Origin of the sequence: Halobacillus litoralis (assembly GCF_009856355.1) — a bacterium.
Lineage (GTDB): Bacteria > Bacillota > Bacilli > Bacillales > Halobacillaceae > Halobacillus > Halobacillus litoralis_B.
Map to the genome: position 1 here is coordinate 114,161 of NZ_WMEW01000007.1, position 53,792 is coordinate 167,952.

At 46.7% G+C, this 53,792-nt stretch carries 66 protein-coding genes, 1 pseudogene and 4 riboswitches (2 of these 71 running past the window's edge); of the genes and pseudogenes, 46 read left to right on the forward strand and 21 right to left on the reverse strand.

The genetic code is table 11. The annotated features are described in order from the left end of the window. The 5 genes from GLV97_RS11640 to GLV97_RS11660 form a co-directional block, all read left to right on the forward strand. Positions 1–1,116, forward strand: the 3' portion of a protein-coding gene (locus GLV97_RS11640; protein ID WP_160838457.1) for an acyl-CoA dehydrogenase family protein. Its footprint begins 666 nt before the window's first position; only the last 1,116 of its 1,782 coding nucleotides appear in the window; the start codon falls outside the window, past its left edge; the stop codon is at positions 1,114–1,116. Positions 1,117–1,422: 306 nt separating this feature from the next. Then, a complete protein-coding gene (locus GLV97_RS11645; protein ID WP_160838459.1) occupies positions 1,423–1,782 on the forward strand; it encodes an arsenate reductase family protein in 360 nt (119 codons plus the stop codon). Positions 1,783–1,866: 84 nt separating this feature from the next. After that, complete coding sequence (gene gcvH / locus GLV97_RS11650) at positions 1,867–2,250, forward strand: glycine cleavage system protein GcvH (RefSeq protein ID WP_027956409.1); 384 nt, start codon at positions 1,867–1,869, stop codon at positions 2,248–2,250. Positions 2,251–2,377: 127 nt separating this feature from the next. Further along, positions 2,378–2,725 carry a topoisomerase gene (locus GLV97_RS11655; RefSeq protein ID WP_160838666.1) on the forward strand — a complete coding sequence of 116 codons (348 nt, stop codon included), beginning with the start codon at positions 2,378–2,380 and terminating at the stop codon, positions 2,723–2,725. Positions 2,726–2,734: 9 nt separating this feature from the next. Then, positions 2,735–3,043: a thioredoxin family protein gene (locus tag GLV97_RS11660; RefSeq protein ID WP_237416976.1), complete on the forward strand. Its 309-nt coding sequence runs from the start codon at positions 2,735–2,737 to the stop codon at positions 3,041–3,043. Between the two features lie 108 nt (positions 3,044–3,151). Here the strand turns inward: GLV97_RS11660 and GLV97_RS11665 are convergent, their stop codons facing one another. Further along, positions 3,152–3,571 carry a TlpA family protein disulfide reductase gene (locus GLV97_RS11665; protein WP_160838461.1) on the reverse strand — a complete coding sequence of 140 codons (420 nt, stop codon included), beginning with the start codon at positions 3,569–3,571 and terminating at the stop codon, positions 3,152–3,154. A gap of 100 nt (positions 3,572–3,671) precedes the next feature. Beyond that, positions 3,672–3,774, forward strand: a riboswitch (SAM riboswitch). A 166-nt stretch (positions 3,775–3,940) separates the two neighbouring features. After that, a riboswitch (SAM riboswitch) is annotated at positions 3,941–4,054 on the forward strand. Between the two features lie 78 nt (positions 4,055–4,132). Here GLV97_RS11665 and GLV97_RS11670 point away from each other — a divergent pair. The 16 genes from GLV97_RS11670 to GLV97_RS11745 all read left to right on the forward strand — a co-directional run bounded on the left by GLV97_RS11670 (position 4,133) and on the right by GLV97_RS11745 (position 21,221). After that, positions 4,133–5,158, forward strand: a complete 1,026-nt coding sequence (locus tag GLV97_RS11670; RefSeq protein WP_160838463.1) for a methionine ABC transporter ATP-binding protein — start codon at positions 4,133–4,135, stop codon at positions 5,156–5,158. Beyond that, complete coding sequence (locus tag GLV97_RS11675) at positions 5,151–5,819, forward strand: methionine ABC transporter permease (protein WP_160838465.1); 669 nt, start codon at positions 5,151–5,153, stop codon at positions 5,817–5,819. Before GLV97_RS11670 ends, GLV97_RS11675 begins: the two co-directional genes overlap by 8 nt. Positions 5,820–5,842: 23 nt before the next feature. After that, positions 5,843–6,685: a MetQ/NlpA family ABC transporter substrate-binding protein gene (locus tag GLV97_RS11680; protein WP_160838467.1), complete on the forward strand. Its 843-nt coding sequence runs from the start codon at positions 5,843–5,845 to the stop codon at positions 6,683–6,685. A gap of 66 nt (positions 6,686–6,751) precedes the next feature. After that, positions 6,752–7,117 (forward strand): carboxymuconolactone decarboxylase family protein, encoded by a 366-nt coding sequence (locus GLV97_RS11685; RefSeq protein ID WP_160889723.1) that lies wholly within the window; start codon positions 6,752–6,754, stop codon positions 7,115–7,117. Positions 7,118–7,723: 606 nt separating this feature from the next. After that, the gene (gene sufC, locus GLV97_RS11690; protein ID WP_027956417.1) at positions 7,724–8,503 is read left to right on the forward strand and encodes a Fe-S cluster assembly ATPase SufC; all 780 of its coding nucleotides are present in this window, start codon (positions 7,724–7,726) and stop codon (positions 8,501–8,503) included. Positions 8,504–8,521: 18 nt separating this feature from the next. Continuing rightward, a complete protein-coding gene (gene sufD, locus GLV97_RS11695) occupies positions 8,522–9,829 on the forward strand; it encodes a Fe-S cluster assembly protein SufD (RefSeq protein WP_160838471.1) in 1,308 nt (435 codons plus the stop codon). Then, entirely contained in the window at positions 9,829–11,049 is a 1,221-nt protein-coding gene (locus tag GLV97_RS11700; RefSeq protein WP_160838473.1) for a cysteine desulfurase, read from the forward strand. Before sufD ends, GLV97_RS11700 begins: the two co-directional genes overlap by 1 nt. Further along, complete coding sequence (gene sufU, locus GLV97_RS11705) at positions 11,039–11,482, forward strand: Fe-S cluster assembly sulfur transfer protein SufU (protein ID WP_160838475.1); 444 nt, start codon at positions 11,039–11,041, stop codon at positions 11,480–11,482. Before GLV97_RS11700 ends, sufU begins: the two co-directional genes overlap by 11 nt. A gap of 33 nt (positions 11,483–11,515) precedes the next feature. Further along, complete coding sequence (sufB, locus tag GLV97_RS11710) at positions 11,516–12,913, forward strand: Fe-S cluster assembly protein SufB (protein WP_160838477.1); 1,398 nt, start codon at positions 11,516–11,518, stop codon at positions 12,911–12,913. Between the two features lie 146 nt (positions 12,914–13,059). Further along, positions 13,060–13,872, forward strand: coding sequence for a sulfite exporter TauE/SafE family protein (locus GLV97_RS11715; protein WP_160838479.1), 813 nt, complete (start codon positions 13,060–13,062; stop codon positions 13,870–13,872). Positions 13,873–13,883: 11 nt separating this feature from the next. Then, positions 13,884–15,269 carry a bifunctional metallophosphatase/5'-nucleotidase gene (locus GLV97_RS11720; protein ID WP_306462703.1) on the forward strand — a complete coding sequence of 462 codons (1,386 nt, stop codon included), beginning with the start codon at positions 13,884–13,886 and terminating at the stop codon, positions 15,267–15,269. A gap of 224 nt (positions 15,270–15,493) precedes the next feature. Then, complete coding sequence (gene yunB, locus GLV97_RS11725; RefSeq protein WP_160838483.1) at positions 15,494–16,270, forward strand: sporulation protein YunB; 777 nt, start codon at positions 15,494–15,496, stop codon at positions 16,268–16,270. A 54-nt stretch (positions 16,271–16,324) separates the two neighbouring features. Next, positions 16,325–16,508: riboswitch (Lysine riboswitch) on the forward strand. 135 nt (positions 16,509–16,643) lie between these two features. Continuing rightward, positions 16,644–18,194 carry a Na+/H+ antiporter NhaC family protein gene (locus GLV97_RS11730; protein WP_160838485.1) on the forward strand — a complete coding sequence of 517 codons (1,551 nt, stop codon included), beginning with the start codon at positions 16,644–16,646 and terminating at the stop codon, positions 18,192–18,194. 270 nt (positions 18,195–18,464) lie between these two features. Beyond that, positions 18,465–19,991, forward strand: a complete 1,527-nt coding sequence (locus GLV97_RS11735; RefSeq protein ID WP_160838487.1) for a sodium-dependent transporter — start codon at positions 18,465–18,467, stop codon at positions 19,989–19,991. Between the two features lies 1 nt (position 19,992). Further along, entirely contained in the window at positions 19,993–20,091 is a 99-nt protein-coding gene (locus GLV97_RS11740; RefSeq protein ID WP_160838488.1) for a MetS family NSS transporter small subunit, read from the forward strand. A gap of 884 nt (positions 20,092–20,975) precedes the next feature. Further along, on the forward strand, positions 20,976–21,221 hold the full coding sequence (locus GLV97_RS11745) for a hypothetical protein (protein WP_160889724.1): 246 nt from the start codon (positions 20,976–20,978) through the stop codon (positions 21,219–21,221). 214 nt (positions 21,222–21,435) lie between these two features. Here the strand turns inward: GLV97_RS11745 and GLV97_RS11750 are convergent, their stop codons facing one another. Continuing rightward, positions 21,436–22,380 carry a M23 family metallopeptidase gene (locus tag GLV97_RS11750; RefSeq protein WP_160889725.1) on the reverse strand — a complete coding sequence of 315 codons (945 nt, stop codon included), beginning with the start codon at positions 22,378–22,380 and terminating at the stop codon, positions 21,436–21,438. 75 nt (positions 22,381–22,455) lie between these two features. Beyond that, positions 22,456–23,079 carry a YhcN/YlaJ family sporulation lipoprotein gene (locus tag GLV97_RS11755; RefSeq protein WP_337192768.1) on the reverse strand — a complete coding sequence of 208 codons (624 nt, stop codon included), beginning with the start codon at positions 23,077–23,079 and terminating at the stop codon, positions 22,456–22,458. A gap of 137 nt (positions 23,080–23,216) precedes the next feature. Here GLV97_RS11755 and GLV97_RS11760 point away from each other — a divergent pair, with 137 nt between their 5' ends. After that, a complete protein-coding gene (locus GLV97_RS11760; protein ID WP_224872826.1) occupies positions 23,217–23,492 on the forward strand; it encodes a YutD family protein in 276 nt (91 codons plus the stop codon). 34 nt (positions 23,493–23,526) lie between these two features. Here GLV97_RS11760 and GLV97_RS11765 read toward each other — a convergent pair whose 3' ends face one another. Beyond that, positions 23,527–23,817, reverse strand: a complete 291-nt coding sequence (locus GLV97_RS11765; RefSeq protein ID WP_160838498.1) for a cytosolic protein — start codon at positions 23,815–23,817, stop codon at positions 23,527–23,529. Between the two features lie 49 nt (positions 23,818–23,866). After that, positions 23,867–24,133, reverse strand: a complete 267-nt coding sequence (locus tag GLV97_RS11770) for a DUF3055 domain-containing protein (RefSeq protein WP_160838500.1) — start codon at positions 24,131–24,133, stop codon at positions 23,867–23,869. Between the two features lie 135 nt (positions 24,134–24,268). Here GLV97_RS11770 and GLV97_RS11775 point away from each other — a divergent pair, with 135 nt between their 5' ends. Beyond that, positions 24,269–24,724, forward strand: a complete 456-nt coding sequence (locus GLV97_RS11775; RefSeq protein ID WP_160838502.1) for a DUF86 domain-containing protein — start codon at positions 24,269–24,271, stop codon at positions 24,722–24,724. Further along, a complete protein-coding gene (locus GLV97_RS11780) occupies positions 24,724–25,500 on the forward strand; it encodes a TIGR01457 family HAD-type hydrolase (RefSeq protein ID WP_160842161.1) in 777 nt (258 codons plus the stop codon). The genes GLV97_RS11775 and GLV97_RS11780 overlap by 1 nt, the downstream gene beginning before the upstream one ends. 42 nt (positions 25,501–25,542) lie before the next feature. Here GLV97_RS11780 and GLV97_RS11785 read toward each other — a convergent pair whose 3' ends face one another. After that, positions 25,543–27,102, reverse strand: a complete 1,560-nt coding sequence (locus tag GLV97_RS11785; RefSeq protein WP_160838506.1) for a hypothetical protein — start codon at positions 27,100–27,102, stop codon at positions 25,543–25,545. A 97-nt stretch (positions 27,103–27,199) separates the two neighbouring features. Further along, positions 27,200–27,712: a phosphatidylglycerophosphatase A family protein gene (locus GLV97_RS11790; protein WP_160838508.1), complete on the reverse strand. Its 513-nt coding sequence runs from the start codon at positions 27,710–27,712 to the stop codon at positions 27,200–27,202. A 171-nt stretch (positions 27,713–27,883) separates the two neighbouring features. Here GLV97_RS11790 and GLV97_RS11795 point away from each other — a divergent pair, with 171 nt between their 5' ends. Next, positions 27,884–28,852, forward strand: a complete 969-nt coding sequence (locus GLV97_RS11795) for a 2-hydroxyacid dehydrogenase (protein ID WP_160889726.1) — start codon at positions 27,884–27,886, stop codon at positions 28,850–28,852. 44 nt (positions 28,853–28,896) lie between these two features. On the opposite strand, the gene GLV97_RS11800 is transcribed toward GLV97_RS11795, so the two are convergent. Next, entirely contained in the window at positions 28,897–29,118 is a 222-nt protein-coding gene (locus tag GLV97_RS11800) for a NifU family protein (RefSeq protein ID WP_027956438.1), read from the reverse strand. A gap of 160 nt (positions 29,119–29,278) precedes the next feature. Between GLV97_RS11800 and GLV97_RS11805 the strand changes: the two genes are divergently transcribed. From GLV97_RS11805 to GLV97_RS11815, 3 genes are all read left to right on the forward strand, one after another. Beyond that, entirely contained in the window at positions 29,279–29,614 is a 336-nt protein-coding gene (locus GLV97_RS11805) for a YuzD family protein (RefSeq protein ID WP_160889727.1), read from the forward strand. A gap of 66 nt (positions 29,615–29,680) precedes the next feature. After that, on the forward strand, positions 29,681–29,911 hold the full coding sequence (locus tag GLV97_RS11810) for a YuzB family protein (protein WP_160838514.1): 231 nt from the start codon (positions 29,681–29,683) through the stop codon (positions 29,909–29,911). A gap of 145 nt (positions 29,912–30,056) precedes the next feature. Then, the gene (locus tag GLV97_RS11815; protein ID WP_160889728.1) at positions 30,057–30,416 is read left to right on the forward strand and encodes a HesB/IscA family protein; all 360 of its coding nucleotides are present in this window, start codon (positions 30,057–30,059) and stop codon (positions 30,414–30,416) included. A 289-nt stretch (positions 30,417–30,705) separates the two neighbouring features. On the opposite strand, the gene GLV97_RS11820 is transcribed toward GLV97_RS11815, so the two are convergent. Then, positions 30,706–31,692, reverse strand: a complete 987-nt coding sequence (locus GLV97_RS11820; protein ID WP_160889729.1) for an NAD(P)/FAD-dependent oxidoreductase — start codon at positions 31,690–31,692, stop codon at positions 30,706–30,708. A 299-nt stretch (positions 31,693–31,991) separates the two neighbouring features. Here GLV97_RS11820 and GLV97_RS11825 point away from each other — a divergent pair, with 299 nt between their 5' ends. From GLV97_RS11825 to GLV97_RS11835, 3 genes are all read left to right on the forward strand, one after another. Further along, positions 31,992–33,215, forward strand: a complete 1,224-nt coding sequence (locus GLV97_RS11825) for an NAD(P)/FAD-dependent oxidoreductase (RefSeq protein WP_160889730.1) — start codon at positions 31,992–31,994, stop codon at positions 33,213–33,215. Positions 33,216–33,353: 138 nt separating this feature from the next. After that, positions 33,354–33,671 carry a YuiB family protein gene (locus GLV97_RS11830; protein WP_160889731.1) on the forward strand — a complete coding sequence of 106 codons (318 nt, stop codon included), beginning with the start codon at positions 33,354–33,356 and terminating at the stop codon, positions 33,669–33,671. A 110-nt stretch (positions 33,672–33,781) separates the two neighbouring features. Continuing rightward, a complete protein-coding gene (locus GLV97_RS11835) occupies positions 33,782–34,405 on the forward strand; it encodes a 3D domain-containing protein (protein ID WP_160838524.1) in 624 nt (207 codons plus the stop codon). 40 nt (positions 34,406–34,445) lie between these two features. Here the strand turns inward: GLV97_RS11835 and GLV97_RS11840 are convergent, their stop codons facing one another. Beyond that, positions 34,446–34,928, reverse strand: coding sequence for a divergent PAP2 family protein (locus GLV97_RS11840; RefSeq protein ID WP_160838526.1), 483 nt, complete (start codon positions 34,926–34,928; stop codon positions 34,446–34,448). A 162-nt stretch (positions 34,929–35,090) separates the two neighbouring features. Here GLV97_RS11840 and GLV97_RS11845 point away from each other — a divergent pair, with 162 nt between their 5' ends. Continuing rightward, the gene (locus tag GLV97_RS11845; protein ID WP_160889732.1) at positions 35,091–36,566 is read left to right on the forward strand and encodes a leucyl aminopeptidase; all 1,476 of its coding nucleotides are present in this window, start codon (positions 35,091–35,093) and stop codon (positions 36,564–36,566) included. 389 nt (positions 36,567–36,955) lie between these two features. After that, complete coding sequence (locus GLV97_RS11850; protein WP_160838530.1) at positions 36,956–37,126, forward strand: hypothetical protein; 171 nt, start codon at positions 36,956–36,958, stop codon at positions 37,124–37,126. 69 nt (positions 37,127–37,195) lie between these two features. Here GLV97_RS11850 and deoD read toward each other — a convergent pair whose 3' ends face one another. Further along, entirely contained in the window at positions 37,196–37,906 is a 711-nt protein-coding gene (gene deoD / locus GLV97_RS11855; protein WP_160838532.1) for a purine-nucleoside phosphorylase, read from the reverse strand. A gap of 75 nt (positions 37,907–37,981) precedes the next feature. Further along, on the reverse strand, positions 37,982–38,365 hold the full coding sequence (locus GLV97_RS11860; protein WP_160889733.1) for a kinase-associated lipoprotein B: 384 nt from the start codon (positions 38,363–38,365) through the stop codon (positions 37,982–37,984). A 119-nt stretch (positions 38,366–38,484) separates the two neighbouring features. Here GLV97_RS11860 and GLV97_RS11865 point away from each other — a divergent pair, with 119 nt between their 5' ends. Continuing rightward, positions 38,485–38,679: a hypothetical protein gene (locus GLV97_RS11865; RefSeq protein ID WP_160838536.1), complete on the forward strand. Its 195-nt coding sequence runs from the start codon at positions 38,485–38,487 to the stop codon at positions 38,677–38,679. 88 nt (positions 38,680–38,767) lie between these two features. Then, positions 38,768–39,337 carry a superoxide dismutase family protein gene (locus tag GLV97_RS11870; protein ID WP_160889734.1) on the forward strand — a complete coding sequence of 190 codons (570 nt, stop codon included), beginning with the start codon at positions 38,768–38,770 and terminating at the stop codon, positions 39,335–39,337. A 186-nt stretch (positions 39,338–39,523) separates the two neighbouring features. Here GLV97_RS11870 and GLV97_RS11875 read toward each other — a convergent pair whose 3' ends face one another. Together GLV97_RS11875 and GLV97_RS11880 are read right to left on the reverse strand one after the other, a co-directional pair. Continuing rightward, positions 39,524–40,705, reverse strand: a complete 1,182-nt coding sequence (locus tag GLV97_RS11875) for a MalY/PatB family protein (protein ID WP_237416975.1) — start codon at positions 40,703–40,705, stop codon at positions 39,524–39,526. 194 nt (positions 40,706–40,899) lie between these two features. Beyond that, positions 40,900–41,256, reverse strand: coding sequence for a helix-turn-helix domain-containing protein (locus GLV97_RS11880; RefSeq protein WP_160838542.1), 357 nt, complete (start codon positions 41,254–41,256; stop codon positions 40,900–40,902). 167 nt (positions 41,257–41,423) lie between these two features. Between GLV97_RS11880 and yugI the strand changes: the two genes are divergently transcribed. Next, the gene (gene yugI / locus GLV97_RS11885; RefSeq protein ID WP_027956455.1) at positions 41,424–41,807 is read left to right on the forward strand and encodes a S1 domain-containing post-transcriptional regulator GSP13; all 384 of its coding nucleotides are present in this window, start codon (positions 41,424–41,426) and stop codon (positions 41,805–41,807) included. A gap of 41 nt (positions 41,808–41,848) precedes the next feature. Here yugI and GLV97_RS11890 read toward each other — a convergent pair whose 3' ends face one another. Continuing rightward, complete coding sequence (locus GLV97_RS11890) at positions 41,849–42,094, reverse strand: DUF378 domain-containing protein (RefSeq protein ID WP_160838544.1); 246 nt, start codon at positions 42,092–42,094, stop codon at positions 41,849–41,851. Between the two features lie 139 nt (positions 42,095–42,233). Between GLV97_RS11890 and GLV97_RS11895 the strand changes: the two genes are divergently transcribed. The 3 genes from GLV97_RS11895 (at position 42,234) to GLV97_RS11905 (ending at position 45,405) form a co-directional block, all read left to right on the forward strand. Then, positions 42,234–43,400 carry an iron-containing alcohol dehydrogenase gene (locus GLV97_RS11895; RefSeq protein WP_160889735.1) on the forward strand — a complete coding sequence of 389 codons (1,167 nt, stop codon included), beginning with the start codon at positions 42,234–42,236 and terminating at the stop codon, positions 43,398–43,400. A gap of 157 nt (positions 43,401–43,557) precedes the next feature. Beyond that, on the forward strand, positions 43,558–44,904 hold the full coding sequence (locus tag GLV97_RS11900; protein ID WP_160838548.1) for a glucose-6-phosphate isomerase: 1,347 nt from the start codon (positions 43,558–43,560) through the stop codon (positions 44,902–44,904). 84 nt (positions 44,905–44,988) lie between these two features. After that, the gene (locus GLV97_RS11905; RefSeq protein ID WP_160838550.1) at positions 44,989–45,405 is read left to right on the forward strand and encodes a YugN-like family protein; all 417 of its coding nucleotides are present in this window, start codon (positions 44,989–44,991) and stop codon (positions 45,403–45,405) included. Here GLV97_RS11905 and GLV97_RS11910 read toward each other — a convergent pair. Together GLV97_RS11910 and GLV97_RS11915 are read right to left on the reverse strand one after the other, a co-directional pair. Next, positions 45,388–46,386 (reverse strand): potassium channel family protein, encoded by a 999-nt coding sequence (locus tag GLV97_RS11910; protein ID WP_160889736.1) that lies wholly within the window; start codon positions 46,384–46,386, stop codon positions 45,388–45,390. The two genes, GLV97_RS11905 and GLV97_RS11910, sit on opposite strands and share 18 nt — an antisense overlap. A gap of 95 nt (positions 46,387–46,481) precedes the next feature. Continuing rightward, positions 46,482–47,036 (reverse strand): thioredoxin family protein, encoded by a 555-nt coding sequence (locus GLV97_RS11915; RefSeq protein ID WP_160889737.1) that lies wholly within the window; start codon positions 47,034–47,036, stop codon positions 46,482–46,484. Between the two features lie 119 nt (positions 47,037–47,155). Here GLV97_RS11915 and GLV97_RS11920 point away from each other — a divergent pair, with 119 nt between their 5' ends. Continuing rightward, complete coding sequence (locus GLV97_RS11920) at positions 47,156–48,214, forward strand: M20/M25/M40 family metallo-hydrolase (RefSeq protein WP_160889738.1); 1,059 nt, start codon at positions 47,156–47,158, stop codon at positions 48,212–48,214. Positions 48,215–48,360: 146 nt separating this feature from the next. Here the strand turns inward: GLV97_RS11920 and GLV97_RS11925 are convergent, their stop codons facing one another. Beyond that, positions 48,361–48,528 (reverse strand): hypothetical protein, encoded by a 168-nt coding sequence (locus tag GLV97_RS11925; protein WP_160889739.1) that lies wholly within the window; start codon positions 48,526–48,528, stop codon positions 48,361–48,363. A gap of 132 nt (positions 48,529–48,660) precedes the next feature. Here GLV97_RS11925 and GLV97_RS11930 point away from each other — a divergent pair, with 132 nt between their 5' ends. From GLV97_RS11930 to GLV97_RS20350, 3 genes are read left to right on the forward strand one after another with little or no spacing between them, the layout of a single operon-like run. Continuing rightward, on the forward strand, positions 48,661–48,873 hold the full coding sequence (locus GLV97_RS11930) for a hypothetical protein (RefSeq protein ID WP_160838558.1): 213 nt from the start codon (positions 48,661–48,663) through the stop codon (positions 48,871–48,873). Continuing rightward, a complete protein-coding gene (locus tag GLV97_RS11935) occupies positions 48,857–49,075 on the forward strand; it encodes a hypothetical protein (protein WP_160889740.1) in 219 nt (72 codons plus the stop codon). The genes GLV97_RS11930 and GLV97_RS11935 overlap by 17 nt, the downstream gene beginning before the upstream one ends. 9 nt (positions 49,076–49,084) lie before the next feature. Then, the gene (locus GLV97_RS20350) at positions 49,085–49,471 is read left to right on the forward strand and encodes a methyl-accepting chemotaxis protein (RefSeq protein ID WP_160889741.1); all 387 of its coding nucleotides are present in this window, start codon (positions 49,085–49,087) and stop codon (positions 49,469–49,471) included. Positions 49,472–49,766: 295 nt separating this feature from the next. Here GLV97_RS20350 and GLV97_RS11945 read toward each other — a convergent pair whose 3' ends face one another. Continuing rightward, positions 49,767–50,486 carry a hypothetical protein gene (locus tag GLV97_RS11945; protein WP_160889742.1) on the reverse strand — a complete coding sequence of 240 codons (720 nt, stop codon included), beginning with the start codon at positions 50,484–50,486 and terminating at the stop codon, positions 49,767–49,769. 441 nt (positions 50,487–50,927) lie between these two features. Between GLV97_RS11945 and GLV97_RS19990 the strand changes: the two are divergent. Further along, positions 50,928–51,092: pseudogene (locus GLV97_RS19990) on the forward strand (transposase); the annotation flags it as partial. A gap of 130 nt (positions 51,093–51,222) precedes the next feature. Here the strand turns inward: GLV97_RS19990 and GLV97_RS11955 are convergent. Further along, positions 51,223–51,936, reverse strand: a complete 714-nt coding sequence (locus GLV97_RS11955; RefSeq protein WP_160842149.1) for a hypothetical protein — start codon at positions 51,934–51,936, stop codon at positions 51,223–51,225. A gap of 202 nt (positions 51,937–52,138) precedes the next feature. Then, a riboswitch (FMN riboswitch) is annotated at positions 52,139–52,286 on the forward strand. A 159-nt stretch (positions 52,287–52,445) separates the two neighbouring features. Between GLV97_RS11955 and GLV97_RS11960 the strand changes: the two genes are divergently transcribed. After that, positions 52,446–53,048, forward strand: coding sequence for an ECF transporter S component (locus GLV97_RS11960; protein WP_160838570.1), 603 nt, complete (start codon positions 52,446–52,448; stop codon positions 53,046–53,048). Positions 53,049–53,232: 184 nt separating this feature from the next. Next, the gene (locus GLV97_RS11965; protein WP_160838572.1) at positions 53,233–53,541 is read left to right on the forward strand and encodes a hypothetical protein; all 309 of its coding nucleotides are present in this window, start codon (positions 53,233–53,235) and stop codon (positions 53,539–53,541) included. A 40-nt stretch (positions 53,542–53,581) separates the two neighbouring features. Here GLV97_RS11965 and GLV97_RS11970 read toward each other — a convergent pair whose 3' ends face one another. Then, positions 53,582–53,792: the 3' portion of a hypothetical protein gene (locus tag GLV97_RS11970; RefSeq protein ID WP_160838574.1), read on the reverse strand. 170 nt of this gene lie beyond the right edge of the window; only the last 211 of its 381 coding nucleotides appear in the window; its start codon lies off the right edge, out of view; it ends in the stop codon at positions 53,582–53,584.

Consider the following 53,792-nt stretch of genomic DNA (forward strand, 5'->3'; position numbering starts at 1 on the left):
AAGATGGGGATCAAGAGCTCATCGACCCGTACCCTCATTCTTGAAGATGCAGAGGTTCCAGTGGAAAACGTCCTTGGGGACATCGGAAAAGGCCACGTCATCGCCTTCAACATTCTGAATGTCGGTCGTTATAAACTGGCCATCGGCGGTGTGGGTGGAGCGAAGCGCGCCATTGAACTTTCTGTTAAATATGCCAAAGAAAGAAAACAGTTCAAAACCCCGATCGCTCAGTTCCCATTAATTCAGGAGAAAATAGGATCGGTTGCAGCGAATACGTACGCCAATGAAAGCTCCGTCTACCGTACGGTGGGCTTGTTTGAACAAAGTATGGGTAAGCTTTCTGATGAAGAGCTGAAAGACGGGGCTGCTGTTGCCAAGGTTATTGCGGAGTATGCCATTGAATGCTCCTTGAATAAAGTGTTCGGAACAGAACTGCTCGACTTTGCTTCGGATGAAGCTGTACAGATCCACGGGGGATATGGATTTATGGCGGAATACGAAGTAGAAAGAATGTACCGCGATTCCCGGATCAACCGGATTTTCGAAGGGACGAACGAAATCAACCGGATGATCGTACCGGGGACGCTCCTGAAGAAAGCGATGAAAGGCGAGCTTCCTCTCCTGCAGAAAGCGCAGGCACTACAGGAGGAAATCATGATGATGATGCCGGAAGAGCCGGGTCTCGAGCCGCTGGAGCAGGAGAAATATTTAGTGAAGAATGCGAAGAAGATCGGTCTTCTTGCTGCTGGCCTTGCGGCACAGAAATATGGAGAAAAGCTGGATAAGGAACAGGAAGTCCTCGTTAACATCGCTGACATGGTCGGTGAGATTTACAATATGGAATCGGCTCTGCTCCGTACGGAGAAAGCCATCAGCCGTTCAGGAGAAGAAAAGAACAAGCAGAAGCTCCTCTACACCCAGGTGTACGTCCAGGAAGCGTTCAACCGTATCGAGGCTCACGCGAAAGAAACGCTGATTGCAGCTGAAACCGGGGATTCGCTTCGTATGATGCTCGGTGCGCTTCGTAAACTGACACGCCATACGCCGACAAACGTCATTCCGAAGAAGCGGGAAATTGCCCGGGGATTAATTGAATCAGAAAAGTATTACGTATAATGTACAGGGCTGTCGAGAGCGTTCTCGGCAGCCTTTTTCATAAGAAGAAGCGCTGCTTGTCCACTCTGTTTATCCGAGGACGTTTTGTTGAAAATGCCTGGGCTGCCCACCGGGCCCCTCGCTTTTCCCAGCCTTAAAGGCGGGCGTTTTATCTTAGGGAGAGCTTTTCTGCAAGGCTTGTAAAAGGAGTATAAGGACAGTTGGAAAGAATGAGAAAAGGAATTGAAGGGAAAAGTAAATTTCGATGAAATGAATGTCTCCATTGTGATAAAATAAGACATAACAAGTTGGAAGGAGGAGGAGCATATGCCTGTTACCTTCTACTGGTACCCCAATTGTGGTACTTGTAAAAAAGCGAAGAAATGGCTGGATGATGAAGGGGTTGCTTACGAGCCCGTACATATTGTTGAACACCCCCCTTCTCAGGAGGAGTTGAAAAACCTGGCAGCCAGGAGTGAAAAACCTTTGAAGAAGTTTTTCAACACCAGTGGGAAGAAGTATAGGGAATTAAACTTGAAGGAAAAGCTGAAAGAAGCTGATGAAGAAGAGATGCTGCGGCTGCTGTCTTCGGACGGTATGCTTATCAAACGGCCGATTGTGACCGATGGAACGAACGTAACCGTAGGTTTTAAAGCTGATGAATTTGATAACGTCTGGGGCAGATGAGCAGAACATTGGAAATAAAAGCGTAAGGCTTTTATGTTTATAACTGTTGTTACACTAAAACAAGAACTGTGGAGGTAATCGAATATGAGCTTACCAAAAGATCTGCGTTATTCTCAGGAACATGAATGGGTAAAAGAAGAAGGGGAAAAAGTAAGAGTCGGAATCACGGACTTTGCTCAATCTGAACTTGGGGACATCGTGTTTGTAGAGCTTCCTGAAGTAGGGGAGGAACTGAAAACAGATGAGCCTTTCGGAAGTGTGGAATCTGTTAAAACGGTTTCCGAATTGTATGCTCCGATCAGTGGTAAAGTGGTGGAAGTGAATGAAGACCTGGAAGACAGTCCTGAATTTGTGAACGAGTCCCCTTATGATAAAGCCTGGATGGTTGTTGTTGAACCAAGCGACTCTTCTGAAGTTGAGCAGCTTATGTCCTCAGAAGAATATGAAGCGATGATTGATGAAGATTAATGAAAACAGGTAAGCCGTTGTACAGGCAGGACTGATGTTTCCTTGTCTGACATGATCGTGCTTGATCTTAATCATGTTCAGACCATGCCCCAGGGCATGGTCTGTTTCTATATAGTAGGTGATGAAGATGGATGGAGAACGGATTGTGATTGTTGAAGGGATTACTGATAAGAAAAAATTAAACAAAGTGCTGGATGAGAAGATTGAGATCATCTGTACGCATGGAACGCTCGGTATTGAGCGGATGGAAGAAATGATCTTCGAGCATAACCTGGATGAACGAACCGTCTATATCCTCGTCGATGAAGATGATTCAGGCTTTAAACTTCGGAAGATGCTGACAGAAGAACTGCCGCACGCCGAGCATATTTATATTGATAAAGCCTTTAGAGAAGTGGCGGCTACTCCCGAGCCGGAACTCGCCCGTGCCCTGTTAAGCCGTCATTTCAGCGTAAAGTCGATGTATTTAATTTAGGAGGAAGTTTTGCAGAATTTAATACAAAATGAGGCAGCCCGGGTGCTGTCCTCGTATGAAAAAACGATGACATTTATTCACAGCCCTTTCTGCGGGACGTGCCACCTTGCCCGCAAAATGCTGATAACGTTGGAAGAGATGTATGAAAAACCACTATTCAAGGAAATGAACGCCTCTCTGCATCCTTCATTGATGGAGCATTATCGAGTTGAAAGTGTTCCATGCCTCTTAATCACACATAAAGGAGAAGTTCTTGAAAAGGTCTATGCTTTTCAATCCGTCCCACACATGTATGAAAAGATTATTCCGTATCTATAACCCGCCTTTATTCCCCGGGAAATGACAAGTTGAAAAACAAGGCCAAACCCGTCCTATATATCTTAGGACGGGTTTGGCCTTATTTCTTACGTCAATACCATGGATTTTTTAAACGATTTCACCTAAAGACTGAACAATATCAAGGAAGGAAGCTTTATCCCCGAAAGTTCGGTGAATCCTGCCTTCCTGGTCAATGATAATGGTGGAAGGGACGCCCTGGCACGCAAACGTATCATAGAAGTGCCGCCCATCATCCAGCAATGTGGGCTGCTTCAAAAACTTTTCGGCATATTCTTTTCCAGCTTCCGTACTGCGTTCACGGCCCGGGACGTTGATCGTGACCATCTCGACTTTATCTTTATCCATTGTTTCAAAAAGCTGCTCTTTTTTAGGCAGGTCTCTTCCGCAGTCAGGACACCAGGAGGCCCAGAAAGTCAGGACGATCACTTTCCCTAAATGATCGCTCAAATGATAGGTGAATGGTTGATCGATATATGGCAGTTCGAATAGAGGCGCGCGTTCCTTCATGATTTCATCTCCTTGCTGTAAAAATGTACCTGTGCATGTTTTCTTTGACGTTCATACAGACTCCATGCTAACATAACATATAATTTCATAGCGACATCATAACTTATCCAGAGTGGTGGAGGGACTGGCCCTTTGAAACCCGGCAACCGGCTTGAAAGCACGGTGCTAAATCCTGCAGAGCGTAATGCTTTGATAGATGAGATTCCGTACAGTCTCTTCTATACAAAGGAAGAGATTTTTTTGTGTCTCCGGCTGTTCTTCTTTTCTGAAAAGTGGCTCATTTCTGTTGACACGATGAGGGTAGAGTGCTAAAATCCACTTTGTAGTTATGAAATGAATTAAAGCAGTAATAATTTAATAAGCTAAAATCTCTTATCCAGAGTGGCGGAGGGACTGGCCCTACGATGCCCGGCAACCAGCAGGTGTAACCGACCTGTCAAGGTGCCAAATCCTGCAGAGCATAACAGCTCTGACAGATGAGAGAACAGAAGATACATTGTTATTGAAACGCCATTCTGTTCTCGAACAGAATGGCGTTTTTTGAATGGGAGGGAACACATCATGATTACAATCAAGGATCTTTCTAAAGTTTTTCAAACGAAGGATCGGGAAGTGAAAGCTGTTGATGGCTTAAGCCTTACGATAAATAAAGGGGAAATCTACGGCGTCATTGGTTATAGTGGAGCGGGTAAAAGTACTTTTATCCGGCTGTTGAACCGTTTGGAGGATCCAACAGAAGGCAGCATCCACGTCGGTGATCAGGATTTAACGGGCCTCAGTAAGAATAAACTGCGTATCGCCCGCCAGGATATCGGAATGATTTTTCAGCATTTCAATCTGCTTTGGTCCAGAACAGTCTATGATAACATCGCTTTTCCGCTGGAAATTGCCGGTGTACCGAAGGAGGAGCGGAGCCGAAGAGTCAACGAACTGATTGACCTGGTCGGTTTATCCGGCAGAGGGAACTCCTATCCATCCCAGTTGAGTGGTGGACAGAAACAGCGTGTAGGAATTGCCAGGGCGCTTGCCAACAATCCGAAAGTCCTTCTTTGCGACGAAGCTACATCCGCCCTGGACCCGGAAACGACGGACTCTATATTGGATCTTCTCGTTGATATCAACGAAAAGCTCGGACTGACCATTGTACTGATTACCCACGAAATGCACGTCATCCGTAAAATTTGTCATCAAGTGGCAGTTATGGAACAGGGGAAAATCGTTGAAAAAGGCGATGTGCTGGACGTATTCCTTCACCCCGAACAACCAGTGACGAAGAAATTCGTTGACCAGGTAATGGGCGATCAGGAAAAAGAGCATTCTCTGAAATTGATTAAAGATAAGTACCAGTCCGGCAAAATAGTCCGGCTGCATTTTGTAGGAGAAAGTACCAACCAGGCGCTGATCAGTGAGGTCTCCAGGAAATTCGTCCTGGATGTCAATATTCTTCACGGGAAGATCACGCAGACGCAAAAAGGAGCTTACGGAACGATGTTTGTCCAGTTTGTTGGAGACGATGAGGAAGCAGCCCGGGCGATCGAATATATACGCTCGACTTCTGTGGAAGTGGAGGTGAACCCGGATGCTTAATGGATTACTGCCAAACGTACGCATGGAGGACATGATTACAGCAACAAATGAAACGTTGTATATGACTCTGATTTCCGTAGCCGGCACATTTATCCTCGGGATCCTGCTCGGCCTGCTGCTTTATTTATCTGGTCCGGGAGGGCTCTGGCAGAACAAAGTGGTCAATGCGGTGACAGCTTCTGTCGTAAACATTTTCCGTGCCATTCCTTTTATTATATTGATCCTGCTTCTGTTCCCGTTTACAGACTTCTTGATTGGAACGATCCGCGGTCCGAACGCAGCACTTCCGGCGTTAATTATCGGAGGAGCTCCGTTTTATGCGAGACTTGTGGAGATTGCATTGAAGGAAGTGGAAAAAGGTGTCGTGGAGGCAGCGAAGGCGATGGGAGCTAAATCATCAACGATCATTTTCAAAGTCCTTCTGCCTGAATCCATGCCTGCCCTTATTTCAGGAATTACGGTGACCGCTATTGCATTGATTGGTTATACCGCCGTGGCGGGTGCGATTGGTGCCGGTGGTCTTGGGGACTTTGCTTATTTCTACGGTTTCCAGCGTAGTAATTTCGATGTTGTCTTCATTTGCACGGTGCTCATCATTATTATTGTGTTTATTTTCCAATTCATCGGAGATTATGCTTCCCGTAAATTGGACAAAAGATAAAAAACAAAAGGGAGAGATTCGTCATGAAAAAAATCTGGACATCAGCGGCTGCGCTGTTATTGGTTCTCATTCTTGCCGCCTGCGGTTCTTCTGAGGAAGATTCCTCCAGCGGTGAAGGAAATACGGAAATTACAGTAGGAGCAACAAGTGTTCCTCACGCCGAAGTTCTTGAAGAAGCAAAGCCGCTTCTTGAAGAAGAAGGGATTACGTTAAATATTGAGGAGTATCAGGATTACATCCTTCCAAACCAGGACCTGGCCGAAGGACGTATTGATGCAAACTATTTCCAGACGATTCCTTATATGGAACTTCAAGAGCAGGATAATGAAGATTATGATTTTGCCAATCTCGGCGGGATTCACATTGAGCCCATCGGTGTGTACTCCCAAAAGTATGACAACCTTGAAGACGTAGAAGAAGGTACCGAATTCGTAATGAGCCGTTCTGTATCCACCCACGGCCGTGTATTGACACTTCTTGAAAAAGAAGGATTGATCAAACTGGACGAGAGTGTGGAAAAAGTGGATGCCACGGTCAATGATATTGTCGAGAACCCTAAAAACCTTCAGTTTGATACCGGCGTGGACGCAGCCGGCCTTCCTGAAGTGTATAACAAAGAGGAAGAAGTCCTTGTAGCGATTAACACGAACTACGCGATTGAAGCTGACCTTGTGCCCAAAGAGGATGCCATCATTCTTGAAGGGACAAACTCCCCTTATGTGAACGTCATCGCTGCTCAAAGCAAAGATGAGGACAATGAGGCCTTGAACACGCTTGTGGAAGTCCTGCGTTCTGAAGACATTCAAACCTTCATTGAAGAGGAATACGAAGGAGCAGTTATCCCTGTCTCCGGCGATTCTGAATAACGGATAAAATAAGTGACTGCGGTTTATACTAACCGCAGTCACTTATTTTTTATGGGAGGTTTTAACATGCAGGATCAGAGTATGACGTGGACGCAGACATATTTACATGATTATAAAGAAGGAATGGGTGTCTTTGCGGAACACATGCCTGAAGTCGCTCATCAATTCAGTCAGTTTTCCCAGGAGTGTTTTAAAGCCGGAGAGCTTTCACAAAAAGACAAGCAGCTGATGGCTCTCGGAATCAGCATCGTGGCCCAGGATGAATATTGTATGATCTACCACACAAAAGGCTGTGTCGATCAAGGAGCTTCTGAAAAAGAGATTTTAGAAGCCTGCGGAGTAGCGGCAGCTTTCGGAGGAGGGGCAGCTCTCAGCCAGGCGGTCACTCTTGTCCAGGACGCCTATAGTGATTTAACGAATAACATCAACTAATTGAATAGTTAGAAAATTGAAGAAAAACAAATGTATTAAATGGAAATGCGATTATTAAACGCTTACATCCGCCTGCGGGTCCGCACATGAATGAAAATACGGTTTCAGCCGATTTTATACAGGGTAAAGTTTTATGATAACCTAAATTGTGTAAATAATCTGAAAGGGTTGATTCGTTATTAATGACCATCTGCAGTTGAATTACACCTCTGAAATGGAAAAGGCTATGCATCAGGCTCACAACACGAGTTATGCGGAATACAGCCGGAGACTGGACACTCGGCTGGAAGTAGAACAAAAGCGTCAGCGCGAATTCGAAATGACTCAGAAAATGCATGCCCAGGTGGATCGTCAATTGCATAAATAATGTTTAGGAACGAATCGATCAGGTGGCTTTAGTCACCTGATTTTTTCATGTTATACTAATGTAGGAAAGTGAGAATGTACATGAATCAATGTCCAGTTTCCCCTTCCTTTTTAACGGTGGGAAAAAGTTGATTACAAATAAAAAATGATTTAAGATTATAATGAGAATAAATTGAGAATGAATGTTTGTTTTCAGTCTGACTGGACATTCGATAATAATAGATACTGGAGGTATACATTATGGCAGGATCAACATTAGAAATTAAAGATCTTCACGTAGAGATTGAAGGTCAGGAAATCCTTAAAGGTGTAAACTTAACAATCAACGGCGGTGAATTCCACGCAGTTATGGGACCAAACGGAACAGGTAAGTCCACTTTGTCCTCTGCAATCATGGGGCATCCGAAGTATGAAGTAACGAAAGGTGAAATCATCCTTGATGGTGAAAACGTACTGGAGATGGAAGTAGACGAGCGTGCGAAAGCCGGTTTGTTCCTGGCCATGCAGTACCCGAGTGAAATCAGCGGTGTAACCAACTCCGACTTCCTGCGTTCTTCCATTAACGCCCACCGTGAAGAAGGTGACGAAATCTCTCTTATGAAATTCATTAAAGAGATGGACAACACGATGGATACGCTTGAAATGGACAAAAACATGGCTCAGCGTTACTTGAACGAAGGTTTCTCCGGCGGTGAGAAAAAACGGAACGAAATTCTGCAGCTGATGATGATCCAGCCGGCGATTGCCATTCTGGATGAGATTGATTCCGGTCTGGATATCGATGCCCTTAAAGTTGTTTCCAAAGGGATCAACGAAATGCGCAACGACTCCTTCGGCTGCCTGATCATTACTCACTACCAGCGTCTATTGAACTACATCACTCCTGATAAAGTACACGTGATGATGCAGGGTCGTATTGTGAAGTCCGGTGGTCCGGAACTTTCCCAGCGCCTTGAAGAAGAAGGATACGACTGGATCAAGCAGGAGCTTGGCATCGAAGACGAAACGGTCAACGCGTAATAAGATAGGAGGGTAATCATGACAGTAGAAGTCACACTACCATACGATAAAGAGTATGTTACAAACTTTTCCCAGGGTCTTCAGGAACCTGAATGGATGAAGAATCTTCGTCTAAGTGCTCTGGAGAAATCAGAATCTCTTCCACTACCAAAACCAGATAAAACCAATATTTCTAAATGGAACTTCACAGAATTCGATCACCATGTCACGAGTGATAAGATTGAAAATCTGGATGATCTTCCAGTTGAAATCAAAGACTTTTTAGATCAGGAAAAAGAACAGCAGAATCTTGTGATTCAACGTAACCATACCGTTGCCTATGCTGCGATTGAACAGCAGCTGAAGGACAAGGGTGTCATCTTCACTGACATGTTGACAGCCGTTCGTGAACACAGTGATCTTGTTGAGAAATATTTCATGAATGATGCGGTTCACGTGGACGAGCACCGTCTGACAGCGCTGCATGCGGCCCTTGTGAACGGCGGAGTTTTCCTTTATGTCCCGAAAAACGTCCAGATCGAAGAACCGATTCAGGCGATTTTCTGGCAGGAGGATCCTAAAGCTTCTCTGATTAACCACATTCTTGTTGTGGCAGAGGAAAACAGTTCTGTCACGTATGTGGAGAACTATATTTCCCACAATAAAGAAGAGAAAACCTCTTCCAACATCGTGGCAGAGGTCATCGCTAAAGACGGAGCGAAGGTTTCCTTCGGTGCGGTGGATAACTTTGAAGCCGGAACGACTGTTTATGCAAACCGCCGTGGCGTAGCCTACCGTGATGCTGTCATTGAATGGGCTCTTGGACAGATGAATGAAGGGGACACGGTCTCTGAAAACATCACCCACCTGATCGGTGACAACTCCCACTCCAATGCGAAAACTGTAGCCATCGGCCGCGGGGCGCAGAAGCAGAACTTTACGGCGAACATCACCCATTTCGGTAAAGGATCGGATGGATATATCCTTCAGCACGGGGTTATGAAAGATAAGGCCTCTGCGATCTTTAACGGAATCGGCAAAATTGAACACGGCGCTAGTAAATCCAATGCGGAGCAGGAGTCCCGTGTACTGATGCTCAGCAAAGATGCACGTGGTGACGCGAACCCAATTCTTCTCATTGATGAAGATGACGTTACAGCCGGGCACGCTGCTTCTGTCGGCCGTGTCGATCCAATTCAGCTTTATTATCTTATGAGTCGTGGAATCTCTCGTTTTGAAGCGGAGCGTTTGATTATTCACGGATTCCTGGCACCTGTGGTGAACCAACTGCCTGTAGAGGCAGTGAAACGCCAGCTTAGACAGGTTATTGAAAGGAAAGTCTATTAATGGATGTAAAAGCTGTACGCGAACAGTTCCCGATCCTTCATCAGGAAGTGAATGGGCATCCGCTCGTGTACTTGGATTCGTCGGCGACTTCTCAAAAGCCTGTACAGGTCATTGAGAAGCTTGATGAATACTACCGGGGATATAATTCCAACGTTCACCGCGGTGTGCATACACTGGGAACGAAAGCAACAGATGAATATGAAGGTGCCCGCGAAAAAGTACGCCGCTTCATAAATGCTTCCAGTACACAGGAAGTCATTTTCACACGTGGTACAACGACAGCTATCAATACAGTAGCAGCAAGCTACGGACGCGCGAACCTTTCTGAAGGTGATGAAGTCGTCATCACTCAGATGGAGCACCACAGCAACATTATTCCATGGCAGCAGATTGTGAAAGAAACAGGGGCGGAATTGAAGTATATTCCGATGCAGCCGGATGGCACCGTCCGCCTGGAGGATGCGGAAGCAACGATTACTGAGAAAACCAAGATTGTAGCTATGATGCATGTATCCAACGTACTCGGTACGATCAATCCGGTGAAGGAAGTTGCGGAAATCGCCCACCGTAAAGGTGCTGTTATGCTCGTGGACGGAGCTCAGAGTGTCCCTCATATGAGCATTGACGTCCAGGACCTGGATGCAGATTTCTACGCCTTTAGTGGTCACAAAATGTGCGGCCCGACCGGCATCGGTGTGCTGTACGGAAAGAAAGCCCTGCTGAACAAAATGGAGCCGGTGGAATTCGGTGGCGAGATGATCGATTTTGTTAACCTGTATGATTCTACGTGGAAAGAACTCCCGTGGAAATTTGAAGGGGGTACACCAATCATCGCAGGCGCTGTCGGTCTTGGTGCAGCGATCGACTTTCTAACTGATATCGGTCTTGATAACATCCGTAAACATGAAGAGAAGCTGGCTGCCTATGCCGTCCAGGAAATGAATAAAATCGACGACATGAAGATTTTTGGACCTGAACATCGTGCTGGACTTGTGACGTTCAACCTGGGTGATGTCCACCCTCACGACCTTGCAACCGTGCTTGATGCAGAGGGAGTGGCCGTACGTGCAGGACATCACTGTGCACAGCCGCTCATGCGCTGGTTGAATGTTTCGGCTACAGCCAGAGCTAGCTTCTATCTATATAACACAGAAGAAGATATAGACCGACTTGTCGCTGGATTACAAACAACAAAGGAGTATTTTGGTGATGTCTTTTAATAACCTGGATACCCTTTATCGTCAAGTCATTATGGATCACTATAAAAACCCGCGTAACCGTGGTTCCATTGAAGGAGACCCAATGATCGTGGATATGAATAACCCGACCTGTGGAGACCGCATCCAGGTTTACCTGCAAGTGGAGGACGGACTGGTTCAGGACGCGAAGTTTGATGGAGAGGGCTGTTCCATCAGCCTTTCCTCCGCATCCATGATGACACAGGCGATTAAAGGCAGACCCGTTGATGAAGCATTAAAAATGTCCGAGCTGTTTTCTGACCTGATGCAGGGGAAAGATATTGATGAAGACGGTCTTGATCTTGGCGACATTGAAGCCCTTCAGGGTGTAGCCAAGTTCCCGGCACGCATCAAATGTGCGACACTGGCATGGAAAGCCATGGAAAAAGGTGTCGGAGAAGAGAAGCAGGACTAAAGCTTTTGCCAATACCAAAAGGAGGTATGTACCATGGCCAAAAAAGCGCCAGAAGTGGGAGAGTACCAATATGGTTTCCACGAAAAAGATATATCCATTTTCCGTACACAAAAAGGTTTGACGAAGGAAGTCGTTGAACAAATTTCCAACTATAAAGAAGAGCCGAAGTGGATGCTCGATTTCCGTCTGAAGTCTCTTGAGCAGTTCTATAAAATGCCGATGCCGCAGTGGGGCGGCGACCTTCAGGAACTGAACTTTGATGATATTACGTATTACGTAAAACCATCTGAGCGTTCTGAACGTTCCTGGGATGAAGTACCGGAAGAAATCAAGAATACGTTCGACCGTCTTGGAATTCCGGAAGCGGAGCAGAAATACCTTGCCGGTGTATCTGCCCAGTATGAATCCGAAGTGGTTTATCACAACATGGAGAAAGAACTGGAAGACATGGGTGTGGTCTTTAAGGATACGGATTCAGCCCTTAAAGAAAACGAGGACCTTTTCAAGGAATACTTCGGAAAAGTCATACCTCCATCTGACAACAAATTCGCAGCGTTGAACTCTGCGGTTTGGTCCGGTGGTTCCTTCATCTATGTTCCAAAAGATACGAAGGTGGAAACGCCGCTTCAGGCTTATTTCCGTATTAACTCAGAAAACATGGGACAGTTTGAGCGTACGCTGATCATCGCGGACGAAGGTTCTTCCGTGCACTATGTAGAAGGCTGTACAGCTCCTACGTATTCGTCCAGCTCCCTGCACAGTGCGGTCGTTGAAATTTTCGTTAAAGATAATGCGTACTGCCGTTATACAACGATCCAGAACTGGGCGAACAACGTATACAACCTGGTTACAAAGCGTGCGGTAGCTGAGTCCAATGCAACGATGGAATGGGTCGACGGGAACCTTGGTTCCAAATTGACGATGAAATATCCAGCCGTCCTACTTAAAGGGGAAGGCGCGCGTGGAATGACGTTGTCCATCGCTCTTGCCGGTAAAGGACAGCACCAGGATGCCGGTGCGAAAATGCACCACCTGGCACCGAACACGTCCTCTACGATCGTATCGAAGTCTATTTCCAAACACGGTGGTAAAGTAACCTACCGCGGAATCGTCCAATTCGGCCGTAAAGCTGAAGGTGCACGTTCCAACGTAGAGTGCGACACCCTTATCATGGATAATGAATCTACGTCAGATACGATTCCTTACAACGAAATCATGAACGAGAACATCTCTCTTGAGCACGAAGCAAAAGTTTCCAAAGTGTCTGAAGAGCAGTTGTTCTACTTGATGAGCCGTGGTATTTCTGAAGAGGAAGCGACAGAAATGATCGTAATGGGCTTCATCGAGCCATTCACGAAAGAACTTCCAATGGAATATGCCGTTGAGATGAACCGCCTGATTAAATTTGAAATGGAAGGTTCCATCGGTTAATCCAATACAGAAACCGCACAGATACGTTCTGTGCGGTTTTTTTATGTGGAGAGAATAGGAAGGATGAGCATAAGCGGGCAGGATGTTTTATGAATAGAAAACATGATACTATAATATTATCTATAATGAGTTGAGGAAGGTCCCTTATGTTTCTTTTAATGTTCTTGATTGGTGTTGTGACGGCTTTAGTGGGGAGCATCGCCGGCCTCGGCGGCGGTGTTATTTTAGTGCCTGTGCTCCTCTTTCTGGGCGATCACCTTCCATCCTTCGACTGGGTGAGCCCCCAGTCCATCGTTGGAGTTTCGCTGGTCGTTATGATTTTCACCGGTATGTCCTCGACGATTTCATATATCCGGCATAACCGGGTGGATAAAAAAATCGGTTTTATATTTTTATATGGAAGTATTCCTGGAGGCATCTTCGGTTCCTGGCTGAATCAGTTTTTTAAAACAGATGGCTTTTCCCTGTTCTTTGGGATTGTCATGATTCTTGTATCCCTGCTGTTTTTTATTCCAAGAAGACCTCCGGGCACACCTTTGTTCTCAAGTGGCATAAAAAGAGAGAGAACGATAAATGGACAAACGTACACATATCAAATGCCTCTATGGCTGGGGCTGTCCCTGTCGTTTGCTGTAGGCATGCTCTCCGGTCTGCTGGGCATCGGTGGTGGTTCGCTGATGGTGCCTGCGATGATTCTACTGCTGAATATCCCGCCACACATCGCGACAGCTACATCGATGTTTATGATTTTCTTTGCAAGCATCACGAGTTCAGCCACCCACATTGCAATGGGTCACGTGGATTGGGCGGTTACACTCTGGTTTATTCCGGGAGCTTATGCAGGCGGGATGCTAGGAGCTAAAATCAACCGTCACCTGAACGGGAAGGCGGTGGAGTGGTTTTTAAGAGTTCTGCTGATTATGATAGGGATACGCTTAATCTGGCAAGGGTTAGGGTGAGGAGATTGATGATGAAGGAAAAACTGCACGTTTACTATACGAGTGATCTGCACAGTCACTTTGAAAACTGGCCGCAGATTGTCGGCTATTTTCGGGAGAAGAAAAGAATCCATGATCAAAAAGGAGAAGACTACTGGCTGTTGGATAACGGCGATCACGTCGATCGGTTTCATCCCATTACAGAAGGGCTGATGGGCAAGGGAAACGTCGACCTTTTGAATCAGGCTGGTTACTCCGTCGCGACCCTTGGAAACAATGAAGGAATTACGCTTGCCAAAGAGGACCTTCATGAACTCTATGACGATGCGGATTTCCAAGTGGTCTGTGCCAACTTGGAGTGCTTGGAATCCCCTGCGCCCGAATGGCTTAAACCGTACCACATCCTGCATTCAAGCCGGGGGACGAGAGTGGCGGTCATCGGTTTAACCGCCCCTTTCCAAGCCTTTTATCAAAAACTTGGCTGGGATGTTCATTCCCCCTATGACTGGCTAGATAAGCTGCTGCCTGAAGTGGATGAACAAGCGGATATTATTGTATTACTGTCCCACCTTGGGATAAATGAGGATGAAGAAATTGCCAGAAGATACAATGGTATTGATCTCATTATCGGGGGTCACACCCACCACCTCTTTCAAAACGGCGAGTATGTGGAAGGCACTCTCCTGACAGCGGCTGGGAAGCATGGAACCCACCTTGGAGAGGTCCTGTTAGAATGGGACACGGAGGCTGGTGAGATCACCAGAAAAGAAGCCTATGCCGTTCCAACAGAGCAGATGAGAAAAGATGATGAGGTGACCGATTACTTAGGGCAGATCCGCGGGGAGGCTGTCCGCCGGTTGGAAACTCCTGTAGCCTATTTGGAAGAGCCGATGCATATTGCCTGGTTCCAGGACAGCCCTCTCATGTCGAGGCTGACGGAACAGCTGCGCAGCTGGACTTCTTCCGATATAGCTATGCTGAATGCAGGAGTTCTCCTGGACCATCTCCCGGCCGGAGATATTACGTATGAAGACGTTCATCGTATCTGCCCCCACCCGATGAATCCCTGCAAGGTACATTTAAGAGGGGATGAACTTCTGGAAGTCATTCGGGCGGCTCATACGAGAAAACTGACAGAGATCCGTCTGAAAGGGTTCGGTTTCAGGGGAGAGGTCATAGGTCGAATGGTATTTTCCGGTATTGAGATTGAACGGAGGAAAGATGAGGACGGAGAAGAACGTGTCGTTCAAGTGCTCTACAACGGAAAACCTCTGGACTACGATAAAACCTACAGTTTTGCAACAGCCGATACGTTTACGTTCGGTCGTTTCTTTCCTGAAATTGCCTATGCGGAAACAAAGCATTACTTTATGCCGGAGCTGTTACGGGACCTGTTGACAAAAGAACTAAAAAATTAAGACGGAAATCACGTCCCCCTGTCATGTCTGGATTCATGACAGGGGGATCCTTTTATTCCTTCGTTTCATAGGGGCAGCTGAAAGCGCAGCCTTTTGTTCCATTAAATCAAACGCACTTCATGTAAATATCTCCAACATTTCAGCTCTTTTTATGTGGCGTCCGCCTATCTTTTATGATTAGAGAAAGACCCCTCCTCATATATATAGAGGGGGAGGGTGCCTGTATGCCTAAAAACCGCGTGACTAAGCGTTCTAATATCGGCAGGCGGATTGTAATCAGCCTGTTGTTTTTTGCCCTTTTCACTATGCTGAGTCTATGGTATATCAACAGAGGTGTAACTCCTGCGCTGGTGGAAATTGCTGAAACGAAAGCCCAGCAGCTGGCAAGGGATGCCATTAACGAAGCGGTAAGTAAGCAGATTGCAGAGGATCTGCAGTTTGATGATTTGGTGAAAATGGAAAAGGATGATCAGGGAAATGTCGTTTATATGGGATGGAACTCTGTACTTGTAAACAGAGCACTCCGGGATACCACCATCCGAGTTCAAAATTTCCTGAAGCGGATGGAACTTGGAGAACTACCGATGGAGGACACGACGCTGGAGCCGGACCTTGATCCGGACCGCACCCCGGAAGAGCAGGGGGAACAGCCGGCCACACTTATTGAACTCCCTATTGGGATGGCAACAAACAACAGCCTGCTTGCCAACCTTGGACCTAAAGTACCGGTACAGCTGCGTGTGATTGGAGATGTGCAATCCGAAGTAGATATAGAAATGACGGAATACGGCATCAATGCCGCATTATTTGAATTGACCATCCACTTTGAGGTGAATGTCCGTATCGTGATTCCTTTCTCCACCGAAACGACCGTTGTTACCAACAACATACCGATTGATCAGGCAACTATTCTCGGGGAAGTGCCGGAATATTTCGGAGGCATGTCCGGGGGCGATGGCGGGAATCCTTCCTTCTCCCTTCCTATGGAACCCTTGCAATAATGGCCGGTCACTGATACAATACCAAAGAACTGAATATGCGTGACCTTATCAGATCGGTGAGGTAGAGGCGCAGGCATCATGAGTAGCTGATGGGAGTTTGACAAGCCGGGATCATTAGTGAAAGGGAGAGCCTGCCGAAGTGTGGCTGAACACGTCAAGTTTTGACACGCTGGTGTATACCTGAACAAGACATACACTGTCATGCATGCTTTTGGGTGCATGGGGCGCTACTGATCGAAATGGAGGATAATCAAGTTGTCTGCAGACAGTGATGGATTATTTTCTATCATTGTTTTTTTTATTTTATTCCTCATTTTATACCCACCAGTAGCCTTCCATTCCCGTAACATCAAGATATACGGAGGGGAAACACATGGAAGGAACCATCTTTTCTTTAGTTCCAGCAATACTTATGCTCATCCTTGTCCTGGTGACAAGGCGGGTCATCTTATCCCTTGGCATAGGGATCATCGTCGGGGCATTCATGCTCACACAAATGGATATTGGAGCAGGTCTCAGTTTGATCTGGTCTATATTTGCCGGTATTTTCGTCAGTGAAGGGGCATTAAATACAGGCAGTATTTATCTATTGTCTTTCTTATTTTTACTCGGAGTCACTACAGCCTTTATGACAGCCTCCGGAGGCAGCCGTGCTTTCGGTAAATGGGCCGTTGAAAGGATCCGGACGAGAAAAGGAGCCAAGCTCGTTCCGTCTATTCTAGGTATCATTATTTTTATTGATGATTACTTTAATGCACTTGCTGTCGGACAGGTTGCACGTCCTGTGACAGACCGCTATAAAGTATCCAGAGCAAAACTGGCCTATTACATTGATTCAACTTCAGCACCGATTACGGTCATATCACCGATTTCCAGCTGGGGAGCTTATATCATCGGGACGATTGGAAGCATTCTTGCGGCCAATGAAATTTCGGACTATCAGGCGTTTGAAGCTTTCGTTCTTATGATTCCGGCAAACTTTTATGTATTTGCTGCACTGCTTCTCGTATTTTTGACGATTTATCTGCGCCTGGATATTGGTGCGATGAAAACGCACGAAAACAGAGCCAAGGATACCGGCGAACTTCACAACCCGGATAAAGGGGATGTGCCCGGCGACTTGAATAATGAGTTCAGAGAGCATGATAACGGGAAGATTTCACATTTAATCTGGCCGATTGTAACGTTGATCATTGGTACAGTCGGAATGATGGTTTATACAGGAATTCAAAGTTCAGAAGGAACTGCAGATATCCTTTCCATCTTCGCCAATACGAACGTAAATATTTCCTTATTTACCGGAGGGATCATTTCCGTAGTCACGGCCCTGGTTTTATATGTGGGGCAGCCGTCACCGAAATCTGGGCTCATGCACGTATTTCTACAAGGATTAAAAGCCATGCTGCCGGCGATCTACATTCTGATTGCTGCCTGGATGATCGGCGACATCATCAGCCGCCTGCAGACAGGGGAATACCTCGCTCAGCAGTTCAGCCAGGCGGATATTAACATTGCTTACCTGCCGCTGATCATTTTCTTATTATCCGGTTTTATGGCTTTGTCTACAGGAACGTCATGGGGAACCTTCGGAATTATGCTTCCGATCGCTGGAGAAATTGCTGCTGTTACCGATCCAGCATTCCTTCTCCCGGCGCTTTCAGCCGTTCTGGCAGGTTCTGTGTTCGGGGATCACTGTTCACCAATCTCCGATACAACGATCCTTTCGTCCACAGGAGCTGGAGCCAACCACATTGATCACGTATTGACACAGCTGCCATATGCCATTATTGCGGCGGTGGCTGCCTCTGTCGGTTATGTTGTCCTCGGCCTGACCGGTCAGGTATGGGTGCCGCTGCTGCTGGCCCTTGTCATTGTGCTCGTCACAGCACTGGTGATTCATAAACTGAATCCTGAAAAAGGATAGAGAAAATGATGAAATGAAAAGAGGGGGGATCTTCTATTAAACAGAAGATCCCCCCTCTTTATTTTTCAAAGGCTTACAAGATGGAAGGCATAAAAAACTTCCCGCTGTTTTTCATTCGTAAGTCCTAAGACTTCCTGATCTGGTATTTTCTGAAAATTTTAAATTTATTTTGACAAGCCTATGCACTGCCGTTATAATTTAAAACAGAATAATCAGAAAAATAAAAATTGAGGGACATTTATCACCGTTCCTCTCAGGGAGGTCTTTCACATGGAAAATCGCGCACAATGGGGTACACGTGCCGGATTTATCCTGGCAGCCGTAGGTTCTGCCATTGGTTTGGGGAACATTTGGCGTTTTCCAGCTGTTGCTTATGAAAATGGAGGCGGAGCATTTTTTATTCCTTATTTGTTCGCTCTTCTAACCGCGGGTATTCCTCTATTGATCATGGAGTTTACCATCGGTCATAAGTACCGTGGATCTGCACCGTTATCCTTTTTCCGGATGAGCAGAAAAACAGAGTGGATCGGCTGGTGGGGTGTACTGGTCGCATTTGTAATATCCACTTATTACGCGGTCATTATCGGCTGGGCCATATCCTACAGTGTGTTTTCGTTCAATTTATCATGGGGTGATGATACCGAAGGCTTTTTATTCAGTGACTACCTGCAATTATCTGTCAATCCCGGCGAGACCGGAAGCCTTGTTCCCGGTGTATTGATTCCTCTGCTTATTGTGTGGGCGATTACACTTGGAGTTCTATTCAAGGGAGTTAAAAAAGGAATTGAGACAGCGAACAAAATCTTCATTCCTACGCTTGTCGTCCTTTTCATGATCATTGTTATACGTGCCCTTACACTGCCTGGAGCAGCACAGGGTCTGCAGGCATTCTTCGAACCGAACTTCTCAGCGATTATGGACAGCTCGGTATGGGTGGCGGCCTATGGACAGATCTTCTTCAGTCTTTCAATTGCTTTTGCTATTATGATTACTTATTCCAGTTATCTTCCGAAAAAATCGGATATCACAAATAATGCGTTTATTGCCGGTTTCAGTAACTCAGGCTTTGAATTGCTGGCAGGTATCGGGGTATTCGCTGCCCTTGGCTTCATGGCCTCCCAGAGTGGAGTACCTGTAAACGAAGTCGTAAGCGGCGGAGTGGGACTAGCCTTTGTGGTCTTCCCTCAAATCATTAATGAATTTCCAGCATTGAATGGATTGTTTGGATTCCTGTTCTTCCTTTCACTCGTGCTGGCCGGGCTGTCTTCCTTGATTTCCATTTCAGAGACATACGTAGCCGGGATCAGCGAGAAATTTGGAATTTCCAGAACGAAGGCAGTCGCTTTCGGCGGCGGTACAGCAGCCGTTATATCCCTGTTATTTGCTACGCAGGGCGGATTGTTCTTCCTGGATGCGGCAGACTATTTCATCAACCAGTTTGGTGTCGCATTTGTTGGACTTGTTGAAGTCGTCGTTATTGCCTGGTTCCTTCGCAAGCTCAATGATTTTCAGTCGCACGCCAATGCAATATCCGACATCCGTCTGGGAACCTGGTGGAAAGTGTCTCTTGGTTTTATTACTCCCATCGTTCTCGGGTATATGATGTTTGACCTATTTAAAAAGAACCTGGCGAAAGAGTTCGACACAGATACAGGAAACTATGAAGGATACGCTGATGGGTTCATTCTTTTCGGTGGCTGGTTTGTGGCAGCGTTCGCCCTTATCGCTGGGATGTTGATGATGTTGAAACGCTGGAACGCCAAAGCTTTCGAAGAGGAAAAAAAGGAGGTAAGCTGACATGACAGCAGGTGCAGTAATTACCATGATCATCGGGATGGTTGTCATCTGGGGAGGTCTGGCAGCAAGCATTACGAATGCTGTGAAAAAAGCTAAATAACCAAAGGCGCCGCATCAGCGGCGCTTTTTTGATTAATAGAAACAGGAAGAACTCCTTCTGTTTCGTGGGGGTGGCCACGTGCCGCTTATCGGTGGATGCTTGCCGCGGGCACGGCCTCCGCTGACTGGGTCAGGAAGAACGCCTGTCCAAGTGGATTTTCAGCCCATGCTGTTCCCGGTTGCGTGTGAAAGAAAGGGAAAGCGCAGGCGCTGATAACGGATGCCTTCTGGAATATGAAAAAGATTGTCCTCCATCAAGTAAAGGTGAGCTGGGTGAAGGAGAGTCTTTCTCGAATTTAAAGAATCCCTAAGGAGCGGTGCCCCTTCCACTCCTGCGGAAGAACGAGTGGGCCGAGATCGCCGAGCGTGGGTTTTGCGAGGAAGCTCGGGCGCTCGTCCGCGGAAAGGGAAGGGCTTTCGCTTCTGGCGGTAAGAAGAAAAAAACTTGTAAAGAAACAGGGGGTTCTCTACAAGCTGAGGCGCCGCATCAGCGGCTCCAGCGTTTCACTTATCCTTTCAAGTTGTGTGCCCATTCCCTTTCTGCAGATGAAGGTATCCAAGGGGAAATCATAATAAACAGCCTTCCCCCTTCCTTTCTTGAAGGTAGCTGCCCGGGCAGGTGAAAGTTCTAATTCCATGGTTACACGCGTTCGCAGGCTGTAGATTTTTGAAACGGAAATAAAGAGGGGAAGCCTTTTCTATATAGGTTTTAACCTCTTCCGTAATACGACTTAATCGTTAAACCACAAATCCAATACAATATAACTCTTAACGTATGTTTTTCTCGTTTGGGTGTCCGGCCCCTATGAAGTGAATTTTGCACTTTTCTGATTTTACTTTTAAAATTATATCGCAACGGATTATAAATTTTGCAGGGGGTTCATAATGGATAAGATAGAGCGGATAATGAAGCCCATTCATAAAGGCTTTGCTACACTATGTTTAATTTATTTACTTTTAGTATTCATCACTGATATAGTTTTGTCCCCACCAATTCTTTTTGCCTTTTTCATTGTCATTACGTTGGGGAGGGCAAGTTTTCGACAAAGTGAAGGCCGTAAAATTGATGCTGCTGCCTCTCTTAGTTTGAGTTTGTTTTTCTTGGCAGCACTCGTTATTTCTTTGACTTAACCGGATTAATTTTGAAATCGACCTCATATCAGCTGAATAACCTGAAGTCATTCTCCAAATATTTTTGCCAAATAAAAGGACGCCCTTCATTTAATGAAGGGCGTCCTTCTTTTCATATTATCATTTGTTCACCTCAAGTGGAGTGTTCGGTGGTGATGCCGCTTGAAGGATCCATTGATAAACGGAACATGGTCATCCACAGATGTGGTGCTCTCTATTCCGCCATCCGTTCCCATCTTTTTAAAAACGGATAGGGATCAAAGGACCATTCATTCTTTCCATTATCCTGATACATCCCGTAATGTAAATGCGGCGGGAATTTTCCGGAGGTTCCTGGTGGTCCGTAGCCGGATGCACCGACAGCGCCGATGACATCTCCGGGCTGCACAACATCTCCGACTTTGATATCTTCCGAGAAGTTCTGAAGGTGGGCGTAATAGTGATAAATGTTGTAGATATCACGGATTCCGATGCGCCAGCCTCCATACGTATTCCATCCCTTCATTTCGACGACGCCGTACGTCGTGGATTTGACAGGGACCCCGTAGCCGGCAAAGATATCGGTCCCTTCATGGATTCGGCGTCCTCCAAATCCCCGCGCATCTCCCCATGTGCTCCGGTAGCTGTAGTTGTACTGTTTAGGAAGAGGGAAGTCACGGTTCGTTAAATGCACCGTTTTGAACTTACGGAACACTTCGGCGGAGTGCATGATCGTCTGTACGGTTAAATCCCGTTTATAGTATTGAAATAACGCAATTTTAATATCATCTTCTGTTGTTCCGAAGGATTTCAAGTAGCGGCCGAGAGACCATAATACATCTTCATCATTTTGGATGTCTGCTTTTTGATCTCCGTTTCCATCTGACCCCCAGCCTTCAGGGGAGATTGCTGGAGGAAAAGCATCCGTGGACCCGGACCAGAACAACGGATCAAATTCAATAGCTGTGACCCGGCCTTCATCCGGGTCGTCATGCACCTGACGCTCATACTGGTCGACAGCAGCCAGGTATTCCCACGGGATATCCGTAACGGCTGAGGTTTTTTTGTAAAGCGCCATCCGCTCATTGCTTTCCCTTTCATCTGGTTGTGCATGTACGGATCCAGTTGAAAAAGAAAGAGCGGCAATCAAGATTCCTGTTACGAGTGCTGTGCCTTTCATATTCTCACCTACAACAAATTGATACTCTTAGGATGAACAAAGGATGATAAGGTATGAATGGAAAATTCGGGGGTGCTAATTTTCCATCCCTGTCTCAGCTTCTGTATTCGTATTAGGACCCACATTCGGCTGATTCGGATTGGTTTCATCAACTTTCCCTTGAGGGGACTGCTTCATCTTTTTAATAATGCTGCTGATCGTACTGTTGTACCCTTCATCATAAACGGTGGAGTTGCTCAGGCTCTGGACATCGCCAAAGGAAGCTGGATTATCGGACACATAAACGTGGTAAAAACTCGGCACAAGAGAATAGGCGGTTTTCTGTACCATGTCTGCAGCTGTCCCGCGGTCGGTGTCGTCCGCACGCTTATAGGCCACCAGCACTTCATTGTCCGTGACAGCTGTAGCTACGTCATCAAACTGATCATACCTTAGAATCATGCGGGAAATCATATCCGCCATCTGTTCTCGATTCACTTTGATCTGGCGGTTCCTTTCCTCATCCTGATCAAGCTGGCTTTTCTCAAAACGTACATACCCTACCTGGCCGTCTTTCGGTTCTGTGTTATATCCATCCATGGCATTTCCACTGAGTGTATCACCGTCCATTAACTGTTGCGCTTCTTCTTCCTTCGTCTCCTGGCATCCGACAAGAAGACCGATAAGGAGAAGGGCAGTGCCTGCTTGTTTTATCTTCATCATAGACCCTCCTTGGCTTGATGGTGTATTTTTATGGTGGGCACTTTTATCGGAAACATACCTGTTCATTTTTTTCAGGACGTTTCCTTCCTGTTGGAAAAATGTGATACACTAATGGGTAGATAGAGGTGATGGATGTGGTTGAAATTTCAGGTAAAACGTTTGATATACTGGAGAATCACCAGGAAGGCTTTCAACAGGAAGAAGTGGAAGGCCGCTTCAGCGACATACTAAATAAATACGATTTTATCGTAGGGGACTGGGGATACGGTCAGCTCCGTCTTAAGGGATTTTATGATGATCAGAACTCCAAGGCGACCTTCGACACGAAAATCAGCACATTGGAAGATTACTTATATGAATACTGCAATTTTGGCTGTGCTTATTTTGTTCTTAAACGAATTCGACAGTAAAACCGGCGTGTTTTAAAAACACACGCCGGTTTTTTTAATGATCTTCCTGAGAGGGTTTAATATCGGCATTCGATTCGTCGTGCAGGGGATGGGCTCCATCCTCCTGACGGGGCAGATCCTCATGAAGGGACTTGTATTCATAGTTGAACGCACTGTAATATCTTTGTTTATCCGTCCAGGGCGAGCTTTTTTCGTTGGAGACGGGCTCGTGCTTATTCCGCGGCGATCCATAGGCTCCTTCAGGAAGCTGTTCCGGAACGAGATAATTCCGCTGGGCTTCAACGTTGGCAAAGTCGGAATAGTTTTTCTTTTCTTTGTCACTCATCATAGTTGACCTCCTCCTGTTTAGAGTGAGCATCAGGAGCTGGTTTATGCTATAGAAGATACGGGAGATAGTTCCTCAGCTCTTCAGCTTCCATGGTACTCAGCTGAAATAAATGCTCCAGATACCCATCTTTGTTGATATTCTCTTCATCCAGCAGCCCCTGCCTGTTTTTAGGGAGGTTGATGACAAGCGATTGATTCTGGAAATACTCGGCTTTCATAATGGCAAGCTCAAATCGATGGCTGCCTGCGGTAAACGAAACGAATCGTGTGCTCGTATCCTGTGTGACATCTTCTAGTAATGGGCGTTGGTACATCCTTAACACTCCTTTTGTTTCGTGCGCTTACGCATAGTTACCAGGTAGTATATCCATTACGATCGATTTTATCGACCGAAAATAAATGTGGTATGATAACGGTAGCATGGACTTCAACATTCAGGAGGATTTTTTATGTATTTTGTGGATCGGGAAAAGATCGAAAAGATTTTATCTTATATGGAAACCATACAAGCGGAAGTGAAAAAGCAGGGATTTTCTTCTTTCAGAGAGAAACTTGTGCTGGAACGTTTGACCCATCTCACTGTCGAGGCCTTTCTGGATGTGGGCAATATGATGATTGATGGGTTTATTATGCGCGATCCCGGCAGTTATGATGATATGATCGATATACTACTGGACGAAAAGGTCCTTCCTGCTGAAGAGGAGGGAGCGTTCAAACAGTTCATCCAGCTGCGGAAAATGATTGTCCATGAGTATACAGAAGTGGATCATACAGCCGTGGCAGAGGCCTGGACGACATACCAGGAGGCCCTGGAAGCTTTCCCGGAGCGGATCCGCACGTATCTTGACCAGGAACTCGGTCCTGTTTCCGCCTTTTCAAAAGATAATACGAAAGGGGAAGCGTAATGAAACATTACCAGGGATACCTGGTGGATCTGGATGGGACGATGTACAAAGGAGAAGCGGCCGTTGACGGCGCCTCTCACTTCATCGACCATCTCACCGGCCTTCAGGTGCCTTTTTTATTTCTGACTAATAACTCCTCCCGGACGCAGGAGCAGATTGCAGCAAAATTGAACAACCTCGGTGTGAAAGCCCGTTCTGATCAAGTCTATACCAGCAGTTTAGCGACAGCTGACTTCATCAGGGAAAAGAAGCGGCACGCACGTATCTATGTCATCGGAGAGGAAGGGCTTCATAAGGCTCTAACAGACCGGGGGCATGTACTTGTTGAGGAGGACGCAGACTTTGTAGTGATTGGCATTGACAGGGAAATTTCCTATGCCAAGCTTGCCCAGGCCTGTCTGGAAGTGCGGAAAGGGGCCGGCTTTGTGAGTACGAACAGTGATACAGCCATCCCGACGGACAAGGGGATGCTTCCTGGAAATGGAGCTTTGACCAGTGTGATCGCTGTCAGTACGGGTGTAGAGCCGATCTTTGTCGGCAAGCCGGAGCCGGTCATTATGGAAAGGGCACTCAAGGAGCTGAATCTCCGGAAAGAGGACGTATTGATGGTGGGAGACAACTATCACACAGATATTCTTGCCGGGATGAAGGCAGGGGTGGACACCTTGATGGTGGAAACCGGACTGAGCTCTTTTCATGAAATTGAAAATCACGCTCATCAGCCCACCTATAAGAAGCTGAACTTACATGAATGGGTAACGGAGTATCATCGATAGAGGAAAAATCACCACCTGCATAATGGACAGGTGGTGATTTTTTTACAGCACATAAGGACCGAAGAAGATGGTGATCAATGCGACATGCACCCCGATGAAATAGGTGATCTGTATAGGGATTGACCAATCTCTCAGTTTTGCGCCGGTTTTCATAATTCCAAAAGCAATCAGGGCGAACCCTAGAATGAAGATAATGGGACTGCCGGGAAAACTTAAATAATCCGGAGCCCGGGCGAGCAGTTTTTCGGAAAATAAAGGGCTGCGGACGATAATGGCGGCTGCCAGATAGATGGCGATCCCGGACAGAAGGATCCAGGTTCTGTCCTGGTCCAGGGCATCCCTCTTCACAAATAGAAGAATAACAAGAAACAAAAGAGGCCAGATGTACCAGAATGTCATGATGAGCAGGCCGAAAAAGCTGTAGGAAAGCATCCCCATCGTCTTTCCAAGGGCCCCTAAAAGAACACGGGTGTTCCATGTGTCAGCCTTCTCAATGATTTCAGGGTTCTGGGAAGAGAGGAGAAGTTTGTGGCTGTCTCCGCCTTTATCAACCCATACTACACTCCCATCGTTGGTTTGGACCGGGTGGGTGGACAGATCCGGCGTGTTGCTGATCCGTGTGACTTCCCCAACGCCGGATGTACCGAGATGCGCTTTATAAATGTTAAACTGGCTGCTTTCACCTAATCTTGTATTGGTGGCCCCCACCGCTTTAAACAGAAGGGAGGCTCCGTCTTTCTGAGGGTGAAGACTCATATCGGACACTTCTCTAAGCGGCTGCGCAGAAACAGGATCGGTGAACGAAAGCCTGGTGGTCTTTAAAGCATTTTGAAATGTAGTGGTGCCGTAATAGTAATGGTTTTCCATCTGCCCGGAAGCCGATTGTTTCTGGACTGTCGAGATAAGGACGGATGCTTCATTGCCCTGCATCGTAAACTGGATGTCCTTGATACTCTCAGAGCCGGAAGGCAGAAAAGTGGCTTCCCCTATCTTTTTAACCTGATCGTCCAGGTGTTCATAGAAGTGCAGCTGACGACCTTCCCCGTCGGTATACTCCTCCATAAGGTAAGCGCCTTCTTCTGTCTCGGCCGTTTTCACTGTGGAATCAATGGATGCCAGTGTCATCAGCTCACTGCTTTCGTAATTGGAAGGATCAATAGCGTAAAGGGTATCCCCCTTCTGGTAAAGTGCAGCTGTAGACATAGGAATAAACCCATCGATGTCCATGATTTTTTCCTCTGTATCCCCGCGGTATAAGCTGTAGTAATCCGAGTAGAGGAGGGCGTCATTTTCCAGGTAAAAGCTTGTAAACGTATCTACGGGGATGGCGTACTGCTGCACATCCTTTTCAGTGTAGTCGTTATCATATGTATGCCGGGTAATTCCGCTTTCCGTAAGGTAAGAGATTTGTATGCCATCGTCTGTTTTCTGGATATGGGGCTGCTTAACAGCCGTTGTTTCCCCGATCTCCCAATCCCTGCTCCAGTCCTGATCGGCAGGTTCCGTTACTTCCTGATAATTCTCATAAAATAAAAGCAGAATTCCAGCTGTGATGATCAGCAGCGGGAGGATCCATACGAGTTTTGGACGTAGCGTCTTCAATATATCCGCCTCCTTTTTATACCTATACGGTTTGGAGGTCAATAAAGTTTCACAAGGTTACAAAAAACACCAGGAGGCTGCCTGGTGTGGGTGGATTTTATTCATCATCTTCGTCGTCGCCTTCAATGCTGTGAGCAAGACGGCTTGAAGCTGCCGCAGCAATGGCTCCAACAATATCATCGAGGAATGTGTGGCATTCGCCGGAGGATTTATCATTCAGTTTCTGGAGAATTCCAGGTTTCTGTTTATCAATATAACCGTAGTTGGTAAAACCAATGGAGCCATACACATTGACGATGGAAAAGGCAATGATTTCATCGATCCCATACAAGCTTTCATCGACTTCAATGGTCGATTGAAGCGGCTCTGTCAGCATTTTCTTTTCTGCCAGCCGGTCCATCTCGATTCCTGTGATGACGGCATTCTGGACTTCCCGTTTTGTGAGCACCTTATTTACATTGAACCGGCACTCATCCATCGATAAGTCATCATGGTATTTCGACTGCAGATAATAGACAAGATCGGCGATATCGTCAATCGTTACTCCTCTTTCTGTCAGCCATTCCCGTGCTGTCTTTTCAAGACTGGATACTTTCTTTTCATTTGCCATAGCGAACTACCTCCCTGCTCTCTCTTTGGTCGCGATGTACTATACCCGCATTTATTATTTCACAAACGACAGGTGTTATGTTCATTATATCAAAAGTCCGGGGTATTCGTGAGAAAACGTGAAATTTCTCTGGTGTGTTACACTGGAAGAAAAAGGAGTGGAGATGCTGTTATGGGGAAACCGTCAATTTTTATTACCCGCCGTCTGCCGGCGGAAGTTGTGGAACCTTATCAGGAGCAGTTGGATATCGAGATGTGGCCGGAAGAGGCTGAAGCCGTCGACCGGGGAACGCTTTTAGAAAAGGCGGGCAAGGTGGACGGCCTTGTAACGATGCTGACCGATCGTGTGGATCAGGAACTTCTGAATGCCGGCAGTCGTCTTGGAATTGTAGCTAATATGGCTGTTGGATATGATAATGTGGATGTGAAAGCCGCAGAGAGCGTCGGAACCGTCATCACAAACACTCCGGATGTTTTGACAGAAACGACGGCGGATCTGACGTTCAGTCTCCTCATGGCAGCCGCGCGCCGGATTGTGGAGGCAGGAAACTACATTAAAGAGGACGCCTGGAACCACTGGTCTCCCCTGCTGCTTGCCGGAACCGATGTGCACCATAAAACCATCGGCATCGTCGGTATGGGGCGGATTGGAGAAGCTGTCGCCCGGAGAGCCAAAGGTTTTCAAATGGATGTCCTTTACCACAACCGATCCAGGAAAGAGGATGTGGAACAAGACATCGGTGCCCGGTATGCATCATTTGATGAGTTGTTGAAAAACGCAGATTATGTAGTCAGTCTGGCACCGCTCACGGATGAAACCCACCACATGTTTAACGCGGAGGCTTTTCAGAAGATGAAGGACACGGCGATCTTTATCAACGCATCGCGGGGAGCGCTTATGAATGAAAAGGCACTGGAAAAAGCGTTGAAGGACCAGCAGATTGCCGGAGCGGGCCTGGATGTATTCGAACAAGAGCCGATCAGATCCGATCACCCGCTTGTTTCCATGCCGGAGGTTGTCTGTCTTCCTCACATAGGATCAGCGACAAAGGAAACCCGCTATAAGATGATGCGCCTCTGCCTGGATAATGTTGTCCGCTATTTTGAAGAAAAACCGCTGCTCAGTCCGGTATCCCAATAAAAGAAGCCCGTACACCGATGTGTACGGGCTTCTGATTATCCGATTTAGAAAACCTGCTCTACTTCATAGATGCCAGGGATCTCCTGAGAAAGCGCACGCTCAATACCCGCTTTCAAAGTGATCGTTGAACTTGGGCAGTTCCCGCAGGCACCCATAAGACGCAGACGTACAATACCGTCCTCTACATCTACCAGCTCAACGTCTCCACCGTCACGAAGTAAAAATGGGCGAAGTTTGTTTAGTACTTCTTGAACCTGTTCATGCATGTTCAATCTTCCCCTTTCTTAAGTATTATTATAAAACGAAGTGACGAAAAAATCTATGGTCTGTACTTATGTTCCTTTGAATTGAGAACTATTATCATTTTATCTTTTTCCGCTTCTTTTGTAAAATGAAAGTACGTATAAAAAAAGGGGAGAGGGCCTCATGAATCAACCGGTCATTCGTGTTTATGTATACGGGGCAGAAGTGAAATGTGCAAGCTGTGTGAACGCCCCCGGCTCTAAAGAGACCTTTGAGTGGCTGGAAGCAGCCTTGACAAGGAAATACGGAGAAAAGAGCCTGCAGTTTACTTATTATGATATCCATACGGAGAATCAGGAAGGTGTGGATATGGCCATTGTTCAGCAGCTGCTGGATGATGAACTTTTCTACCCGCTTGTCCTTGTGGAAGAACGTATCGTAGCGGAAGGGAACCCGAGGCTGAAGGCCATTTGCAAATCCCTGGAAGAACATGGCCTTCAACAGGTAAGTAATTCCTAACGCAGAACCACCGGTGTATGATAAAATCATAAGGCACAGGGTTCTTCCGAAAAAGAGGTGACGTGGATGAATCCATTAATTGAATTCTGCATCAATAATTTAGCCGACGGTTCCCAAAAAGCGAAGGACGAACTGGAAAAAGATCCGGACCTTGATGTGATGGACTACGGCTGTCTGAGAAACTGCGGTCTTTGTTCACAGACCAACTATGCGCTTGTTGAAGGAGAACGTGTCATTGCCGATTCACCTGAAGAGCTCGTCGATAAAATTTATCAACACTTGGATGAAACCCTGTAACGAGTGGAGAGGCAGGACTGTTTCGATACAATCAAAGGCACCCGGAGGAGGGTGTCTTTTTACTTCTAACGTCAGGTACTGCTGTTTGATAAAAAGCAGGCCGTTTTAGTATACTGAAAAGAAGAAGAGAAAGGAGAGGCTGGGTATGATTTTAAACATCACAGAAGCTGCGGGTCATCAGATCAAAGAGATGATGAAGGAAGAAGAAGGAGATGTCCGTCTCCGTTTCGGTGTGAAAGGCGGCGGCTGCAGTGGATTGTCATATGCGATGGGCTTCGAGGATGACATCAATGAAGAACTTGATCTTCTTGAAGACTCCTGCGGTATTCCGATTGTCATCAACCGCCAGGATGCGGCGATTGTAGAAGGCACGACTATTGATTTCAAACAGAATATGATGGGCGGAGGCTTCACGATCGATAATCCGAACGCCATCGTTTCCTGTGGCTGCGGGTCTTCCTTTAAAACGGCGACAAACGCTGGAACACCAGATCCGAACTGCTGATAAATTCCAACCTTCCGGCTTACGGAAGGTTTTTTCTTTATAGAAATAGCCGTGTTCCTCCAAGTCGCCATTGCGATTTTTGCAGCGAATGTGAAACGAATGAAGGAATAAAAAGGGAAGCTTCATGAAAACAGAAAAAAAGCGGATGGCATGGATCAAATCTTCCATACCATCCGCTTTTTTGATCTTTACCTTTCACAATTCCTCAGTCTTTCAGTGGTCTCTGGAAAAACGGAGGTTTTTTCTAGAAGCGGAACAGAAAGCACCGGGACTTTCTGTTTCATATATATTAAGAGAACATGCTTGTCGAGTGTTTCGGCTGTACACGTGCTCCCGGGTCTATATAGGCTTTCGCGTTATTAACAGCAGTAGGACCTTCCCCAAAACCAGAAGCAATCAGTTTTACTTTACCTGGATAGGTGCAGATATCTCCAGCCGCATAGATGCCTTTAATATTCGTTTCCATTTTGGAATTAACGACAATGCTGTTCTTTTCGATCTCAAGCTCCCAATCCTTGATCGGACCAAGGGAGGAAATAAACCCGTAATTGACGATGACATCGTCAACATCAATCGTCTCTGTCCGGTCTCCCTTGACTTCCTGAAGCTCGACTTTTTCAATCCGATCGTCTCCGATAAACTGCTCAGGTGTGAATGGTGTCATGACGTTGACGTTGGATTCATTCAACTGGGACACGCTGTGTTCATGGGCTCTGAATTTATCCCTGCGGTGGACGAGGGTGACCTGTTTGGCAATCGGCTCTAGCATAAGGGCCCAGTCTACCGCTGAATCTCCGCCTCCAGCAATCATCACATTTTTATCTCGGAAATTATCCATGTTGCTGACGTGATAATGCAGGTTGGTATCTTCAAACCGCTCGGAGTCGGCTACTTTGAGCTTCCGGGGCTGGAAGGCTCCGTTTCCGGCTGTGACAACCACGGTTTTCGTGTAGTGGACGTCTTTGTTCGTGGTCAGTTTTAATGACTCATCTTCCATTCGTTCCACATGGATGACTTCCTCCTCAAGGGCGATGGTGGGATTGAAAGCCATTGCCTGTTCTTCCAGGTTGTCAATCAGTTCCTGGGCACGGACCTTAGGAAAACCGGCCACGTCAAATATATATTTCTCCGGATAAAGGGCGGTCAGCTGTCCGCCGAGGTGCGGGAGGCTTTCAATGATTTTGACACTCGCTTCACGCATTCCACCGTAAAAAGCTGTGAACAGACCGACAGGACCGCCGCCGATGACTGTAATATCGTATATTTTATCGCTCATAATAAACCTCCTGAAAAAAATTTCACTAAAATTTATTCTATCATAAAAAAATTTACAATGGGAACACTGAACATATGTAAACCTTTCCACAGGCACTAATAGTTCAATAATTTTGATAACTTGATTTTGGGTTGAAAATAAGGGGAAAAAGGTCTAAGATGATGATAGACCATATAGTTATGATTTGTGACATTTTTCACCTGATTTCAGCAGGTTTTTTTTAATGTTTTTTTGTGTGAAACAAGTCACAATGATATAGGTGACGGATGGAAAAAAATACGAGATGGAAGTGATTATTCATGAAGAATCCGAACATTGTCATTATCGGTGCCGGTTACGGGGGCATCATGACAGCCGTCAAACTTCAGAAGAGCCTTGGGGCAAACGATGCGAACATAACGCTGGTGAACAAGCACAGCTACCACTACCAAACAACATGGCTGCATGAAAACGCAGCAGGTACGCTTCACCATGACCGCACACGTATTGCCATCAAAGATGTTGTGGACACAAGCAAAGTCAACTTCATCCAAGATACAGTTACAGATATTAAAGCTGCCGATAAAAAGGTGATCCTGGAAGACGGCGAGCTTGCTTATGACTATCTTGTGATTGGTCTTGGATTTGAATCAGCTACGTTTGGTATTCCTGGACTTAAAGAGCATGCTTACACGATTAACAGCATCAACAGTTCCCGTCTGATCCGCCAGCACATTGAATACAACTTCGCAAAGTATAACAACGAGCCTGAAAAACAACAGAAGCGCCTGAACATTGTTGTCGGCGGGGCCGGCTTTACAGGTATTGAATTTGTTGGTGAACTGGCGAACCGTATCCCTGAACTATGCAAGGAATACGATGTTCCACGTGACAAAGTACGTATTATCAACGTAGAGGCTGCACCGACAGCTCTTCCAGGATTCGATCCTGAACTTGTTGAATATGCGATGAATTCTTTGGAAGCGCGCGGTGTTGAGTTTAAGATTGGCGCAATGATCAAAGAAGTAACCGAAAACAAATTGGTTTTCGAAAAAGACGAACAGCGTGAAGAAATCGATACAAACACAGTCGTATGGGCGGCTGGTGTACGCGGGAACTCGCTTGTTGAAGAAGCAGGCTTTGAAGCGAACCGTGGACGTATCCCTGTACGCAAGGACCTTCGTCCGGAAGGCTATGATGATGTATTCATCGTAGGGGACTGTGCTCTTATTATGAACGAAGAAACAGAGCGTCCTTATCCGCCGACTGCGCAAATTGCGATTCAGGAAGCTGAGCACACAGCGAAAAACCTCGCTCGTCTCGTAAAAGGTGAAGACCACCTTGAGCCATTCAAGCCTAACATTCAAGGTACAGTTGCTTCCCTTGGGCACAACGATGCCATCGGTGTAGTCTTTGATGATAAGAAACTCTTCGGCTGGTCAGCTACTGCCATGAAGAAAGTCATCGATAACCGCTACCTTCTGAAACTAGGCGGTCTTCCGCTCGTTCTCAAGAAAGGGAAGTTGAACTTCTTTAACTTCTAAATGATATAGAAAACGCGAAAGCAGTCCATGCTTTCGCGTTTTTTGTAGACCCGGATATGCTTGCGCTTTCATAGGAAGCGGTTTAGAATGAATAGTGGATTTGTACGTCCCTGATAAGGGGAGTAGGGGGAAGCGACGTTGAATATTGTCCAATTTGCTGTATCCATTCTCTTGTTTTTTGTATTGTTTTTCGGGATTTCCTTTCTATTAAATATGATTCTGCGCTCTTCCTGGATCATGTCCATTGTTTATCCTGTCATTGTGCTGTTCATCGTGGATAACTTTCCTTGGACGGAATATTTTTCGCAGCCGGGCACAGCCTTTCCTGCTGTGTTTAAACAGCTCGGACGACTCGGTATCGTGGACGTTGTTATACTGGCCAGTGGTTTTGTCGGAACCATTGCTGCTGGAATCGTCATTAAGAAATTAAGGAAAAGCGGTTATCAAATGTTTTAAAAAAATGAGAGAACAAGCGGTATCGATCCAGCGATCGGTGCCGCTTCTTTAGTTCCATGACTTGAATAAAAGAATCGTTCTTGGACATGCTTACATCTAGAGGTGATGATATGTTTCCAAGACGTATGAAAAGATGGCTTCTTCCTTTTTTATTCGCAGGGGCTGTAGTAAGTACGGCCTCGTACGTGACCAATCTATCTCTATTTGATCTAGGAGAATGGATGACAGCTGAACTAAAAAACAAGGACAGGGAACAAGAGCCTGCCCCCCTTGTGAAAAGCGCCGTCATGGAGGCTGTCGAGACGCTGGAGCAGTCGATTGATTTGTCCCGGTATCAAAGCCGGGAAGTTACAGCTACAGGCTACACAGCCGGCTATGAATCAACAGGAAAAACGCCGGAACATCCGGCTTACGGCATTACCTTTTCAGGGGTTAACGTAACGAGGGATCTCTATTCCACCATCGCTGCTGATCTAAGTGTTTTTCCTTTAGGAACAATCCTTTTCATCCCGGGGTACGGGTATGGTGTGGTGGCTGATATCGGTGGTGCAATTGAGGGGGACGAGCTTGACCTTTACTTTTCCAGTGTGGAGGATGTGTATGATCAATGGGGGAAAAGAACGTTGGACGTGTACGTAATTAAAGAGGGAGAAGGACAGCTGACGGAAGGAGAGCTGGCCGCTCTGAATGAAAATGAAGCCCGGCAGGTGTTTCGGTCTGAAATCAAACAATAAAAAACACTCCCGTTCTGAATGCGGAAGTGTTTTTTGTTATTTAATAGATCAGAGAATGAAGCAGGAACGTAAGCAGAACACCTGTCAGTCCCCCGAAGAATACTTCGATAGGCTGGTGACCGAGCAGTTCTTTCAATTCCTCTTTCTTCTGATACCCTTCTTTTTGCTGCCAGCTTTTCGCTTCACTGACGAAGCGGTTGAAGTCATTCAATAATATGTTCAACATGATGGCCTGCTCCCCTGTCTGCCGTCGGACACCTGTGCTGTCAAACATGACGATGATGGAAAAAACACAGGCGACAGCGAAAATGGATGAGCCGAAGCCCTGTTCAACCCCTACGCCCGTCGCCAGAGCCGTTACAGCAGCGGAGTGGCTGCTCGGCATCCCGCCTGTACTGAAGGCTAGACTTGCATTGAACTGTCTGGAAGCAATAAATTGGATAGGGACTTTTACTGCCTGAGCAAAAACAATGGCAGCGATGGAGGCCCACAGGGGGAAATTCTGCAGTAAATCTAAAAGCATGATAACATCCTTTCTTATCCGGCAGGGTATCGAAATAATTGATCTTTATGTACGTCATTTGTTGCTGATAAGCAAGGTCATTATATCATATATCCACAGAAAACGTCCCTTCATAAGGAAGGACGCGTGTATCTCTTGTATACTGAAAATGGAGGTGTTGCTATGTTCACAGTAACAGAGAAATGGAAACCCGAAGATCCTCTGGTCTTAGGAGTATTCACGGACGAGGGTCAGACCAGCCTGATCAAACAACTGAAAGAATCAGCAGGGTTACATACACCGGAGTATTTGGAAGGCGGCCTTGCCCGACTTTCTCAAGGTCGTGTGGAAAGTTTAATTCTTCCGTACGAAAATCAGATGGTCCGGGTCATCTGTATCGGTCTTGGGGCCAGGTCGATGGCTGGAAGAGCAGAGAGTAGAAAGGTGTGGGGACAGGCTTTTCAACAGATTCAGGCCCAAGGAATAGAAAGGTGTACGCTTTTTCTGGATACACTCATTCCGGATGACGAGAAATATAAAGAGTGGATCACGTTGTTAGGGGAAACGATCTATTTATCCACTTATAAGCTGGAAAATTATAAAACCGCCCCTGTAGAGGAACAACGACTGAAAAGCATCCAATTGTTTTCTGATTCGTTTGATGCAGTGTCCGTGGAAGAGGCATTCACGGAAGGAACGGCTTATGCAGAAGGAGCGAATACAGCGAGAAAGCTTGTTCACCTCCCCGCCAACATCCTTACTGCATCAGAGCTCGCCGCGCACGCCCTTAAGATGGCCGGACGCTTTGGGTTCGATGCCCGGATTCTTGAGAAACAGGATATGGAGGAGCTGGGGATGGGCGCACTCCTGGCTGTCAACCAGGGTTCTGTAGAGCCGCCAAAGCTGATTGTTCTGAAGTATCAAGGGCTGGAAGAGTGGAGGGATGTAACCGCTCTTGTAGGCAAAGGCATTACGTACGATACCGGGGGCTATTCAATCAAATCGAAAGCAGGTATGCCGGGTATGAAAGGGGATATGGGAGGCGCTGCTGCCGTTCTGGGAGCTATGGAAACCATTGGCCGCATCAAGCCCGAAAAAAATGTCCTGGCTGTGATTCCGTCCACGGATAATATGATAGCAGGCGGGGCGTTTAAACCGGATGACGTTCTTACTTCCATGAGCGGACAGACCATCGAAGTATTGAATACCGATGCCGAAGGACGGCTGGCACTGGCCGATGCGGTCACTTACGCCCGCACAGAAGGGGCGGACAGAGTCATCGATGTGGCCACACTTACCGGAGGGGTTGTTACGGCACTGGGATCCTGGATGACGGGTGCCATGACGAATGATGCATCGTTTTATAAACAAATTGAAAACGCCGGGCGGGAGACAGGGGAACCGATCTGGCTGCTGCCCTATAATGAGGATTATAAAGCACAGGTAAGAAAAAGCAGTATCGCTGATTTGAATAATTCTCCAACACGCAAAGCTCATGCCATAATGGGAGGCGCTTTTGTCGGGGCATTTGCAGAAGGTGTGCCATGGGTCCACCTGGATATCGCCGGCACGTCTACAGCAGAAACCGCCCACGCCTTAGGACCTAAAGGCCCTACAGGAGTCATGGCAAGGACGCTTGCTTATTATGTGAATCAATAGAATCCAGCTGAGGACGAATCCAGCGTCCACTGGTATGAGCGGGACGTGACCGTAATTACGAAATGCGGGCAGCCGCTCTTTCCTGGCAGCTCGAGACCGGGACGTTCCGCTTATCGGCGGATGCTTGCCGCGGGCACGGCCTCAGCTAACTTGGTCAAGAAAACCATTTGACCAAGGGGATCTCCGGCTCGCGCTGTTCCCGCAGGCATCCCCACCGAACGCTCCTCGTGCCGGTGCCTGTGGAAAACAACTTTACGCTAGCCCAGACTTATTTTACGCGGATGGATATTGTATAGGAAGCTGTTTTTTTAGGAGGGCTTCCTATCTCTATTGCTGTTTCCATAAGAAATAAAACACGGCGCTTTGTACAAATGGTCCGGACTCCCTTATTGTTATCGAAAGTGGATAAGCATATCGGGACGATGCTGGTCCTTTATACAGAATCTCATGTGTACTACGGGAAAGTGGAGATGATACAGGGGCGGGAAATCTATATGACGACCGTAGATCAAGTTCTTAGGATTGATGGCCGTACACTCGTTCACGTTTGTTCCAAGTGAAGAATGGCCGAAAGGTGACCGGCAGATAAAAAAGCCCATGCGCTCGCTGAGGCGCATGGGCTTTTTTGTTTAGTCCTGAATGGCTGCTTCCAGAGCCACTTCGATCATTTCGTTAAAGGTTGTCTGACGTTCCTGGGCTGTCGTTTCTTCTCCGGTAAGAATATGATCACTTACGGTAAGAACAGACAGCGCCTGACGATTGTATTTTGCTGCAAGCGTATAAAGGGCAGTGGTTTCCATTTCTACTGCAAGCACATTGTAGTCTGCAAGCAGATTGAATAGATCCATGGCATTGTCACGGTAGAAGCTGTCGCTTGTAAAGACGTTTCCGACTTTTAAATCGAGGCCTTTCGCTGTACCTGCATCATACGCGTTTTTCAACAGGCTGAAATCAGCGGTCGGTGCATAATCAATGCCGCCGAATACCATGCGGTTCATCTGGGAATCTGTCGTAGATGTGGAGGCAAGAATAACGTCACGTACGTTTACGTCATTTTGCAGCGCCCCGCATGAGCCGACGCGGATCAATTTCTGAACACCGTAGCTTTCCATCAATTCATTGACGTAAATGGAGATGGAAGGTACACCCATTCCAGTTCCTTGAACGGAAATGCGCTCTCCTTTATATGTACCTGTGTATCCGTACATTCCGCGTACTTCGTTATAGCAGACGGCATCCTCCAGGAAGTTTTCGGCAATGTATTTGGCGCGGAGTGGATCTCCTGGGAGTAGAATCTTATCCGCGATATCTCCTTGTTGTGCTCCAATATGTGTTGTCATGGACGGGTCCTCCTTCATTTCTTTCAACATTTTTAAATTACCACACCCCGAAAGCGAATACAAATGTGGCTGATTTTACCCGAAATACTGTTTTTCGAGATCACTCAGCTGATCTGCGGCATGGCTGTTAAAATCGGTATCCCGGCGATTTAACTTTTGTTTCAGCTTTTCAACGGATTGTTTGAGAGAATCATTATAATCCGGTATTTCTGTCTCTTCATAAGGGTGGACCGCTTCTTTCTGAACGTTGGCTTTTTCAAGGTAACTCAACGCTTTCCGCTGATGGAAAAAAACATTTTCTGTCTGACCAGGATTGTGAAGATCCCCCTGCATCGGGTGTTTGTCAACGGCGAGCATTTGAACCAGATAAAATTTCCCCCGGTCTTCTTTCACTTCTCCGATGTATATGCCTGTTTTATAATGCGCTTTCACTATAGAGCCGATTTGAATGTCAGACATCTTATTCCCTCCTAAATTCATCTCTTTTTCCATTGTAACAAAAATTATGAAGATCTTATGAAAACGGATGCGGATTTCCAGATGTTTGATATACTTGGGTAAGAAGGGTGGGATTCATCATGATGGAATTTTTGTATTTTCCAGAAGATAAGTCTGAATATATTCCTGCTGTCCTGATGCTTCTGCTGTTCATTGTTGCTGCAGCGGTTACCATGATCTGGATAATTAAAGCTTCTCAAAAAGAAGAGCATACATTTGATCAGAACTACTCCATAAATGAACAGAAGAACCACGAATCCAAAGAGCCGCATTAGGTTTCCACCTGATGTGGCTTTCTTATATTTTCAGCAGCATAGGGGACACTAGAAAAAGCAGATTTCATCAAATGGAGGTTTTGGACCCATGAAGCGTGCCCTTATGTTTGCTGGTGCGGTAGCTGTTGTTTTGACGGCCTGTTCCGGAGAAGAAAGATCCCCCCTGGAAACGTCGATGTATAACAAGGATAATGACAAAATCGGGACCGCCGTGTTGACTGAACAGCCTGAAGGCGTTCAGGTGAAGCTTAAAGTAGAGGGACTTGAACCGGGCATGCACGGAATTGCGGTTCATGAGTTCCCGAAATGTGAGGCTCCTGAGTTTAAGACGGCGGGGAATCATTTCAACCCAACGTCCAAAGAGCATGGTCTTATGAATCCTAAAGGTGCCCACGTAGGGGATATGCCCAATGTGGAAGCTGATCCAAGCGGCATGATTGACGTGGAAGTCATGCTCCCGCAGGCAAAGCTGAAAGAAAATCAGAAGTCGCTCCTGAGGCAGGAAGGGACCTCCTTAATTATCCAGAGCGGCCCGGATGACGGGATGACCCAGCCAGCGGGCGATGCTGGAGAACGTGTCGCCTGCGGGGTCATTACGCTGGATGCAGACAAGGATGAAACGAGTGACCCGACGGAACCGGATAAACAACAGGAATAAAAAATCTCCCCTGAGCCGGATGGCGGGTTCGACGGTTTTGTTTTTTACACATAGTTTAAATCTTGGAGCAAAGGTTTGTGGTGCGGAAGGCTCGATCAGGCCTCAACTTCTGGTTATAAAAAAGCATGTAGAAAAAACGAGGTTTCTCTACATGCTAAAAAGTCTCCCTTGAGGAGACTTTTTTATTTAGGATTGTTCGAATGCCTGCACCGCATGGATGATACGTGTGACGCCTTCTTCCAGTGTAGACATCGGTGCTGCCAGATTGAGACGCATAAATCCACGGCCTTCTTCGCCGAAGGACGCTCCGTCGTTTAAGCCGACGCGCGCTTCTTTCTGCATGAATGATTTCAATTCCGCCTGGGAAAGCCCCATTTGGGTACAGTCAATCCACAACAGATACGTACCTTCAATCGGAAGCGCCCGCACAGATTTGGTTTCATTCTCCATCCGCTGGATGACATAATCGCGGTGGTCTTTCAGCACTTCTGTCAGCGTATCCAGCCACTCCGATCCATGCTTGTAGGCGGCTTCCATAGCTGTTATCCCGAGGGTGTTCAGCATCATCATGCCCTGGTTCTTAAAGTGTTTATCCAGCTTTTTCTTATACTCCTTGTTGGCTGTCATCACATAAGATGCCTGAAGCCCTGCAAGATTGAATGTCTTCGTAGGAGAAAGGCATGTAATGGTCTGCTGGTTCGTTTCTTCAGATAGGGAAGCCATTGGTATATGTTTGTTCGGAGGCAGAATCAAATCTGCGTGAATTTCATCTGCTGCGATTTTGACGCCGTGCTTCCTGCAGATCCGGCTCATTTCCTCCAGTTCCTGCTTCGTCCAGACACGGCCGACAGGATTATGCGGGTTGCAGAGGATAAACATCGTAACATGGTTGTCCTTGATTTTGTTCTCGAAATCCTCGAAGTCTATTTCATACCGGTCCTCTTTATAAAGGAGCTGGTTTTTGACGATATGTCTGCCGTGGTCTCTTACCACACTGTAAAAAGGAGGGTAGACCGGCGTCTGGATGAGGACGTTATCCCCGATTTCTGTCAACGATTGAATGATCATGTGCAGGGAGGGGATGACACCGGGACTGAATGTGATCCAGTCGGTTTCTGTTTCCCACCCGTGACGGTCACGGAGCCATGCTGTAATGGATTCCTTCACGTCCTGATCGGGGATGGTGTATCCGAAGATGCCATGCTCGACCCTTGATGTGAGTGCATCTGTGACGGCCTGTGGTGTCTTGAAATCCATATCCGCCACCCACATGGGCAGGACATCTTTATCTTGATAAAAGTCTTCAATGAGGTCCCATTTGACCGAGCGTGTCCCGGTTCTTGGGGTATATTGCTGGAATTCTTCCAAAGTTCTCGCCTCCATCAGCCATTTTTCCTTATCATAACCGAAACCGTGTCCTTCATGAAACCAACTTGTTTCAAAGTGGAATTTTGGCCAAAAAAAAAGCAAAGCGAACGTTCGCTCTGCTTACACAGGGGGAATACGAGAAAGTCTTACGTTATTTAATATAACCCTGTTTCATAGTTTATAAACCTCTTTTTTTAATTTTTCTGCTGATTCAGGTCATAAAGCAGATTCATAGCTCGAAGCACGTCCTGTTCTGAAAAGTCACGGGCTTTTCTTAAAATCAGTTTGGAGCTTTTGACGCCGATGTCCTGAACGAGCTGTGTAAGTTCTTCGTCAAAAGGAGATTCATCTTCATCGTGGAATTCCATCAATTCGGAAGCGGGAATATCAAGAACCGTCGAGATTTTCAAGACGGTATCGAGTTCTGGTGTACGTTCATTAGATTCATAACTTTCCAATGTATGAACGCCCATTCTTGCTTTAAGAGCCAGTTCCTCTTTTGAGAATTTCTTCATTTCCCGGTACTTTCGGATATTGTTTCCTACGGACATATGCGGAATCCTCCTTTGTTCTTTTCTCTAGTATACCACGCTGGGAACGGATGATGTCTGAACGATTCGTGAACACAGATGGGATATTGCTTATTACACGCGCTTATGGTAAAATTATTTATTGCGTGAAAAGAAGCGAATATTTAATGAATCAGGAGTTGTATAGCATGTCAGAGAAGTTTCAAGAAGGTCAAGTATTAGAAGGTAAAGTCACAGGCATTCAGCCTTACGGCGCGTTTGTAGCATTGGATGAGCAGGTTCAAGGTCTTGTACACATTTCCGAGGTTACTCACGGTTATGTAAAAGATATTAACGAGCATCTTTCTGAAGGCGATGAAGTTCAGGTTAAAATTCTGAACATCGATGAGAAGAGCAACAAATATTCTCTATCCATCCGCGCTACTCAGGAAGCGCCGAAACAACAGGAGCGTCGTCCACGTAAACAGGCGGCTCCAAAACAGCAGGAAGAAGCTGCAGGCTTCAACACGCTGAAAGACAAGCTTGAAGACTGGATCAAACAGTCTGATGACCGCGAAAAATTCCGTAAATAAGGAATAGAGAAGAGACCAGGGCCAGCCCTGGTCTCTTTTTTTTATTCGTGTTCAACGGCTGCATCCGCCTTCACATCGCTGTTTTGTGCTGCAGGGATAAAATAAAGGGAAATCGCAATAAGTCCGCTGATCCCTACAGCCGTATAGATGAGGCGTGAGAGTACGGCACTCTGTTCCCCCCCGCCGAACAGACCGGCAACAAGATCATATTGAAACAGTCCGATCAGCCCCCAGTTAACAGCGCCGACAATAATCAGCAGGAGAGCCGTTCGTTGTATCCAGCTCATTTCAACACCTCCTTTTTTACTTCTACCTAGTATGGATCTCAAAGCCGATGTTCATTCGGGACAGCATTTCTTTTGAGATTCTTTAAAATATCGGGGATAATAGGAAAGCACGTTAAGAAACGAAAGGAGCTTCTCAACCATGGATACATTTGCATTTCATAACCCAACGAAACTGATCTTTGGTAAAGATCAAATTGAACAACTGCCAAGCCAGCTGCCGGAAGGAACGAAAAAGGTTCTTGTTGTTTACGGCGGAGGCAGTATTAAGAAAAACGGCGTTTATGACCAAGTCATGGACCAGCTGAAAAAAGCTGAGGTTGAAGTTCTTGAACTTTCCGGTATTGAACCAAACCCTAAATTGACAACCGTTGAAAAAGGGGTGGACATTGCTAATCAGGAAAATGTGGACTTTCTTCTTGCTGTCGGTGGAGGTAGTGTCATTGATGCTACGAAAACCATCGCTGCAGGTGCTAAATATGATGGGGCTCCTTGGGATCTCGTCACCCGTCAGGCGACCCCTGAAGACGCCCTCACGTTCGGTACAGTACTGACGCTTGCGGCGACAGGATCTGAAATGAATGCCGGTGCGGTTATTACCAACTGGGAAACCAATGAAAAATACGGATGGGGTGCAGCACCACTGACCAACCCTGCCTTCTCTATTCTAGACCCGGCCTATACAGCTACGGTTCCTGAAGACCAGACGGTTTATGGCGTGGTGGATATGATGACCCACTTGTTCGAGCAGTATTTCCACAATCCGACACCGTCTCCTGTGCAGGACGAAATGATTGAAGGTGTGCTCCGCTCTGTTATGGAAACAGCTCCGAAGCTGCTTCAAGATCTTGAGTCTCTCGAGCACCGTGAAACCATTCTTTACGCAGGTACGCTTGCATTGAACGGTATGATGCAGATGGGCTACCGCGGTGACTGGGCAAGTCATAACATTGAGCACGCGGTTTCAGCGGTTTATGATATTCCGCATGCCGGAGGACTGGCCATTCTGTTCCCGAACTGGATGAAGCATAACCTTGAGGTCAACGTTTCCCGTTTTGCCCGTCTGGGTGAAAAAGTCTTTGGTGTGGAAACAGAAGGGAAATCTGAACGCGAAGTCGCTGAGGAAGGTATCCAGGAGCTTCGTAAATTCTGGACGTCCCTGGGTGCGCCTCAAACACTTGCCGATTATGACATCGGTGATGACAAATTTGATGTAATCGTAGACCGTGCGATGAAACGTGGACCATTCGGAAACTTCAACAAGCTGCATGAGGAGGATGTACAGGAAATCCTTGAAATGTCTAAATAATGATCACAGAAGAAGGCGCGGAGACCCGTGCCTTTTTCTTTTATAAAACATTTTCATTGTGTATCCGTTTACAAATGGAGCTTTGCTTGATTTGCCCTGAAGGTTTCGATAAAGTGAAATTGGTCAGGCATAAAAATGACGATTTGGAGGCTATCATATGACACATATTCGTTTTGATTATGAAAAAGCGCTGCCATTCTTTGGCGAACATGAACTGGAATATATGCAGGGAGCTGTATCGACAGCACACCAGGCACTCCATGAAAAAACAGGAGCAGGGAACGACTTCCTAGGGTGGGTCGATCTTCCGGAGGACTATGACAAGGAAGAATTCGCCCGCATTAAAAAATCCGCAGAAAAGATTAAATCCGACTCTGATGTACTTCTTGTCATCGGTATCGGCGGTTCCTACTTAGGGGCACGAGCGGCTCTTGAAATGCTCAACCACAGCTTCTACAATACACTTGCAAAAGAGGACCGTGATACACCGCAGGTCTTCTTCGTAGGAAACAGCATCAGTGCCCCGTATATGAATGAGCTGTTTGATGTACTTAAAGACAAAGACGTTTCGATTAATGTCATTTCTAAAAGTGGAACGACGACGGAGCCGGCCATCGCCTTTCGTATCTTCCGTAAATTCCTTGAGGACAAATACGGTCAGGAAGAGGCCCAGAAGCGTATTTATGCGACAACGGATGCCAATAAAGGGGCATTGAAAACTCTTGCTGATGAACAGGGATACGAATCCTTTGTCGTACCTGATGATGTTGGCGGCCGTTACTCTGTGCTTACAGCTGTCGGGCTGCTTCCGATTGCAGCAAGCGGCATTGATATCGATGCTATGATGGAAGGCGCACAGAAGGCTCGTCAGGAATTGAGCAGTGAACAACTTTCTGAAAACCCTGCGTATCAATATGCGGCGGTTCGTAATGTCCTTTACAACAAAGGGAAAACCATTGAAATGCTGATCAACTATGAGCCATCCCTTCAGTACTTCTCTGAGTGGTGGAAGCAGTTGTTTGGTGAAAGTGAAGGCAAAGACCAGAAAGGGATTTTCCCTGCTTCTGCGAACTTCTCTACCGATCTTCACTCTCTGGGCCAATACGTTCAGGAAGGACGCAGGGACTTGTTTGAGACGGTGCTTCACGTCGAGTCACCAAGCTCTGATATCACCATCGAAGAAGATGATCAGAATCTTGACGGTTTGAACTATCTGGCTGGAAGCACAGTGGACAAGGTCAATGAAAAAGCGTACCTTGGTACAATGCTGGCGCATACAGACGGGGACGTACCAAACTTGATCGTCCACCTTCCGAAGCGTGACGCTTATACGTTTGGCTATCTCGTTTATTTCTTCGAGAAAGCATGTGCCATCAGCGGTTATCTTCTTGGTGTCAATCCATTTGACCAGCCTGGAGTAGAAGCGTATAAGAAAAACATGTTTGCCCTCCTTGGCAAGCCTGGATTTGAAGAAGAAAAAGAAAAGCTCGAAAAACGCCTGTAAAACTTAGAAAGCGTGCCTCATCCATCATTTGGATGAGGCACGCTTTTTTATTGGGGCATAGTAAGACTTAAAGGAGGAATGACAATGATACCTTTAACCTCTTCATTGACAGGGCAGGTGTTTTCTTTTCAGGATGCAGAAGCAGCTTTGAAAACGGTCGGGTTTAAATTAGCGGATAACTGGGATTATGAACACGGTTATTTTGATTATAAAATTGACGACCGGGTCGGCTATCAATTTATCCGCCTTCCTTTTGTTGTAACATCCGGATCGCTCGATGCTCCTTCGGATTATGCCATGATTGAAATGACGGAACCGTTTCTGCTTTCCCATAAATATAATCCCGGCCTCGATGACAACGTGAAAGAAGGGAATATCCGGGCCATTTTTGACCAGTTCCAGGAACCCGTGGATAAAGATGCCTCTTTTCCGGAAGAACACATTCAATCAGGTCAAGAGCTTCTTCAGGCAGCAGAGGAGGCGTTACTTTCTCAGCGGTGAGAATAAAACGAGTTCATCCCCCTTTTCCAATTCAATGCTTTCGTCCAGATGAAAGGACAGCTCTCCATTCTTTCGGATGCCGATAATCTGGCATCCTTTTTTTAAGAAAAATTCATAAGCCGTTAAAATTGGATGGCCCGTGAGTTTTTCGGGAACGGTCTCTTCATGGAATTGACGCTCAGTCAACAGGGAAAGGAGGAGCTCAAATGGTTTGACAGGATCATTCCGGTAAAGTTCCTGGTAAAAAAGGCTGCTCATAAAGTCATTGGAGCGGATGATCGTGCTGGCACCGGCGCGCTGTGCGTTAATTTTCTGGCGGTCCGTCAGTACTTCCGCAATAATGAACAGTTCCGGGTGGTGTCCTTTCAAGGCGACAATCTGATGAATGACGGCCTGATCGGACTGCTGTTCCTCCATGGATGGATCCGCGGTAATGATTGCCATCCGTGCATCCTTAATATTGGCGTGCTCCAGCGTTTCTTCATTCGTCGCGCTGCCGCTGATAAAGTGGACGCTCGGGAGACGCTGGTAAAACTGATTCATCGTCTGATCAATCATAACGATCCGCTCGTGAAGGTTCTGATCCTGGAGCATATCAATCAAATGCCGGGTCCGCTCGTTCCAGCCGATCAGCACAATGTGATCTGCCCCCTTATAGGGGACACGTCCCTCGGATAAGCTGGTTTCATGTTTAACTGTAGAGGCGGATAATGTCGCCATGTAAAAGGTGACGAGCCCGCCGCCGGACAGGATTAAAAGGATGGCTACGGCTTTTCCGGCAGGACTTAACGGCACATAATCCCCGTACCCTACGGTCGCTCCCGTAACAAAAGCCCACCATAGTCCATCAAAAAAGGTGGGGAAGTTTTCCGGTTCTATGATATGAATAATGATGCCGAATAAAGTCATCGTGAAAAAAACAGTACTCAAAAGGCGGATAAATAAGGGCAGTTGAAAGTAAAGGCGGATGAGGTGCTGCATAACCCGGCCCCCTTTTTTACCTACAGTATGGCTTGTATCCAAGAAAAACAAACGTAAAAAGAACCTGCTTCGCGGAAGAAGCAGGTTCTGCTGTATCAGAATTTCAGGGTCTGTTTCATATCTTCATAAACGTAATGCCAGAAATCGTGGTTGTCACGAAAGGCTTTCGTGACAAAAAGCAGGACCTCCCTGCGCTTTTCCTCGTGATCGGGCGCCTCTTTTCCGGGAAGGCTGGTTAAAGCCTCGGAAACGAACTGCTCCAACTCTGGCGCCCGCGGGCCCCAGACAGCGGCTTCATTCCCGACTGAATCGATCAGGATGATTTTTGGAATGGAACGGGACGTGCCATTCGTTAAATAGTGATCCATCAGGGCGGGGTTTTCATCCCTCAGGAAAAAGCGGGTATCAATTTGAGCCGCTTCTGCAATTCTGAGGAAAATAGGCAGGTTCAGCATCGCATCCCCACACCAGTCCTCGGTCAGTACCAACGCTCTCCACTGTTTGTTTTGTACTTCTTCAAACAGTGGCACATCCTCCACCTGGGTAGAGAAGTTTTCATATATGTACAATAAGTCATTTTGGTGGGACTGCATCTGATCGACGTATTCCTGCGGATGCATTCCTTCGTGAAACTGCTGGTCCAAGTCCATACGAAAATCTCCTTTCTAATGCCTACCTATTCCTTTTCCCTAAAAAGAACAGAAATATGCGTCGATATGAAGTCCGTCTGGTTTTTTGATAAGATAATTACGAAGGAGGGTGTTTACCTGTGGAAAAAGAACGTCTCGACTTTTTATTGGAATTGTTAAATACACCGTCTCCGTCAAGTATGGAGATGGAGATCCAAAAACGCTGGATCGAGGAAATGCGTCCCTATGCGGATGAGATTCAAACGGACCACGCGGGCAATGCCATTGCTGTCCTCAACCCGGAAGCTGATTTTAAAATTATGCTCGCCGGTCACTGTGATGAAATTGCCCTTGTCGTCAATCGGATCGATGATGACGGCTATGTGTACGTGGATAAGATGGGCGGCGTCAACCCTAAAGCGGCTGTTGGAATGAAAGTCAGTATTCAAGGGTATGGCGGAACAATAACAGGGGTTATTGGAGTCAATGCTCAGCATCATGGCGGATTGAAGGGAGACTTCGGACTTGAGGAACTGTTTATCGACTGCGGAGCCAAGTCCAAGGAAGAAGTCATGAAGTTCGTGCAGATTGGCGATCTGGCTGTATATAAAAGAGAAACGGAAGTATTGATGGACCGTTACATAGCCGGCCGTGGTCTTGATAACCGGACTGGTCAGTTCGTTGTCGGAGAAGTGCTGCGCCGCTTATCTGAGAAAAAATTGAATGTCGGTGTGTATGCAGCGAGCACGGTGAATGAAGAAACGAATATGGGTGGTGCCTATTTTGCAGCAGCCGGTGTGGAACCTACAATGGCCATTGCCTGCGATGTAACGTTTGCCACCGATTATCCTGGTGTAGACAAACGGAAACACGGCGATGTCCGTCTAGAGAAAGGGCCTGTCCTTGCTAAAGGGGCACCGATCAACCGCAAGATCAATCAACTGTTGGAAAAGACAGCTTCCTCTCTGGACATGGCTGTTCAATACGAATTGACACCACGCATGACAGGGACGGATGCTGATAAGATGCGCCTGACAGGAAAAGGTGTGCCGGTCAGCCTTGTCTCTCTGCCGCTGCGGTATATGCACTCCCCTGTAGAAACCGCGAGCATTCAGGATATAGAAGAGGAAATTACCCTTCTTGTGGAAATGATCGCAGGTATGACAGGGAAGGAAAGCTTAAATCCACTGGACGATTAAATTGGGTTGATCGCAGGGTATTTTTTCATGTAGATCGGTTTAAGAATGTTTGTAGTCACGTCTTGTGCTTTGTACCTAAATAGAAAACGTTTCACCCTGATTCAAGGCACGCAGAGAAAGTCTTAAGAGCCTGGGGTAAGTCCTATTCATGCTGCATCGGTTGATTTCACGAACCGCTCATCGGTGGATGCCTGCCACGGGCACGGTTTCAGCTGCACTTGGTCAAGAAGGTCACTTGACCAAGTGGATCTCCGCCTCGTGCTGGTCCCGCAGGCGTCAACACCGAACGCTGATCGTGAAACCAACAAAGGCATAAATTCAGCATACCTTTGAAACATCCTGTGTTCCCAATTACGATCGGTTATCGACGATTCTTTTGATTATTTTCATGCATATTTGGGCACACTAGCCGATATAATCTTCTATAGTGTTAAGGAGTGATCGGCATGGATCGTGAAGCGCTGCATCAGCAGATTATGATGTTGAAGGGGAGAATTAATGCCGGACAGGTTCACGTGCAGGGGTATGATGATTACATTATGCTTCAGCTTGGAAAAGTAAAAGACAGTGAAGACGGACTTGTAGACGTCTCAACCGTGTCAGCAACACTTCGACTGCTGCTGGACGCCACAGATAAAGTAGATGGTCCTGCTCATTAAGAGCGGGATTTTTTTATGCCCTTTTACATTGAAGGTGGCTGGTGACATTACAACGAGACACAATGAAATGACATGGACGGTGGAGGAGCTTCAGGATGTATCTTTGAACTTAAATCCCCGTGCAGAGGAAGGGATGGAGGATATGAAGGCGTTGAATAGTCAGGTTTTCCTCATTAAAGACATTTCTATGAAGAAAACGTAAACGCTCGAAATGCAGGCGCAGAACATTCAAGAGGTGGTTAAAACCATTAAGGACATTGCCTCTCGGATTAATCTACTGTCGTTAAATGCAGCTATTGAAGCTGAGAGGGTCGGGGAGGATGGGCGTGGATTTGATATCGTCGCTAAAGAAGTCCTGAAGCTCTCAAATAAAGTGAAGCATTCCATTGGTGAGGTTCGGGAAAATGTCGGTCTGGTCACCGAAGAGATTTCCCGGATGAACAAAGAGCAGGTTCGCTTGAACCGGCTTTCCAATGAAGGAAAGTGGATATACCGTATGAGAAAAGAGAAGGTCGAGCGTAGCTGCGCAGATTCAAAAGAACGGCATTGCGTTGTTACCGCTTGCGCGGATAAGAAAAAGGGAAAGAACAGGCGCTGATGACGGCTGCCTGCCGGAATATGAAAAAGGTTGTCCTCCATTCAGCAAGGGCGAGCTGGGTAAAGGAGAGTCTTTTTTGATTTTAAAGAATCCCCAAGGAGCAGTGCCCCTTCCACTCCTGCGGAAGAACGAGTGAGCCGAGATCGCCGAGTGTGGGTTTTGCGAGGAAGCTCGGGCGCTCGTCCGCGGAAAGGGAAGGGGCTTTCGCTCCTGGCGGTAAGAAAGAAAAAGCTTGTAAAGAAACAGGGATTTCTCTACAAGCTGAGAGCTTATCCTGGGATAAGCTCTTTGTTTATTATAGGATGCCTTCGTTATCCGGCCCTGGGAAGGTGAAGGATGGGGCGTCCGTATCCTGTTTACAGCGGTCAGGGTTTAAATCACACACATTTCCATGCGCGTCACGGATGACCGGGCGTGTAACGGTGATCGTGGTTTTAAGGATGATTTTCACAATAATCCCTTCCACCAGGGTAATTCCTGCAACGTCGACTACAGGAACACCCTCCTGGGTGAAGATTCCTTCGACTTCCAGCGGTGTCTCGGTCAAGTTATCTTCCGGACAGGCGCCTGGAAAATCCGTGTGCGCTTGAAAAGGAATCGCTGTGTTTAGAAGACCGACTTGAAGTGCTCCTGTCCCATCAAGGAAGTTGACTGTAATGGTAGCGGGGACCAATCCAATATTAACGACTTTGTTTTTGATGATGCGGGCGTTCATTGTGATATTTTCCAAGTTAGGAACGACTTCTACAGATACAAGGCTGCCAATGGTTACACCGGCAGCTGCAAATAGACTGAGAGGCAGCGTAGATTCGGCTACTTTCTGTACCTGTTTGGTTCCAACGAGAGCATTTTCCACGAAGCAGTCGCTGTTCAGCTTAGCTGGTTTAAACTCGGGCTTTTTGAAATGACACTTACATCCGGTCAGGCAGTCATGCTTTTTCTCATGTTTCTCTTTTTTCTTCGGAAACTTCATCGGCAGTTTCCCCGGAACGGAAACTTTCCTGCAATTCGCCATAGGTTTTCCACCTTTATCAATTATTTTTGTAGTTCATAGGTATAGTATTCTTGAGCAGATAGATGGTGTAGGCCGTTGCGGTAGTTGAAATAGGATCGACTTGTAAGGGAGGATATACAGGATCCTTCCACCGGTCGTGGTCGTACAAAGGGGTGGCTGTGCATTGCTGGGATAGTTGAATAACAAAGAGGAGCAGTGCTTGAAGGAATTTCAATCCATCAACTAGAAAAAGCCTGAGTTAACCATTTAGAGTTGTCCGCATGTTGTGTTGAGAGGGCACGTTCCGCTTATCGGCGCATGCCTGCCGCGGGCACGTGCCTCAGCTGACTTGGTCAAGAAACCATTTGGCCAAGTGGATCTTCGGCTCGTGCTGTTCCCGCAGGCGTGACCAACGAACGCTCTTCGTGCCGGTGCCTGTGGAAAATTACGCTGCGATAAAACGAAGGAAAGTGGATATACCGTATGAGAAAAGAGAAAGTTGAGCGTAGCTTTGCAGATTCAAAAGAACGGCATGGGCTGCGCTGTTGCCGCTTGCGTGGAAAAGAAAAAGGGAAGGAACAGGCGCTGATGACGGCTGCCCGCCGGAATATGAAAAAGACTGCCCTCCAACCAGTAAGAATGAGCTGGGTGAAGGAGGGGCTTTTGCTCCCGGCGGTAAGAAAGAAAAAAGCTTGTAAAGAAACAGGGGTTTCTCTACAAGCTGAGAGCTTATCCGTGATAAGCTCTTTCTTCTCATTTATAGCAGCCCTTCGTCATCCGGTCCTGGGAAGGTGAAGGATGGGGCATCCGTATCCTGTTTACAGCGGTCAGGGTTCAAATCACACACATTTCCATGCGCGTCACGGATGACCGGGCGTGTAACGGTGATCGTCGTTTTAAGAATGATTTTCACAATAATCCCTTCCACTAAGGTAATTCCTGCAACGTCGACTACAGGAACACCCTCCTGGGTGAAGATTCCTTCGACTTCCAGTGGTGTCTCGGTCAAGTTATCTTCCGGACAAGCGCCTGGAAAGTCCGTGTGCGCTTGAAAAGGAATCGTTGTATTGAGTACACCGAGTTGTAATCCGCCATCTACATCTAAGAAGTTAAGGGTAATGGTAGCTGGGATCAATCCAATATTGACGACTTTGTTTTTGATGATGCGGGCATTCATTGTGATGTTTTCCAAGTTAGGAACGACCTCTACGGATACAATGCTGCCGACGCCTAGAGTTGAAAATAGAGTGAGTGGTAGAGTAGCTTCAGCTACCTTCTGGACCTGTTTGGTTCCAACGAGAGCATTTTCCACGAAGCAGTCGCTGTTCAGCTTAGCTGGCTTAAGCCCGGGCTTTTTGAAATGACACTTACATCCGGTCGGGCAGTCATGCTTTTTCTCATGTTTCTCTTTCTTCTTCGGAAACTTCATCGGCAGTTTCCCCGGAACGGAAACTTTCCTGCAATTCGCCATAAGTTTTCCACCTTTATCAAATGATTTTGTAGTTCATAGGTATAGTATTCGTGAGCAGATAGACGGTGTAGGCTGATGTGATAGATAAAAGGGAATAGGCTGCGCGAAAAAAATGTCACGGAGTCAAGGTGGCAGGTGGCAGAACTTCCTGCTTGCACCTGGCACAGGTTTTGTATAAAATAAAAGTACAAATTTATATTGATTCCATCTTCGGGGCAGGGTGAAATTCCCGACCGACGGTAAGAAGGCACAGCGACCTTTAAGTCCGTGACCTGTGCAGAATTTTCTGCATGGCTGACCTGGTGAGAGTCCGGGACCGACAGTTACAGTCTGGATGGGAGAAGATGTCGAGCGGAACAGGCAGTGCATGTTAAATATGCTGCCTCTATTCAGCCGTGGACCAAGACCATCCCTAAGCCCAATGCTTCAGGGGTTTTTTATTGGTCAGGCGCAGCCGCTCACCTTCATCTGGGATGTGAATCAATGCTTAAAGATGAAGGGGGAGATCGATGATGAACCGTAATCCGGCTCAGTCATCAAAAAAATTATTTACACTGATTACCATTGCTTTATTCGGGACGATTTCCATGGTCCTGATGCTGTTGAATTTTCCGCTGCCATTGCTGCCGTCGTATTTGAAAGTGGATTTCAGTGATGTACCGGCCTTACTTGCAGGCATTATGTTTACGCCTGCTGCAGGAATACTTGTTGAAGCGTTAAAAAATGGTCTTTATTTTATATATACCGGCGCTGGAGATCCGGTGGGGGTGGTGGCAAACTTTGCCGCAGGCATTTTGTTCATCCTCCCGGTTACGATGATCTATCATAGATTTAAGAGTGTTAAATCTCTTGTATCCGGACTCGTGACGAGTTCACTGGTTATGGCGTTCGGCATGGGTGTACTGAACTACTTTGTCATTCTTCCGGCTTACAGCTGGTTTATGGGATGGGAAACGATGAGTGCACAAGTGAAATGGATAACGATAGTGGCGGGGATTCTGCCGTTCAATGCCCTTAAAGGTATCATTGTGAGTGCGTTGTTCACCCTGCTCTTTGTACGGATGAAGCCTTGGATTGAACAGAAAAGTCCACGTTCCTCATCCGCGGCGTAAATGAAAAGGCGGCGAGTTATTGACTCGCCGCCTTTTTTTATTCGGAAAAATCTTCTGGAAGCGCTGAGGTGCATCGATAAGCGGAAAAGACGTTGCCTGCTTCACGGTCGTTCTTCCATGTGTAAAACGGTGGTAAAGGGAGAAAATAAACATGCTCTTACTATTTTGAAAGAGGTGTTTATGGATGAAAAAAATCATGGGTGCTGCTTTACTGGTAATGATGACCGTAAGCGGCTGTGGAATGAATGGGAATGAGGATGGTCCGGAGGATATCAATTATGAACCTGCCCGTTATGAGCGTACGGATATGAATGAGCTGCCGGAAGAACAGCGTTTCCGTAATAACCGGGAGCATCAGGACCTTGATGAAATGAGAAGGGATTATGAAAGAGACGTGCGCCGGAGTGGGGAACGGGATACGCCGTTCAATATGGACGAAGAAGAGCCGGATCTGGATGAAGAACCTTCCGAACAGCGCCGGGAGATGGATTGACTAAAAAAGGATGCCGTTGTGATGACGGCATCCTTTTTTATCAGACATCCTTTTCTATTTCCCGTTCTTCTTCCACGGTATAGCGGGCGGTAGGGAGAGCTTCAAGGCGCTCGACAGGGATCGGGTCCCCTGATTTCTCACTGACACCGAAACGGCCTTCCTCTATACGTTTCAGGGCATCTTCCGCCTCCATGTGTTTCTCTCTTGCCTGTTCATAAAAGGTCTGGCGTTTTTCCCGTTCGTGCTGATCT

What these genes read in the sequence shown, in the direction of transcription:
- GLV97_RS11645 (WP_160838459.1), top strand. Translation starts at nt 1,423, where the DNA reads ATGCCTGTTACCTTCTACTGGTACCCCAATTGTGGTACTTGTAAAAAA.
- gcvH (WP_027956409.1), top strand. Translation starts at nt 1,867, where the DNA reads ATGAGCTTACCAAAAGATCTGCGTTATTCTCAGGAACATGAATGGGTA.
- GLV97_RS11655 (WP_160838666.1), top strand. Translation starts at nt 2,378, where the DNA reads ATGGATGGAGAACGGATTGTGATTGTTGAAGGGATTACTGATAAGAAA.
- GLV97_RS11665 (WP_160838461.1), bottom strand. Translation starts at nt 3,571, where the DNA reads ATGAAGGAACGCGCGCCTCTATTCGAACTGCCATATATCGATCAACCA.
- GLV97_RS11670 (WP_160838463.1), top strand. Translation starts at nt 4,133, where the DNA reads ATGATTACAATCAAGGATCTTTCTAAAGTTTTTCAAACGAAGGATCGG.
- GLV97_RS11675 (WP_160838465.1), top strand. Translation starts at nt 5,151, where the DNA reads ATGCTTAATGGATTACTGCCAAACGTACGCATGGAGGACATGATTACA.
- GLV97_RS11680 (WP_160838467.1), top strand. Translation starts at nt 5,843, where the DNA reads ATGAAAAAAATCTGGACATCAGCGGCTGCGCTGTTATTGGTTCTCATT.
- GLV97_RS11685 (WP_160889723.1), top strand. Translation starts at nt 6,752, where the DNA reads ATGCAGGATCAGAGTATGACGTGGACGCAGACATATTTACATGATTAT.
- sufC (WP_027956417.1), top strand. Translation starts at nt 7,724, where the DNA reads ATGGCAGGATCAACATTAGAAATTAAAGATCTTCACGTAGAGATTGAA.
- sufD (WP_160838471.1), top strand. Translation starts at nt 8,522, where the DNA reads ATGACAGTAGAAGTCACACTACCATACGATAAAGAGTATGTTACAAAC.
- GLV97_RS11700 (WP_160838473.1), top strand. Translation starts at nt 9,829, where the DNA reads ATGGATGTAAAAGCTGTACGCGAACAGTTCCCGATCCTTCATCAGGAA.
- sufU (WP_160838475.1), top strand. Translation starts at nt 11,039, where the DNA reads ATGTCTTTTAATAACCTGGATACCCTTTATCGTCAAGTCATTATGGAT.
- sufB (WP_160838477.1), top strand. Translation starts at nt 11,516, where the DNA reads ATGGCCAAAAAAGCGCCAGAAGTGGGAGAGTACCAATATGGTTTCCAC.
- GLV97_RS11715 (WP_160838479.1), top strand. Translation starts at nt 13,060, where the DNA reads ATGTTTCTTTTAATGTTCTTGATTGGTGTTGTGACGGCTTTAGTGGGG.
- GLV97_RS11720 (WP_306462703.1), top strand. Translation starts at nt 13,884, where the DNA reads ATGAAGGAAAAACTGCACGTTTACTATACGAGTGATCTGCACAGTCAC.
- yunB (WP_160838483.1), top strand. Translation starts at nt 15,494, where the DNA reads ATGCCTAAAAACCGCGTGACTAAGCGTTCTAATATCGGCAGGCGGATT.
- GLV97_RS11730 (WP_160838485.1), top strand. Translation starts at nt 16,644, where the DNA reads ATGGAAGGAACCATCTTTTCTTTAGTTCCAGCAATACTTATGCTCATC.
- GLV97_RS11735 (WP_160838487.1), top strand. Translation starts at nt 18,465, where the DNA reads ATGGAAAATCGCGCACAATGGGGTACACGTGCCGGATTTATCCTGGCA.
- GLV97_RS11740 (WP_160838488.1), top strand. Translation starts at nt 19,993, where the DNA reads ATGACAGCAGGTGCAGTAATTACCATGATCATCGGGATGGTTGTCATC.
- GLV97_RS11745 (WP_160889724.1), top strand. Translation starts at nt 20,976, where the DNA reads ATGGATAAGATAGAGCGGATAATGAAGCCCATTCATAAAGGCTTTGCT.
- GLV97_RS11750 (WP_160889725.1), bottom strand. Translation starts at nt 22,380, where the DNA reads ATGAAAGGCACAGCACTCGTAACAGGAATCTTGATTGCCGCTCTTTCT.
- GLV97_RS11755 (WP_337192768.1), bottom strand. Translation starts at nt 23,079, where the DNA reads ATGAAGATAAAACAAGCAGGCACTGCCCTTCTCCTTATCGGTCTTCTT.
- GLV97_RS11765 (WP_160838498.1), bottom strand. Translation starts at nt 23,817, where the DNA reads ATGAGTGACAAAGAAAAGAAAAACTATTCCGACTTTGCCAACGTTGAA.
- GLV97_RS11770 (WP_160838500.1), bottom strand. Translation starts at nt 24,133, where the DNA reads ATGTACCAACGCCCATTACTAGAAGATGTCACACAGGATACGAGCACA.
- GLV97_RS11775 (WP_160838502.1), top strand. Translation starts at nt 24,269, where the DNA reads ATGTATTTTGTGGATCGGGAAAAGATCGAAAAGATTTTATCTTATATG.
- GLV97_RS11780 (WP_160842161.1), top strand. Translation starts at nt 24,724, where the DNA reads ATGAAACATTACCAGGGATACCTGGTGGATCTGGATGGGACGATGTAC.
- GLV97_RS11790 (WP_160838508.1), bottom strand. Translation starts at nt 27,712, where the DNA reads ATGGCAAATGAAAAGAAAGTATCCAGTCTTGAAAAGACAGCACGGGAA.
- GLV97_RS11795 (WP_160889726.1), top strand. Translation starts at nt 27,884, where the DNA reads ATGGGGAAACCGTCAATTTTTATTACCCGCCGTCTGCCGGCGGAAGTT.
- GLV97_RS11800 (WP_027956438.1), bottom strand. Translation starts at nt 29,118, where the DNA reads ATGCATGAACAGGTTCAAGAAGTACTAAACAAACTTCGCCCATTTTTA.
- GLV97_RS11805 (WP_160889727.1), top strand. Translation starts at nt 29,279, where the DNA reads ATGAATCAACCGGTCATTCGTGTTTATGTATACGGGGCAGAAGTGAAA.
- GLV97_RS11810 (WP_160838514.1), top strand. Translation starts at nt 29,681, where the DNA reads ATGAATCCATTAATTGAATTCTGCATCAATAATTTAGCCGACGGTTCC.
- GLV97_RS11815 (WP_160889728.1), top strand. Translation starts at nt 30,057, where the DNA reads ATGATTTTAAACATCACAGAAGCTGCGGGTCATCAGATCAAAGAGATG.
- GLV97_RS11820 (WP_160889729.1), bottom strand. Translation starts at nt 31,692, where the DNA reads ATGAGCGATAAAATATACGATATTACAGTCATCGGCGGCGGTCCTGTC.
- GLV97_RS11825 (WP_160889730.1), top strand. Translation starts at nt 31,992, where the DNA reads ATGAAGAATCCGAACATTGTCATTATCGGTGCCGGTTACGGGGGCATC.
- GLV97_RS11835 (WP_160838524.1), top strand. Translation starts at nt 33,782, where the DNA reads ATGTTTCCAAGACGTATGAAAAGATGGCTTCTTCCTTTTTTATTCGCA.
- GLV97_RS11840 (WP_160838526.1), bottom strand. Translation starts at nt 34,928, where the DNA reads ATGCTTTTAGATTTACTGCAGAATTTCCCCCTGTGGGCCTCCATCGCT.
- GLV97_RS11845 (WP_160889732.1), top strand. Translation starts at nt 35,091, where the DNA reads ATGTTCACAGTAACAGAGAAATGGAAACCCGAAGATCCTCTGGTCTTA.
- deoD (WP_160838532.1), bottom strand. Translation starts at nt 37,906, where the DNA reads ATGACAACACATATTGGAGCACAACAAGGAGATATCGCGGATAAGATT.
- GLV97_RS11860 (WP_160889733.1), bottom strand. Translation starts at nt 38,365, where the DNA reads ATGTCTGACATTCAAATCGGCTCTATAGTGAAAGCGCATTATAAAACA.
- GLV97_RS11865 (WP_160838536.1), top strand. Translation starts at nt 38,485, where the DNA reads ATGATGGAATTTTTGTATTTTCCAGAAGATAAGTCTGAATATATTCCT.
- GLV97_RS11870 (WP_160889734.1), top strand. Translation starts at nt 38,768, where the DNA reads ATGAAGCGTGCCCTTATGTTTGCTGGTGCGGTAGCTGTTGTTTTGACG.
- GLV97_RS11880 (WP_160838542.1), bottom strand. Translation starts at nt 41,256, where the DNA reads ATGTCCGTAGGAAACAATATCCGAAAGTACCGGGAAATGAAGAAATTC.
- yugI (WP_027956455.1), top strand. Translation starts at nt 41,424, where the DNA reads ATGTCAGAGAAGTTTCAAGAAGGTCAAGTATTAGAAGGTAAAGTCACA.
- GLV97_RS11890 (WP_160838544.1), bottom strand. Translation starts at nt 42,094, where the DNA reads ATGAGCTGGATACAACGAACGGCTCTCCTGCTGATTATTGTCGGCGCT.
- GLV97_RS11895 (WP_160889735.1), top strand. Translation starts at nt 42,234, where the DNA reads ATGGATACATTTGCATTTCATAACCCAACGAAACTGATCTTTGGTAAA.
- GLV97_RS11900 (WP_160838548.1), top strand. Translation starts at nt 43,558, where the DNA reads ATGACACATATTCGTTTTGATTATGAAAAAGCGCTGCCATTCTTTGGC.
- GLV97_RS11905 (WP_160838550.1), top strand. Translation starts at nt 44,989, where the DNA reads ATGATACCTTTAACCTCTTCATTGACAGGGCAGGTGTTTTCTTTTCAG.
- GLV97_RS11910 (WP_160889736.1), bottom strand. Translation starts at nt 46,386, where the DNA reads ATGCAGCACCTCATCCGCCTTTACTTTCAACTGCCCTTATTTATCCGC.
- GLV97_RS11915 (WP_160889737.1), bottom strand. Translation starts at nt 47,036, where the DNA reads ATGGACTTGGACCAGCAGTTTCACGAAGGAATGCATCCGCAGGAATAC.
- GLV97_RS11925 (WP_160889739.1), bottom strand. Translation starts at nt 48,528, where the DNA reads ATGCCTTTGTTGGTTTCACGATCAGCGTTCGGTGTTGACGCCTGCGGG.
- GLV97_RS11930 (WP_160838558.1), top strand. Translation starts at nt 48,661, where the DNA reads ATGGATCGTGAAGCGCTGCATCAGCAGATTATGATGTTGAAGGGGAGA.
- GLV97_RS11935 (WP_160889740.1), top strand. Translation starts at nt 48,857, where the DNA reads ATGGTCCTGCTCATTAAGAGCGGGATTTTTTTATGCCCTTTTACATTG.
- GLV97_RS20350 (WP_160889741.1), top strand. Translation starts at nt 49,085, where the DNA reads ATGCAGGCGCAGAACATTCAAGAGGTGGTTAAAACCATTAAGGACATT.
- GLV97_RS11945 (WP_160889742.1), bottom strand. Translation starts at nt 50,486, where the DNA reads ATGGCGAATTGCAGGAAAGTTTCCGTTCCGGGGAAACTGCCGATGAAG.
- GLV97_RS11955 (WP_160842149.1), bottom strand. Translation starts at nt 51,936, where the DNA reads ATGGCGAATTGCAGGAAAGTTTCCGTTCCGGGGAAACTGCCGATGAAG.
- GLV97_RS11960 (WP_160838570.1), top strand. Translation starts at nt 52,446, where the DNA reads ATGATGAACCGTAATCCGGCTCAGTCATCAAAAAAATTATTTACACTG.
- GLV97_RS11965 (WP_160838572.1), top strand. Translation starts at nt 53,233, where the DNA reads ATGAAAAAAATCATGGGTGCTGCTTTACTGGTAATGATGACCGTAAGC.